Annotated in this window: 49 protein-coding genes; 31 read left to right on the top strand and 18 right to left on the bottom strand. The window is 64.7% G+C overall.

What is annotated here, in order from left to right; translation table 11 throughout:
* The first annotated feature begins 161 nt into the window (after positions 1–161).
* The 11 genes from OXG30_16500 (at position 162) to hpnH (ending at position 10735) form a co-directional block, all read left to right on the top strand.
* Positions 162–506 carry a hypothetical protein gene (locus OXG30_16500; GenBank protein MCY4136493.1) on the top strand — a complete coding sequence of 115 codons (345 nt, stop codon included), beginning with the start codon at positions 162–164 and terminating at the stop codon, positions 504–506.
* Between the two features lie 142 nt (positions 507–648).
* Positions 649–849, top strand: a complete 201-nt coding sequence (locus tag OXG30_16495) for a ferredoxin (GenBank protein ID MCY4136492.1) — start codon at positions 649–651, stop codon at positions 847–849.
* A 7-nt stretch (positions 850–856) separates the two neighbouring features.
* Positions 857–2056, top strand: coding sequence for an FAD-dependent oxidoreductase (locus OXG30_16490; GenBank protein MCY4136491.1), 1200 nt, complete (start codon positions 857–859; stop codon positions 2054–2056).
* 67 nt (positions 2057–2123) lie between these two features.
* The gene (locus OXG30_16485; GenBank protein MCY4136490.1) at positions 2124–2933 is read left to right on the top strand and encodes a TetR family transcriptional regulator; all 810 of its coding nucleotides are present in this window, start codon (positions 2124–2126) and stop codon (positions 2931–2933) included.
* Positions 2934–3062: 129 nt separating this feature from the next.
* Positions 3063–3965, top strand: coding sequence for a squalene synthase HpnC (gene hpnC / locus OXG30_16480; protein ID MCY4136489.1), 903 nt, complete (start codon positions 3063–3065; stop codon positions 3963–3965).
* A complete protein-coding gene (gene hpnD / locus OXG30_16475) occupies positions 3962–4816 on the top strand; it encodes a presqualene diphosphate synthase HpnD (GenBank protein ID MCY4136488.1) in 855 nt (284 codons plus the stop codon). The genes hpnC and hpnD overlap by 4 nt, the downstream gene beginning before the upstream one ends.
* A complete protein-coding gene (hpnE, locus tag OXG30_16470; GenBank protein ID MCY4136487.1) occupies positions 4813–6291 on the top strand; it encodes a hydroxysqualene dehydroxylase HpnE in 1479 nt (492 codons plus the stop codon). Before hpnD ends, hpnE begins: the two co-directional genes overlap by 4 nt.
* Complete coding sequence (locus OXG30_16465; GenBank protein ID MCY4136486.1) at positions 6288–7286, top strand: polyprenyl synthetase family protein; 999 nt, start codon at positions 6288–6290, stop codon at positions 7284–7286. The genes hpnE and OXG30_16465 overlap by 4 nt, the downstream gene beginning before the upstream one ends.
* On the top strand, positions 7286–9172 hold the full coding sequence (gene shc, locus OXG30_16460; protein ID MCY4136485.1) for a squalene--hopene cyclase: 1887 nt from the start codon (positions 7286–7288) through the stop codon (positions 9170–9172). The genes OXG30_16465 and shc overlap by 1 nt, the downstream gene beginning before the upstream one ends.
* On the top strand, positions 9169–9726 hold the full coding sequence (locus tag OXG30_16455) for a hypothetical protein (GenBank protein ID MCY4136484.1): 558 nt from the start codon (positions 9169–9171) through the stop codon (positions 9724–9726). The genes shc and OXG30_16455 overlap by 4 nt, the downstream gene beginning before the upstream one ends.
* A gap of 1 nt (position 9727) precedes the next feature.
* Positions 9728–10735 (top strand): adenosyl-hopene transferase HpnH, encoded by a 1008-nt coding sequence (gene hpnH, locus OXG30_16450; GenBank protein ID MCY4136483.1) that lies wholly within the window; start codon positions 9728–9730, stop codon positions 10733–10735.
* A gap of 29 nt (positions 10736–10764) precedes the next feature.
* Here hpnH and OXG30_16445 read toward each other — a convergent pair whose 3' ends face one another.
* Complete coding sequence (locus OXG30_16445; GenBank protein ID MCY4136482.1) at positions 10765–13275, bottom strand: M1 family metallopeptidase; 2511 nt, start codon at positions 13273–13275, stop codon at positions 10765–10767.
* A gap of 25 nt (positions 13276–13300) precedes the next feature.
* Here OXG30_16445 and OXG30_16440 point away from each other — a divergent pair, with 25 nt between their 5' ends.
* From OXG30_16440 to OXG30_16420, 5 genes are read left to right on the top strand one after another with little or no spacing between them, the layout of a single operon-like run.
* Entirely contained in the window at positions 13301–14287 is a 987-nt protein-coding gene (locus OXG30_16440) for a Gfo/Idh/MocA family oxidoreductase (GenBank protein ID MCY4136481.1), read from the top strand.
* A complete protein-coding gene (locus OXG30_16435; protein ID MCY4136480.1) occupies positions 14287–15252 on the top strand; it encodes an aldo/keto reductase in 966 nt (321 codons plus the stop codon). Before OXG30_16440 ends, OXG30_16435 begins: the two co-directional genes overlap by 1 nt.
* 17 nt (positions 15253–15269) lie before the next feature.
* The gene (locus OXG30_16430; GenBank protein ID MCY4136479.1) at positions 15270–16247 is read left to right on the top strand and encodes an adenosine kinase; all 978 of its coding nucleotides are present in this window, start codon (positions 15270–15272) and stop codon (positions 16245–16247) included.
* 54 nt (positions 16248–16301) lie between these two features.
* Positions 16302–17111 carry a purine-nucleoside phosphorylase gene (locus tag OXG30_16425; GenBank protein MCY4136478.1) on the top strand — a complete coding sequence of 270 codons (810 nt, stop codon included), beginning with the start codon at positions 16302–16304 and terminating at the stop codon, positions 17109–17111.
* 31 nt (positions 17112–17142) lie between these two features.
* Positions 17143–18864 (top strand): phospho-sugar mutase, encoded by a 1722-nt coding sequence (locus tag OXG30_16420; protein MCY4136477.1) that lies wholly within the window; start codon positions 17143–17145, stop codon positions 18862–18864.
* Here OXG30_16420 and OXG30_16415 read toward each other — a convergent pair.
* Both OXG30_16415 and OXG30_16410 read right to left on the bottom strand, forming a co-directional pair.
* Positions 18831–19763, bottom strand: coding sequence for an aldo/keto reductase (locus tag OXG30_16415; protein ID MCY4136476.1), 933 nt, complete (start codon positions 19761–19763; stop codon positions 18831–18833). The two genes, OXG30_16420 and OXG30_16415, sit on opposite strands and share 34 nt — an antisense overlap.
* Before the next feature lie 70 nt (positions 19764–19833).
* The gene (locus tag OXG30_16410) at positions 19834–20838 is read right to left on the bottom strand and encodes a hypothetical protein (GenBank protein ID MCY4136475.1); all 1005 of its coding nucleotides are present in this window, start codon (positions 20836–20838) and stop codon (positions 19834–19836) included.
* Positions 20839–20923: 85 nt separating this feature from the next.
* Between OXG30_16410 and OXG30_16405 the strand changes: the two genes are divergently transcribed.
* The 7 genes from OXG30_16405 (at position 20924) to OXG30_16375 (ending at position 27397) form a co-directional block, all read left to right on the top strand.
* On the top strand, positions 20924–21295 hold the full coding sequence (locus OXG30_16405) for a hypothetical protein (GenBank protein MCY4136474.1): 372 nt from the start codon (positions 20924–20926) through the stop codon (positions 21293–21295).
* An 80-nt stretch (positions 21296–21375) separates the two neighbouring features.
* Positions 21376–22596: an amidohydrolase family protein gene (locus OXG30_16400; GenBank protein MCY4136473.1), complete on the top strand. Its 1221-nt coding sequence runs from the start codon at positions 21376–21378 to the stop codon at positions 22594–22596.
* Between the two features lie 42 nt (positions 22597–22638).
* On the top strand, positions 22639–24048 hold the full coding sequence (locus OXG30_16395; GenBank protein MCY4136472.1) for an amidohydrolase family protein: 1410 nt from the start codon (positions 22639–22641) through the stop codon (positions 24046–24048).
* Complete coding sequence (locus tag OXG30_16390) at positions 24038–24622, top strand: superoxide dismutase (GenBank protein MCY4136471.1); 585 nt, start codon at positions 24038–24040, stop codon at positions 24620–24622. The genes OXG30_16395 and OXG30_16390 overlap by 11 nt, the downstream gene beginning before the upstream one ends.
* Before the next feature lie 29 nt (positions 24623–24651).
* A complete protein-coding gene (locus tag OXG30_16385) occupies positions 24652–25887 on the top strand; it encodes a cytochrome P450 (protein MCY4136470.1) in 1236 nt (411 codons plus the stop codon).
* Positions 25887–27128, top strand: a complete 1242-nt coding sequence (locus OXG30_16380; GenBank protein MCY4136469.1) for an amidohydrolase family protein — start codon at positions 25887–25889, stop codon at positions 27126–27128. The genes OXG30_16385 and OXG30_16380 overlap by 1 nt, the downstream gene beginning before the upstream one ends.
* Positions 27125–27397, top strand: a complete 273-nt coding sequence (locus OXG30_16375) for a hypothetical protein (protein ID MCY4136468.1) — start codon at positions 27125–27127, stop codon at positions 27395–27397. Before OXG30_16380 ends, OXG30_16375 begins: the two co-directional genes overlap by 4 nt.
* 2 nt (positions 27398–27399) lie before the next feature.
* On the opposite strand, the gene OXG30_16370 is transcribed toward OXG30_16375, so the two are convergent.
* The 5 genes from OXG30_16370 to OXG30_16350 form a co-directional block, all read right to left on the bottom strand.
* A complete protein-coding gene (locus OXG30_16370; protein MCY4136467.1) occupies positions 27400–28323 on the bottom strand; it encodes a TIGR03564 family F420-dependent LLM class oxidoreductase in 924 nt (307 codons plus the stop codon).
* A 103-nt stretch (positions 28324–28426) separates the two neighbouring features.
* Positions 28427–29395 (bottom strand): transglycosylase family protein, encoded by a 969-nt coding sequence (locus OXG30_16365; protein MCY4136466.1) that lies wholly within the window; start codon positions 29393–29395, stop codon positions 28427–28429.
* A gap of 13 nt (positions 29396–29408) precedes the next feature.
* Complete coding sequence (locus OXG30_16360; GenBank protein ID MCY4136465.1) at positions 29409–30266, bottom strand: TauD/TfdA family dioxygenase; 858 nt, start codon at positions 30264–30266, stop codon at positions 29409–29411.
* On the bottom strand, positions 30263–30736 hold the full coding sequence (locus OXG30_16355) for a hypothetical protein (protein MCY4136464.1): 474 nt from the start codon (positions 30734–30736) through the stop codon (positions 30263–30265). Before OXG30_16355 ends, OXG30_16360 begins: the two co-directional genes overlap by 4 nt.
* Before the next feature lie 10 nt (positions 30737–30746).
* Entirely contained in the window at positions 30747–33101 is a 2355-nt protein-coding gene (locus tag OXG30_16350; GenBank protein MCY4136463.1) for a xanthine dehydrogenase family protein molybdopterin-binding subunit, read from the bottom strand.
* Between the two features lie 28 nt (positions 33102–33129).
* Here OXG30_16350 and OXG30_16345 point away from each other — a divergent pair, with 28 nt between their 5' ends.
* The gene (locus OXG30_16345; protein MCY4136462.1) at positions 33130–34005 is read left to right on the top strand and encodes an ROK family protein; all 876 of its coding nucleotides are present in this window, start codon (positions 33130–33132) and stop codon (positions 34003–34005) included.
* Positions 34006–34020: 15 nt separating this feature from the next.
* On the opposite strand, the gene OXG30_16340 is transcribed toward OXG30_16345, so the two are convergent.
* The 4 genes from OXG30_16340 to OXG30_16325 all read right to left on the bottom strand — a co-directional run bounded on the left by OXG30_16340 (position 34021) and on the right by OXG30_16325 (position 38910).
* Positions 34021–35283, bottom strand: a complete 1263-nt coding sequence (locus OXG30_16340; GenBank protein ID MCY4136461.1) for an ATP-binding protein — start codon at positions 35281–35283, stop codon at positions 34021–34023.
* 284 nt (positions 35284–35567) lie between these two features.
* Positions 35568–36932, bottom strand: a complete 1365-nt coding sequence (locus tag OXG30_16335; protein MCY4136460.1) for a phosphotransferase — start codon at positions 36930–36932, stop codon at positions 35568–35570.
* Between the two features lie 6 nt (positions 36933–36938).
* Positions 36939–38105, bottom strand: a complete 1167-nt coding sequence (locus OXG30_16330) for an acyl-CoA dehydrogenase family protein (GenBank protein MCY4136459.1) — start codon at positions 38103–38105, stop codon at positions 36939–36941.
* A gap of 10 nt (positions 38106–38115) precedes the next feature.
* Positions 38116–38910 carry an enoyl-CoA hydratase/isomerase family protein gene (locus OXG30_16325; GenBank protein ID MCY4136458.1) on the bottom strand — a complete coding sequence of 265 codons (795 nt, stop codon included), beginning with the start codon at positions 38908–38910 and terminating at the stop codon, positions 38116–38118.
* A gap of 117 nt (positions 38911–39027) precedes the next feature.
* Here OXG30_16325 and OXG30_16320 point away from each other — a divergent pair, with 117 nt between their 5' ends.
* Both OXG30_16320 and OXG30_16315 read left to right on the top strand, forming a co-directional pair.
* Entirely contained in the window at positions 39028–39948 is a 921-nt protein-coding gene (locus OXG30_16320) for a Dyp-type peroxidase (GenBank protein MCY4136457.1), read from the top strand.
* 15 nt (positions 39949–39963) lie between these two features.
* Entirely contained in the window at positions 39964–40338 is a 375-nt protein-coding gene (locus tag OXG30_16315) for an NYN domain-containing protein (protein MCY4136456.1), read from the top strand.
* Positions 40339–40357: 19 nt separating this feature from the next.
* Here the strand turns inward: OXG30_16315 and OXG30_16310 are convergent, their stop codons facing one another.
* The 6 genes from OXG30_16310 to OXG30_16285 form a co-directional block, all read right to left on the bottom strand.
* The gene (locus OXG30_16310; protein MCY4136455.1) at positions 40358–41593 is read right to left on the bottom strand and encodes a cytochrome P450; all 1236 of its coding nucleotides are present in this window, start codon (positions 41591–41593) and stop codon (positions 40358–40360) included.
* Positions 41594–41629: 36 nt separating this feature from the next.
* The gene (locus OXG30_16305; protein ID MCY4136454.1) at positions 41630–42991 is read right to left on the bottom strand and encodes an ABC transporter substrate-binding protein; all 1362 of its coding nucleotides are present in this window, start codon (positions 42989–42991) and stop codon (positions 41630–41632) included.
* Positions 42992–43129: 138 nt separating this feature from the next.
* Positions 43130–43927, bottom strand: a complete 798-nt coding sequence (locus tag OXG30_16300; protein MCY4136453.1) for an ABC transporter ATP-binding protein — start codon at positions 43925–43927, stop codon at positions 43130–43132.
* Positions 43924–44751 (bottom strand): ABC transporter ATP-binding protein, encoded by an 828-nt coding sequence (locus tag OXG30_16295; GenBank protein ID MCY4136452.1) that lies wholly within the window; start codon positions 44749–44751, stop codon positions 43924–43926. Before OXG30_16295 ends, OXG30_16300 begins: the two co-directional genes overlap by 4 nt.
* On the bottom strand, positions 44748–46088 hold the full coding sequence (locus OXG30_16290; GenBank protein ID MCY4136451.1) for a branched-chain amino acid ABC transporter permease: 1341 nt from the start codon (positions 46086–46088) through the stop codon (positions 44748–44750). The genes OXG30_16295 and OXG30_16290 overlap by 4 nt, the downstream gene beginning before the upstream one ends.
* Positions 46089–46125: 37 nt before the next feature.
* Positions 46126–47034 (bottom strand): branched-chain amino acid ABC transporter permease, encoded by a 909-nt coding sequence (locus OXG30_16285; GenBank protein MCY4136450.1) that lies wholly within the window; start codon positions 47032–47034, stop codon positions 46126–46128.
* Between the two features lie 131 nt (positions 47035–47165).
* Here OXG30_16285 and OXG30_16280 point away from each other — a divergent pair, with 131 nt between their 5' ends.
* From OXG30_16280 to OXG30_16260, 5 genes are all read left to right on the top strand, one after another.
* Positions 47166–47729, top strand: coding sequence for a nuclear transport factor 2 family protein (locus OXG30_16280; GenBank protein MCY4136449.1), 564 nt, complete (start codon positions 47166–47168; stop codon positions 47727–47729).
* 370 nt (positions 47730–48099) lie between these two features.
* Positions 48100–48408 carry a hypothetical protein gene (locus OXG30_16275; GenBank protein MCY4136448.1) on the top strand — a complete coding sequence of 103 codons (309 nt, stop codon included), beginning with the start codon at positions 48100–48102 and terminating at the stop codon, positions 48406–48408.
* Positions 48409–48694: 286 nt separating this feature from the next.
* On the top strand, positions 48695–49129 hold the full coding sequence (locus OXG30_16270; GenBank protein MCY4136447.1) for a hypothetical protein: 435 nt from the start codon (positions 48695–48697) through the stop codon (positions 49127–49129).
* A gap of 145 nt (positions 49130–49274) precedes the next feature.
* Positions 49275–50063: a hypothetical protein gene (locus OXG30_16265; GenBank protein ID MCY4136446.1), complete on the top strand. Its 789-nt coding sequence runs from the start codon at positions 49275–49277 to the stop codon at positions 50061–50063.
* Positions 50064–50842: 779 nt separating this feature from the next.
* The coding region (locus OXG30_16260) for a hypothetical protein (GenBank protein MCY4136445.1) at positions 50843–51377 on the top strand (535 nt) is incomplete at its 3' end.

Raw genomic sequence — 51377 nt, 5'->3', positions numbered from 1 at the left:
GGGGGGGGGGGGGGGGGGGGGGGGGGGGGGGGGGGGGGGGGGGGGGGGGTGATGGCACATTGACGGAACTAGAGTTGTCTGTGGGCAATTTTAGTTCTTCTAGGTATACCACAATTTCTGTCATTTGCGATGTCGTTGGCTCCAACAGATTATCGATGGTATTGAGCGTCGCGCATTCTTCGGAACCCAAGGTCGAGAGAGGTTCTAAGACTGCCAGCATTGGATTTTCTGGGGGCTCCAGAATTCAAGTACTGGTTAGAGAACAGTCGGCTAGCAAATTTCGAGACTTCTACCTCCTGCGCATTGAAGTCTCCAAGACCGACGACATCATCCGACTGTTGGAGGCAATGATCGCGTACGAAGACGAGGTGATGACTTGGTCTGTACCGGATGCTGATGGAGGCATCCTGAAAAAGAGGCTGCTGATTGCTGGTGCTCGGGCACGGGTGCCAGCGTTCTTGGAAGGTTGCGAAGCTGGCACGGTCCCCGAATACGAAGAGCTCTGAAGGCTGGAGGGCTACGAACGCAGTTCCTTTGGCCGCGCCGGTGCCCACCAGAGCATTCCCGCCTGGTTCGGCAGCCCGATGGTGACGGGGTGGGGGTTGGTTGGGTAGGGTCAGGGTGTCTTTTGGGAGATGGGAGGATCCGATGGGATACCGGGTGGTCGTGGACTACGACCTGTGCGAGAGCAACGCCATTTGCATGCAGGTCGCTCCTGACATTTTCGAGGTACGCGACGACGATTTCTTGTACCTGCTGAACGAGACCCCGGGGGATGAGGCCCGCGATCGGGTGAACGAATCGGTCCAGCGCTGCCCCAAGCAGGCCATCTCCGTGGCCGAGGAGTAGGCGCCCGCTGCGCTCACTAGCCATTGTTGGAGCGTCGCTGGCCGGAACCCGAGCAGCAGAGTCGCTTCGGCGAGACGGATTCGACGGAGCCATCACCATCATCGGCGATGAGCCTCACCAGCCCTACGACCGGCCTCCCCTGTCCAAACAGCTCCTCGCCGGGGAGTGGGAACAAGACCGCATCGCTCTGTCTGACGATGAATCGCTCCAGCGACTAGAGGCCGACTGGCGGCTGGGCCGCCGAGCCGCCGCCCTTGATGCGGCCAGCCGCACCGTCACCCTCGACGACGGCTCGGCGGTCACCGCCGACGGCGTTCTCATCGCCACCGGGGCCCGATGCCGGGAGCTGCCCACCAACGGGCTCGACGGTATCTACACCCTGCGGGACCTGGACGACTGCTTGGCCATCCGGGCCGAGCTGGAGGCCTCCCCGCAGCGGGTGGCAGTGGTGGGGGCCGGGTTCATCGGCGCTGAAGTGGCGGCCACCGCCCGGGAGCGGGGCCTGGAGGTCACGATGATCGAGGCATTGCCGGTGCCGCTGGGCCGCGTCTTGGGTACCGAGATCGGCACGGTGTGCGCCGACGTACACCGGGACCACGGGGTGGACCTTCGCCTCGGCGTGGGCGTCGACGGCTTCGACGGCCATGGCCGGGTGGAGCGGGTGAATCTGAGCGACGGCACTTCGGTGGAAGCCGACGTGGTGGTGGTGGGCATCGGTGTGATACCCAACACCGAATGGCTGGAGGGCTCGGGCCTGACCTTGGACAACGGGGTGGTGTGCGATGAGACCTGTCTGGCCGCGCCGGGAATTGCCGCCGCCGGTGACGTGGCCCGCTGGCCCAACCGCCTGTTCGGAGAGACCATGCGGGTGGAGCACTGGGACAACGCCATTGCCCAGGGCCAGCATGCGGCGCTCCGCCTATTGGCCTCCGACGACGAGGCCCAGCCCTACTCTCCGGTGCCGTGGTTCTGGAGCGACCAGTACGACCGCAAGATCCAGTTGGCGGGACGAGCGGCGCCTGATGACGAGGTGCGCATCATCACCGGATCGACTGAGGAGCGGCGGTTTGCCGCCCTCTATGGCCGGGCCGGCCGCCTGGTTGGCGTGCTCGGGTTCAATCGACCCCGCCACGTGATGAAGTACCGCAACCTGATCGAACAGGGCACCAGCTTCGAAGACGCGATCAAGATCGCCGAGCAAGAGTAGCCATCCGCAGGCACGAGTTTCCGGTACGCGCTGGCGATAGCAGCGCAAAGCGAATAAGAGTGGAGGCATGGGCACTCCCGGGGAGTTCCCCATCAGTGAACTCGTAGCCCGCACCGGAGTACCGGCTGCCTCCATCCACCACTATCGGCGGTTGGGCCTCTTACCCGCGCCCCGTCGGGCTGCCGCCAACCGCTTCCTCTACAGCCAGCGCCACGCCGAAGCAGTTGAGCAGATTCGGGAATTGCGAGAGCGCCACCGCTTGCCGCTGCGCCACATCGCTCAGATTATGAACGCGGAGAACCCCGACCACGCCGAGGTGGCCAACTTGGCCGACAGCGGCGAGCAACTGCGCAACATGGCCATTCAGGAATTCGCGCTGAGGGGCTACACCGAGGTGAGCGTGGCCGATATCTGCTCTCTGGCCGGAGTGGCCAAAGGCACCTTCTACCGCCACTACCGCTCCAAACAAGACCTGTTCTTCCATGCGGTAGAGGCGGTGGTGGACAACACCGCGGAGGAATTCGCCGCCTCGGTCGGCGGCCAGGTCGGGTTGAGCCGACAAGAGCTCACCCGCCGCCTGGCTGAGACCCTGCTGCCCGGCCTGCCCATCATGCTGGAGGTGGCCAAGCGATCGGTGCAGGGCCAGGTGGAGCATGCTGCCGCCGCCCAGCGGGTGTTCTGGCGGCTGGCCGAGCGGCTTGGGGAGGCCTTGTCCGACGATCCCAGGGGCCACCGGCTGGCCGGCGCCCTCATTATGGACGCCATCGCCCTCATTTTTGCCGAAAGTCTGATGGGTCGTTTCGCCGATCGTCCCAAATTCGAAGACCGCGGGCCTTCCAAGGACTTGACAGCCAATGCCTTGACAGCCTCGGATTGAGCGCGTACAAAAAGGTGACCTGATGGTCACTCTTTTGTTTGCAATTGGGTAACGATTGTCAGAACATTGTCATAGATGGCTCGGCTAGCCCGTTGACCAGCGGGTTAGCCCAAATGCAGCGGGGGTGCTGTGCAGGCTGATGTCGGGTTCGATTTGAACTCGATCATGGACCAGAAGGGAAGCGAGAACTTCCCGGTTGTGTTGAAGGCAGTCCCCTCAGTTCATCGCGCCCATCTTCTGGCCATTTACGGATTCGCCCGACTGGTGGACGACATCGGAGATGAATACGACGGCGACCGCCTGGCCGCGCTGGACTGGATCGAAGCGGAGCTCCAACGAGCACGCACCGGCGATGCCACCCACCCCGTGATGGTCCAGCTCACTCCTCTTCTCGACGAACTTGATGTCGACGGTGAGCCGTTCTTGGCGCTCATCGAGGCCAACCGAGTCGATCAGCGCAAGCACCGCTACCGGACCCAGGCCGAGTTGGCTGAGTACTGCACGCTTTCGGCCAATCCGGTGGGTCGGCTGGTATTGGCAGTGTTCGGCGCGGCTACCCCCGAGCGCATCGCCCTCAGCGACGCGGTGTGTACCGGCTTGCAACTGGTGGAGCATCTCCAAGACATCGGCGAGGACTACACCCAAAAGGGACGCATCTACTTCCCGGCCGATGAGATGGCCCGCTTCGGCGTGGTCGAGGAGGATCTCGGGGCGGCCCGGGCTTCGGATCCGCTCCGCCGGTTGGTGGCCCACCAATGCGACACGGCCCGAGGACTCCTGAGTCGGGGAGGGCCGCTGGTGGCATCCCTCAGCGGTTGGGCCAAGGTGACCGTGGCCGGCTATGCCGGCGGCGGAATGGCTGCATTGGATGCCATCGCAGGGGCCGACTACGACGTGCTGAAAAAACTGCGGACCCCGTCCAAGGTCCGCACGGCGGCCCATGTGGTTCGCCTCGCCACTCCTGTCCAGGCAACCGATGCCAAAGCGGTTCGCGCCATACAGGACATGGCAGCGCGCTGGAGGCGAGGGTGAAGACAGCCGACGCCTATCAGCGGTGTGAGGAGATCACCCGGGCCGAGGCCCGCAATTTCTCCTACGGCATCCGGCTGCTGCCCAAGCCGAAGCGCCAAGCCATGTCAGCGCTGTACGCCATGGCCCGGCGCATCGACGATGTGGGCGATGGCCCGCTGCCTCAAGACGAAAAGCTGGCCCACCTGACCGAGATACGGGCCGACATCGACACGCTGGCTGAAGGCGGACTTCGCAACCCCGACGACCCGGTATTGGTGGGACTGCGCCACGCCATCGACCGCTTCCCCATCCCGGCGTCGGCACTGAACGAGATCGTTGCCGGATGCGAGCAGGATGCCGTTGGAAAGGTGTACGACACGATCGATGAAACCGAGCAGTATTGCCGACTCGTGGCCGGATCGGTGGGCCGTCTGTCGATCGGAGTTTTTGGCACCAGCGGCGATCCTGATCAGGCCGCCGAGTTGGCCGATGTGCTGGGCATTGCCCTTCAGCTCACCAACATCTTGCGCGACATCGTGGAAGACCGGGGCATGGGACGGGTCTACTTGCCTTCCGCTGACATCGAGCAGTTCGGCTGTGCTCCCGACCTGACCGGCCCCGCCGACGCCGTGGGCGCTCTGGTGGCGTTTGAAGCCGAGCGGGCCGAACGGCATTTCGCCGAGGGTCTGAAGCTGCTCGACATGCTGGACCATCGCAGCCGGGCCTGCACCGGGGCGATGGCCGGGATTTACCACCGCCTGCTGGCCCGCATTGCCGCCACGCCCACTGAGGTTTTGGAAAGGCGGATGTCGTTGCCCACCAGGGAGAAGGCCTGGGTGGCCCTTCGCAGTCTGGTCGGAGCCTCCCCATGAGTGCGCCCGTTTCCCTTACGCCGAGCGCCAAGCCGAAGATCGCTGTGGTCGGCGGCGGGCTCGCCGGGCTGTCGGCGGCGGTGGCTGCCGCCGACGGCGGAGCGCTGGTGACGCTTTATGAGCGGGCTCCTCGATTGGGCGGGGCTACCTGGTCGTTTCAGCGCAATGGCCGCTGGTTCGACAACGGCCAGCACGTGTTCATGCGGTGCTGCACCGAGTACCGGGCCCTCTTGAAGCGCCTGGGCGTGGCCGATCAGGTGTCCGAGCAGCGCCGCATGTCGGTTTCGGTGATGCGCCCCGGTCGCCGTCCGGCCCGTATTTTCCGCACCGGCGCCCCGCCACCCCTTCACTTGGCCCGCTCGCTGCTGGGCTACAGCCCGCTTTCGGTAGCCGATCGGCTGCGAGCGATCCGCACCGCGCTGGCTTTGCGTCGCCTCGATCCCGATGAGCCGAGTGCCGACGAGATGAGCTTTGGGGGATGGTTGCGATTTCGCGGCGAGTCCGATCGGGCCATCGCCGGGATGTGGGATCTCATCTGCCTGCCAACGGTGAACCTTCGGGCCGACGATGCCTCGCTCAGCCTGGCCGTCAAGGTGTTCCGCACCGGGCTCTTGGACAGCGCCGAAGCCGGTGATCTGGGCTGGACGCGAGTGCCCTTGGCTGCACTCCACGGAGATGCCGCCGCCCGGGTGATCACCGCCCTAGGCGGGCATATCCAGCTTCAAGCCCATGTGGAAGCGGTGGGCGAAGGAGCTTCCGTCACGGTGGACGGGCGGCGGCTCGAGGCCGACGCGGTGATCCTCGCCGTGCCCCACGATGTTGTGGACGGCCTGCTGCCTCCTGGCACCGTGCCGGGGCAATCCGAGCTGGTCGATCTCGGAATATCTCCCATTGTCAACGTACACTTCGTGTTCGACCGACGGGTGATGGATGTGCCCTTCACCGCAGCATTGGACTCCCCGGTGCAATTCGTGTTCGACCGAACCGAGGCCGCCAACTGGGCCGGGAATGGCCCGGGGATGCCGGTTGGAGCTGGAAGTGGCGGCCAGCAAGTGGTGGCAGTGTCGCAGTCGGCGGCCTTTGATGAGGTCGGCGAGCGACCGGCGGAGATGATCGAGCGCTACCGGTCGGCACTTGCCGACTTGTTGCCGCTCTCGGCTGAGGCTGAGGTGATCGACGCGGTGGTGACCCGAGAGCACCGAGCCACATTTGCCGGCCGCCCCGGCACCCGGCAGCTTCGTCCCGGTCCGATCACTGCAATCGACGGGCTGTTCTTGGCTGGGGCGTGGACCGATACCGGCTGGCCGGCCACCATGGAGGGCGCTGTCCGCTCCGGTAAGCTGGCGGCTGGCCTGGCTCTGGACCGCTGCCGCAACGCCATTGCGTCTCCACCTAGCCAGTCATCCGGAAACACCTCTGGGCACCCTCTGGGCGCACAACGGTCAGCAGTCGAGCAAGAAAGGATGAGCGCGTGAGTGAGGGAGTTCCGGTTCCGGGAATCCTCAAGCGAGCCAGGGAGTTGGTCGCCCCGGCCATCGTCGCCGCGCTGAGCGGTCTGTGCCCTGAGCTGCGAGAGCCCGCCGAATACCACTTCCAAAGTCCGGGCAAGGGGACCCGTCCGGCGCTGGCCATTCTGTCAGCCGAAGCCGTGGGCGCCCCTTCGGAGACAGGAGTTCCCGGAGCGGTGGCTATTGAGCTGATTCACGATTTCTCGCTCATCCACGACGACATCATCGACAACGATGCCGAGCGCCGGCACCGGCCCACGGTATGGGCCAAGTTCGGCATCGGAGTCGGCGTAGTGGTGGGAGACGCTCTGCACAACTTGGCCTATGAGGTACTGCTGTCCGATCCCACACCCCCCAAGGTCAAGGCGGCCAAGCATCTGACCAAAGCAGTTTCGGCAATGATCGTCGGCCAGAGCATGGACATGGCCTTTGAGGAGAAGTCTCTCGTCGCCATGGAAGAGTGTCTGGCCATGGAACAGGGCAAGACCGGGGCGCTGTTGTCGTACGCAACTTCGGTCGGGGCGATTCTGGCGGAGGCTGATGACTCGGTGGTCGGTGGCCTGTCGGAGTTCGGCGCTCAAATGGGAGTGGCTTTCCAAGCAGTGGACGATCTTCTGGGGATCTGGGGTGATCCCGAGCGCACTGGCAAGCCCGCAGGGGCCGACCTTCGGGAGCGCAAGAAGTCGGTGCCGGTGGTGATCGCCCTCAACAGCGGCACGTCGGCGGCCGACGAGTTGGCCGAACTCTATTCCCGTCCCGACTGGGACGCCGGAGGGGTGGACGCAGCCCGGGCTTTGGTGGAGGCTGGGGGTGGCCGGGAAGGCACCCAGCAACTGGCCCGAACCCACTACGACATGGCTGTATCCGCCCTCGATTCTCTGGCCGTGCATGAGGAGGTCGTAGACGAGGCGGTGGAGGAGCTGCGGTTGCTGGCCGATTTCATCGTGGGGAGGGATTTCTGATGGGCGTTGAGCAATCTCTGGCCAAGGCCACCGAACGGCTACTCAGCCTTCAAGACACCCAGGGGTGGTGGAAAGACGAGCTTGAGACCAACGTGTCCATCGAGGCTGAGGATCTGTTCCTCCGGGAGTTCTTGGGCATCGCCGATCCGGAGGTCACCCGGCAGACGGCCAATTGGATCCGCCATAACCAGCGAGCCGATGGCACATGGGCCACCTTCTACCAGGGTCCGGCCGATCTATCGGTGACCGTGGAGGCCTACTGGGCGCTGCGCTACGCGGGCGATCCCGTTGATGCCGACCATATGGCCAAAGCCGCGGCCTACATCCGCGACGAGGGAGGGTTGGAGCGCAGCCGGGTGTTCACCCGAATTTGGATGGCGCTGTTCGACCTGTGGCGATGGGAGGACCTGCCCGCTCTGCCTCCAGAGGTGATCTTTCTGCCCAAGCAGGTTCCGCTGAACATCTATGACTTCGCCTGCTGGGCCCGCCAAACCCTGGTCGCTCTGACTGTGGTGGGGGCTCACCGCCCGGTGCGGTCGATGGGACTGAACCTCGACGAGATCCGCACCGGGGCCATTCCTCCGGAACGGGAGCTCGCCCCGCCCGGGAGTCCAGCTCGTCGATTCCAGCGCCTCGATCAGGTGCTGCATCTCTACGAGAACCGCCCCCAACGGCGAGTTCGGGGGTGGGCGCTCAGCCGGGCTGAGCAGTGGATCATCGCCCGCCAGGAGTCAGACGGCTGCTGGGGCGGCATCCAGCCGCCGTGGGTGTACTCGCTTCTGGCCCTGTACGTTCGGGGTTATTCCCTGCACCATCCCATCTTGGCCCAAGGGCTGGCCGGGTTCGACGCTTGGACCATCGTCGAAGACGACATGCGCCGCCTGGAGTGCTGCCAGTCGCCGGTGTGGGATACCTGTCTGGCACTGCTGGCACTGGCCGACGCTGGTGTGGACGCCGAAGACCCGCAGATGGTGGCCGGGGCCCGCTGGCTCATAGATCAGGAGGTTCAGATCGTGGGCGACTGGGCCGAGCAGCGTCCTCATCTGGCTCCGGGAGGATGGGCGTTCGAATTCGAGAACAACTACTACCCCGATCTGGACGACACGGCCGAGGTGGCTCTCGCCCTGCGCCGCATTCACCATCCCGATGCCAAGCAGGTGAATCGAGCATTGGATCGGGCGGTGATTTGGACCCAGGGGATGCAGTGCTCCGATGGGGGCTGGGCGGCGTTCGACGCCGACAACTGCTCCCCGTTGGTGGCCGAGCTGCCGTTCTGCGATTTCGGAGAGGTCATCGATCCGCCGTCGGCCGATGTGACCGCCCATGTGGTGGAGATGCTTGCCGAGCTGGATGGCGACGGGGTGGGCTTGCCCGTTGATCGAAATGCGGTAGAGCGCGGCGTCCAATGGCTCACCTCCGAACAAGAGGAGGACGGTTCCTGGTATGGGCGCTGGGGAGCCAACTACATCTACGGCACCGGGGCCGTGGTCCCGGCTTTGATCAGCGCCGGGGTGCCGGCCGATGACGGCCGGGTGGTGCGAGCCTGCCGTTGGCTGGAGTCGGTGCAGAACCACGACGGTGGGTGGGGCGAGGACATGCGCTCCTATGTCGATGACAACTGGCGGGGGCGGGGGGAGTCCACCCCGTCGCAGACTGCGTGGGCGCTGCTGGCGCTGATCGCGGCGGGCCGGGCCGACGAGGAACCGGCTCGAAGAGGGGTGGTGTGGCTGCTGGAAAACCAGCGCGACGACGGAGATTGGGACGAGCCCTGGTATACCGGCACCGGCTTCTCCGGGGACTTCTACATCCGGTACCACCTCTACCGCCTGGTGTTCCCGCTGATGGCTCTGGGCCGCTGGGTGCGAGCGACTACGGGGAAGGAGTGACCCTGGTGGTGCTGTGTCCGTTGGCTATGGAGGCCCGAGCCGCCCGGCGAGGAATTCGCCGGCAGGGCGGTGGGGCGACGGTGTTGTGTACTGGCATGGGTCCCAAGCGCAGTCGCCGAGTTGAGCCGCAGAGTGGGCCGGTGGCGGTGGTCGGCATGGGCGGGGCCGTGGTTGACAGCATCGAACCGGGCGACGTTGTGGTGGCCACCGAGGTGTCGGCCGACGATGTGTCGCCGATTGGCCTGCCCCAAGCCGAATCAGTGGCCACGGGTCTGCAAGCGGCCGGGCTCACCGTACACACCGGTCTGGTGGCTAGCGTGTCGGAGTTGGCCGTTGGTACCCGTCGCCAGGAGCTGGCTGACCGGGGGGCGGTGGCGGTCGATATGGAGTCGGCCTGGCTGTTGGAGCATCATCGCGGTCCGGCCGCGGTGGTGCGGGTGGTAACCGACACCCCCAGCCATGAGCTGCGCTCTCTGGTTGCCCCCGCGAGGATCTATCGAGCATTGCGGACTATTCGCCGGTTGACTCCGGTGCTGTCCAAGGAGGTTTGCTGACATGCCCATCCCTGTTCGCCAAGCGGTGAGGGTTGGCACCTACGTGTTCAAGAACAAGCTGCGGCGCCGTGAGAAGTTCCCGTTGATCGTGGAGTTGGAGCCGCTGTTCGCCTGCAACCTGGAGTGCCCCGGTTGCGGCAAGATCCAATACCCCACCGAGGTGCTGCGCAAGCGGGTCAGCGTGGGCGAGGCGGTGGCCGCCATGGAGGAGTGCGGTGCCCCGATGGTGTCCATCGCCGGAGGGGAGCCGCTGCTGCACCCCCAGATAGATGACATGGTGGACGAACTCATCAAGCGCAAGAAATTCGTGTACCTGTGTACCAACGCGGTTTTGCTGCGGCGCAAGATGGACAAGTTCAAGCCGTCGCCCTACTTCTCGTTCGTGGTTCACGTGGACGGGCTCCAAGAGCGCCACGACCTGGCCGTGGCCCGAGAGGGCGTGTTCGACGAGGTCGTGGAGGCCGTCAACGAGGCCAAGGCCAAGGGTTTCCGGGTCACCACCAACAGCACCTTCTTCAGCACCGACAGCCCCGAAAACGTTCGCAGCGTGCTCGACTTCTTGAACGACGACCTGGAAGTCGATTCCATGATGATCTCTCCGGGGTACGCCTACGAGAAGGCTCCCGACCAGGAGCACTTCTTGCCGGTTGAGCAGACCAAGAGCCTTTTCCGGGATGCTTTCTCCGAGGGCAAGCGCAAGAAGTGGCGGCTGAACCACACGCCGCTGTTCTTGGACTTCCTCGAGGGGAAGGTGGAGTACGAATGCACCGCCTGGGGCATTCCCAGCTATTCGGTGTTCGGCTGGCAGCGGCCCTGCTATCTCATGGCCGACGGCTATACCGAGACCTACCAGGAGCTGATCGAGACCACCGACTGGGACAGCTACGGCCGGGGCAGGGATCCCCGCTGCGACAACTGCATGGCCCACTGCGGCTACGAGCCCACCGCCGTGTTCGCCACCATGAAGTCGCTGAAAGAATCCATTCGGGCCGCAGTCGGAACCAACTAGCGCGTCCGGCGGGCCGCAGTCGGGGCGGACTAGCCCAGGGCCTCCTGGACTCGTCTTCGCAGTTGAACGTTGATCTTTTGGCGTTCGAGGTGTTGGGCGACGATCAGGCGACCTTGAGGAACAGGGTGGGCCTCGAGGAACGCCTCGACCTCGTCGGCCAGTTCGGGGGTGGATAAGGCGCTGATGCCGCCGAGCATTCGGGGGACGATGGCGGAGGGGAGACGTTGGTTGATTTCGGGCCACTGCTCGGCGATATACGCCCAGGCCCGGGGGCCGTGGTCGCGGTTTTCCAAACAGCCCCTTAGCACGAACCCGGCATCCTGGCTACGTACGGTGCCGTCGAGGGTGGCCGCCAGGGTGCGGTCCATCAAAGCGGGGTCGTCGAATGTGGTGAGCGCCATCAGGTAGCGCAGCTCGAGCTGCGGGGTGGGGGCGTTCTCGTAGCGCTGGTGGATCTCGTCGAAATCGGCCCCGTCACCGGTGGCGGCCACCACGGCGATAGCTGCCGCGGCCAGCGCGGGGTCAACGCCCTCGGCGGCCATCAGCTCTCGGCACCGGGCGATGGCCTCGGCGTCGTTGCCCCCCACCGCCAGGGTGCGCACCAGCACGCCCCGCAGCTCGCCGATGCGGTCGTTCTCACCGGCCACTGGCTCCCAGCCCACCCGACCCCAGGCCGGGCCGACCATGGCTCTCACTCGGGCCTGGAGCCCAGCCTGTCCAGCATCGGGCACCATATGGTCGAGTGTGCCCAGGGTGCCGGCCAGTCGGCGCCACACAGCCAAGTCATCTTCTGCGGTGGCCATGCGCTCGGCAAAGGCCAGGAAGTCGGCCACGCTCAGCCGGTCGGCCACGGTCAAGGCCCACTGGTCGTCCACCAGCACGTACCGCTGGAGCGGATCTAGCTCGGGGCCGCCATCCAGCAGCCGGTCGAGCAGCTCACCTTCATAGGCCACTCGGTAGAAGCCATCGGCACCGGCATTGACCATGACCCAAACGGGGCTGTCACCGCCAAGGGCGACCGGGTCTTCCAAAACCAGCCGATCGGTTCGCTCTCCGGTGTCGGTGCCCACTGTGGCCACTACCGGCACCTGCCAGCGGGCGTCGTCGGGCTGTCCGTCGTAGCGGAACCGGCTTTGGCGAAGGGTCACTGTCCCGTCGTCACCGGCCGCGGCGGTCACTACCGGGTGCCCGCCCTGGAAGATCCACGAGTCCATCACGTCACGGGCGGGCTCGCCGGTGGACTCAGCCAGCGCGTCCCACAGGTCGTGGGTCTCGGTGTTGGCGTAGGAGTGGCGCCGGAGATAGTGCCGGACCCCGTTGCGGAACTCGTCGGCCCCCAAGTACTGCTCCAGCATCCGCACCGCGGCGGCGCCCTTCTCGTAGGTGAGCAGGTCGTACATGCCCTCGGCCTCGGCGGGGGAGACCACCGGGTACTCGATGGCCCGGGTGGCGGCCAGGGCGTCCACGTCGAACGCCGCGGCCCGAGAAAGCCCGAAGGCCAGCCAGCGCTTCCAGTCGGGGCGGTAGGCGTCCACCGCCAGCATCTCGCAGAAGGTGGCGAAGGCCTCTTTGAGCCAGATGCCGTTCCACCACTTCATGGTGACCAGATTCCCGAACCACATATGGGCCAGTTCGTGGGCGATCACGTCCACCGCGGTCTGGCGCTCCTGCTGGGTGGAGGAGTCGGGGTCGAGCAGCAGCAGGATCTCCCGGAAGGTGACGCACCCCATGTTCTCCATGGCCCCGAAGGCGAAGTCGGGGATGGCCACCAGATCGAGCTTGTCGCCGGGGTAGTCGATGGCGAAGTAGTCCTCGAAGAAGCCGAGGCAAAACGCGCCGGCATCGAGGGCATACTCGGTGAGGTGCCCCTTACCAATTGGATGAACGACGCGGAGCGGCGTGCCGTTCACATCCACCGGTTCGGTGGCCTCCAGCGGGCCGACGATGAATGCCAGCAGGTAGGTGGACATTTCCATGGTGGGGGCGAAGGTCACCGCCCGGCGGCCATCACCGGTGGGTTGGGAATCGACCTCAGCACCAGAAGACACCGCCATCAGGTCCTCGGGCACCACCAGCGTCACCCCAAACACTGCCTTTAGGTCGGGCTCGTCCCAGCACGGAAACGCCCGCCGGGCATTGGTGGACTCGAACTGCGTGGTGGCGATCACCCGCTCATCGCCATCGTCGTCGGTAAACGTGGAGCGATAGAACCCCCGAAGCTGATCATTCAGCGTCCCGGTGAAGCTGAGATTCAACCGAGCCGGCCCCAGCGGCACCGGCTCGCCCAGCCGCAGCACCGCCCGCTCGTGCTCATCGTCGTAATCGACCCCTGCCAGTGCCACGCCATCCAGATCGCCTGCGCTGATCTCCAGCTCAGCGGCATTGAGCACAATCGCTCCCACCGGCTCCAGCACCTCGACGTCCACCGCCACAACCCCCGCAAACGTGAACGCCTCCAGATCAGGCTCCAACCGCAGCTCATACCGCCGCGGCACCACACCTCGGGGCAACCGGTAGGGGTTGGATGAGTCTTCAGCCATCGACAGATGTTAGATAGAGGGGAGTATGAATTTCCGATTTGGGATGGTCGGCCACGGCCATATCACCTCGCAGTTTCTCGCGGCAATGGAGGTTGTGGAAGGTGCTCATGTTGGCGCGGTGGCCGGCAGAGACGGCGGTCGGGCCAACGCGTTCGCCCAAGACCGGGGTATCGCCGCGAGCTACGGGTCGGTAGGCGAGATGCTTGATGCCGAACAGCTCGATGCGGTGTACATCTGCACGCCCCACCCGTCCCATGTCGATGCGGCCCTGGCCTGCATTGACGCGGGGGTGGCCGTTTTGGTGGAGAAGCCGCTTGCTCCCAACCTGGAGGGCGCAAGCCGGATTGTGACCGCGGCTCGCGACGCGGGCGTGTTTGCCATGGAGGCGATGTGGACGCGGTTCCTGCCCATCTACGAGGCGGTGCGCCGTTGGGTCGACGAGGGTTGCATTGGGGAGGTTCGGCAGGTGACGGCCTCGTTCGGCTTCGCCGCTCCGGTGATGCCCGAGCACCGGCTGTTCAATCCCGACCTCGCCGGGGGAAGCCTGCTCGACGTGGGGGTGTACCCATTGACCATCGCCCATTGGCTCTACGGATCCCATCCTTCCGAATACGGGGCAGTGGCCAGAGTGGGCGAAACCGGCGTGGACGAAATCGTCTCCATCGCCGCGTCGTATCCCGGCGGCGGTTTGGCCCAGCTGAGCTGTGCCACCGTGGCCAACCTCGACCTCAATGCGGTGATCAGCGGCACTGCCGGGTCGATAGAGATACCGATCTTCTTTGCCGCCGACCGGGCCATCCTGAGGGCCGGGGGCGAAGAGGAAATCGAGGAGATTCCCCATCGGGCCAACGGATTCGAATACGAGATCCAAGAGGTGGTCGACTGCGTGCGGGCCGGGCGTACCGAGAGCGAGCGCATGCCGCTGGCCTTGACGCTGGAGATGGCCGGTTTGTGCGATGAGATCCGAGGCAGGCTTGGAGTCGTCTACCCCTTTGAGGAGGGCGGTTCGTGATGCAGTACGTCGAACTTCCCGGAGTGGATGCTCCCGTCAGCCGAGTGGTCCAAGGGGCGATCAGCCTGTTCGCCCTCGACGAGGAGACTCGGCTGGAAATGCTCGATGCCGCGTTTGAAGGGGGGATTACTGCATTCGACACCGCAGTCAACTACGCCTTCGGCGACGTGAGCGTAGACGCCATGCTCGGCCGGTGGATCAGCCATCGGGGTGGTCACGAAGACATCGTCGTGATCGCCAAGGGGTGCCATCCGGAAGTTTCCGAATGGCGATCCCGGGTGAATCCCGACGCCATCGTCGAAGACATCGACAAGTCGCGACAGCAGATCGGCATTGACCGGCTCGACCTCTGGATGTTCCACCGCGACGATCCGGATGTCGAGATCAGCATTCTGGTTGAGGCGGTCAACTCGGCCATCGATCGGGGCCATATCGGGGCTTGGGGGGTGTCGAATTGGGCGACGACTCGCATTGAGGCGGCTCTGAACTATGCCGACGCCCACGAATTGAGGGGTCCGGTGGCCAATAGCGTCCACTACAGCCTTGCCGACCAGATCGATGATCCTTGGCCCGACGTGGTCACCCTCACCGGGGCAGATCGAGAAGCCGACCGAGAGTGGCATCGACAGCGAGAAGTGGCGGTTGTCGCGTGGTCATCGCTGGCCGGGGGATTCCTGAGCGAGCGGATCAGCCGGGCTGAGCTTGAAGCCGCCGAGGGATTCATCGCCGATACCGCCCGCTGCTATTTCAACGACGACAACTGGACTCGTCGAGAGCGGGCCGCCGAGGTGGGTCGCCGACTCGGCTTGAGCCTCAGCCAGGTGGCGCTGGCCTGGGCGCTCCATGCGGACTTCAATCCTCTGGTCATCGTGGCCAACGCCACGGTGGAAGAAGTGGAGGAGAACATTGCCGCTGAAGGCACAGTTCTGGCTGACGCCGATCTCGATTACATCTTCTCCGGCTAGTGGTTGAGGGGGATTGAGTGGGCGAGTTGGCCGTAGTCGGGATCGGCAACGCCATTGTCGATGTGATCAGCACCGAGGAGCACGATTTCATCGACGCTCATGGCATGGTCAAGGGAGCAATGACGCTGATCGATGCCGACCGGGCCGAGACGCTCTATGGGGCCATGGCCCCGGCCATTGAGACGTCGGGGGGCTCGGCAGCCAACACCGTGGCCGGGGTGGCCTCATTCGGTGGACAGGTGGGCTACATCGGCAAGGTGCGCGACGATCAGCTCGGCGAGGTGTTCGCCCACGACATACGGGCGCTAGGGGTGCGATTCGAGGTGGCTCCGGCCACCGCGGGGCCGCCTACTGCTCGGTGCCTCATCATCGTCACCCCCGATGCGGCTCGCACGATGAACACCTACCTGGGAGCCAGCACCGAGCTGCACCCCGACGACATCGACCCCGACCTGGTGGGGGCGGCCCAAGTGCTGTACTGCGAGGGCTACATCTGGGACGTGGCCATCACCAAGGAGGCCATCCGCAAGGCCATCTCAATCTGCTCGGCCTCCGGGGGGACCATCTCGTTCACGTTGTCGGACAGCTTCTGTGTAGAGCGTCATCACCAGGAGTGGCTCGACTTGGTAGACGGCCCCATCGACCTGCTGTTCGGCAACGAGCACGAGATCTGCACGCTGTACGAGACGGGCGACGACTTTGAGGCCGCAGTGGCCGAGGTGCAGGGGCGGTGCGCGGTGGCCGCCCTGACCCGGGGGCAAGGCGGCTCGGTACTGGTCACCCCTGACGAGATCATCGAGGTACCCGCCGCACCGCCGCCCAAGGTGGTGGACACCACGGGGGCGGGGGACCTGTATGCCTCAGGGTTCCTGTACGGCTGGACCCAGGGGAGGGACTTGACCCAATGCGGATGGCTGGGCTCCCTGGCCGCCACCGAGGCCATCAGCCAGTTCGGCGCCCGCCCCACTGGATCGCTGGCCCATCTGGCTGGCTAGCTCCCCCTCGATGGCGGTGCGGGAAGTGTCACCAGCGCCACCTACCATCGGGACATGAACCCATATGAACGGGCTGAGCAGGCCGGATCCCAGCTCATTGAGCGGTTGGAGGGGCCCTTCGACGCAGCGGTGGTGCTGGGGTCGGGCTGGGCCGAGGTTGCCCAAGGTATGGGTACCGTTGATGCAGTGGTGGCCGCCGAATCCATCACCGGCTTCCATCCACCGTCGGTGCCCGGCCACGGAGGCACGCTCAGCGCGGTGAACGTGGGAGACCGGCGCGTGCTGGTAATGGCGGGCCGGGTCCATCTCTACGAGGGCCATCCGCCAGCCGACGTGGTCCACGGTGTGCGGGCCGCAGTGGCCGCGGGATGCTCCACGGTGGTTCTCACCAACGCAGCCGGTTGCATGAACCCGGCGTTCGGCGTGGGCCAGCCGGTGCTGATCAGCGACCATATCAACCTCACCGGTCAGTCTCCGCTGTTCGGTCCGGCACCGCCTGAGGGCTACGCCATCCGATTCACCGACCTAACCGACCTGTATTCGTCACGTATCCGCGAGGCGGTGCGTCTCATCGACCCGTCGGTGGGCGAGGGGGTCTACGCCGGATTGGTGGGGCCGCACTTCGAGACCCCGGCGGAAATCACCATGCTGGCCCGCATGGGGGCCGACTTGGTCGGCATGTCCACCGTTCTAGAGGCCATTGCCGTTCGCCATCTGGGAGCCGAAGTGGCCGGCGTTTCGCTGGTCACCAACGCCGCGGCAGGAATGGGCGGCGCGCTCGACCACCAAGAAGTGTTGGACGCGGGCCAAGCCGCCCAGAGCCGGGTTACGGCAGTGCTGGGTGCCGTGATCGAGGCGCTGTGAACCCGACGTTCACCCCTCGATGGGAGGCGCAGTGAGCACCAGCCCCCAGAAGCCAACCCTCAGCACGACGATGCGGGTCCCCACCGATGCCGAGCGCCTTATACCAACGCCTGAGGAGTGGCTGGCCGCGGATCCCGACCCGAACACGAGGGCCGAGTTAGAAGCGCTGTTGGAAGCCGGCGATCAGGGAGGGATCGAAGATCGATTTGGCGACCGACTCCGTTTCGGCACCGCAGGGATTCGCGGCCCGATGGGTGCCGGGCCCAACCGCATGAACCGGGTGGTGGTTCGCCAGTTTGCCGCTGCGCTGGTCGGGTGGCTGGGTGGAAGGGGCGGGGTGGTGATCGCCCACGATGCCCGCCAGAACTCTGACATATTCGCCGCCGATGTCGCTGAGGTCTTGGCCGGGGCAGGTTGCTGGCCCGTGACGCTGCCCCCCAACACACCCACTCCCGTTCTGGCCTTCGCAGTCACCCAACTCACGTGCGCGGCAGGGGTTATGGTCACCGCCAGTCACAATCCTGTCGGTGACAACGGTCTCAAGCTGTACCTGGCTGACGGCGCCCAGGTCATACCGCCCCACGACCAGGCCATCGAAGCGGCCATGGCCGCCCAGACGCTACCGCCCCGCGACCTGCCCGACCGAGGGCCCGACCCGGAGTGGCCCCAAAGGGTCACCGTTGAAGTGGAATACATAGCGGCCATCTTGGCCAATGTGCCGTCGCTCTACTCGTTCCACCCGCTGGCCTACACCCCTCTTCAGGGCGTGGGGCTGCACTACGTGAACTTCGCTCTGACATATCTGGAAAACGGCGAGCCGTTCGTCGTCGAAGACGAGGCCGAGCCCGACCCCCTCTTCCGCAACGTGGTGTCGCCCAACCCGGAGAACCACGACACCTTGGCCAAGGTCATCCGTCGGGCCGAGCAGATCGACACCCCCTTGGCCATCGCCAATGACCCCGACGCCGACCGGATGGCCGCCGCGGTGTGGGCCTACGAGAACGAGTGGCGGGTATTGACCGGCGACGAGATCGGCGCGCTGCTTTGCGACTGGATTCTGGGACTGAGGACCGGGTCAGGAGGCGACGAGCGGGTGGTGGCCAGCAGCATCGTCTCGGGTCGGCTGGTCGGCCGCATCGCCGAGGCCCGCGGCGCTACTCATGTGGAGACACTGACCGGCTTCAAGTGGATTGCCCGCGCCGCCGACAACCTCGACCCTCGCGACGACGGCCTGGATTGGAGGTTCGTGTTCGGATACGAAGAGGCACTGGGCTTCGCCTGCAACGACAGGGTGAGGGACAAAGACGGCATCAGCGCGGCGGTCCACTTCACGATGATGTGCCGGTGGCTGGCATATGAGGACGGTCGCACCCCCATCGAGCGGCTTGGAGAGCTGATGGACGAATTCGGCCTCCACCGCACCGACCAGGTCAGCATCGACTTAGGCGGACGACCGGCCTCCGAGCTTATGGAAGTGATTCGGGCCGATTATCCCCAGCGATTCGGCAGCATCGAAGTGGCCCAGATAACCGACTATCAGAACGGTGTCGGCAGGCTGTACCCGGCCGATGTGCTCCGGTTCAATCTGGCCGATGGCAGTCGGGTGTCATTGCGCCCCAGCGGCACGGAACCCCAGATCAAGGGCTATATCGAAGTGGTCGGCGAGATCCAAGTACCCGACCCGCTCCATTCTTTGAGCGAGTCGGTTCGAGAGTTAATCTACGAAGCCAGTTCGGCGATCTCGGATCGCTGAGCGGGGGTCATTGCCCAGTTGGCGGCAGCCACGTTGGAGGCCACCTGGGAGGGCTTGGTTGCGCCGCAGATAACGGTGGCCACCACCGGGTTGGATACCAGCCACCCGATGGCCAGCTCCAAGATGCTGTGGCCCGAGTCGGCGGCATAGTCGGTGAGCCGGTCCACCGCGGCCAGCTTTTCCTCGCTCAAGAACATGTCCCGCCTCTCACCCTTCCACATTGACAGGCGGGTTCCCTCAGGGGGGCTCATCCCCGAGTACTTGCCGGTGAGCAGGCCGGACTCCAGGGGGAAGTAGGGAACCACCGTCATCCCGGTGCGCTCGCAGGCGTCAACCACTCCGCCGTCCTCTACTTCGCGGGTGAGCACCGAGTAGTAGTTCTGGACGCTGGCGTAGTTGCCTGCTTCGGCCTGCGCCGCAGCGAGCCCCGACTCGTCGATCTGCTCGGCACTGAAGTTGGAGCACCCGATCTCCAAAACCTTGCCCTCATCGACCAGTTCTTGCAGGGCGCCCAGCGTTTCTGCCTGGGGAGTATCGGTGTCGGGCATGTGAAGCTGGTAGTGATCGATGCGGTCGGTGTTAAGCCGAGCCAGGCTGGCCTCGACGGCTTGGCGGATCCAGGCTGGGTCGCCGCCCTTCTGCCCCTCGGGCAGGGCACCGGGGTGTCCGAACTTGGTGGCCACAATCACCTGGTCGCGCCGGCTGCCCAGAGCGGCACCGAGGAACTCTTCGGACTTGCCCCGACCATACAAATCAGCGGTATCGAAGTAGTTGACTCCGGCGTCAATTGCGGCGTCGACCACGGTCTGGGTGGCATCGGCGTCGATGGTCATACCGAAGTTGTTGCACCCCAGCCCGATCACCGAGGCCGACAGGCTTCCAATGCTGCGCATCTCCATGCGCTGGGACACTACAGGGGTGGCCGATCAGGTGACCTCTCGAAAGGGCAATGGCCCCGTGGGCCAACCGCTACAACGGGAAGCGGTGGGCGGCCTGTTCGTAGACGTCGGGGGCGAGGTCTCCCTGGGGTTGCCCCGACCGCACGGCCGCCACCTCGTCGACAGCTACCGTGGCGCTCCTCAAACAGCAGGCGATTCCCACGATGGGGTATTCGCCGGTGGTAATCACCACATGGCCATAGCGGTCGGCAACGTCGAATGAACCGGCGAGGCCCGGCTCAAAGAGAGCTGGCGGCCGGGGGCTGTCGATCCACAGCAGGCCAACCTCCACCGCGTCGAGCCGGTAGGCCGAGGGGGAGCCAACCGAAGCCAGATGGGCTCGGATGGCATCGGTCTCGCTTCGCGGTCCCTCGATGCGCACCATCTGACCGCCCTCAAAGGTCAAGACCACCGGAGACCGGGCGTACCAGCCCATCGGCAGCCAGATGTCGCCGGGCGACATCACCACTGTTCCATTGGCGGTTCCCGCGACCGGAGACGACCCGATTATCCCCCGAGGCCATTCGGCAACAGTGCCGGGGACGGTGGCCAGGCCATCGTGCATCCACCGACGGGCACCTCTGAGACCGATCCGCAGATTCGTTCCCTGGTCGTCGCCCACATGCAATTCCTGCCCGGCATCCAGCAGATCCATGCCTCGCTTTACCCGGCGGCCCAATCCGACATGGGGCACGATTCCCCGCAGCTCGCCGGTGCTGTGAGCGACCACCGACAGCACCCGGGCGTTCGAGGGAACCAAGGACTCCACTTCATACGAGTAGCCGTTCAAGAGGTTGACAACGATGTCCGGCGTCGTCGGTTCGGCGCTCGGCCCATCAGGAGGCAGTTGGTCGACAAAGACCGATGTGGGAAGGGTGCCGACCAGGTGCAGCGCATGGACGGCGGCGTCGAGCAGGGTGGGATCAGTGGCATCATCAGCCAGCACCATCGCTGGGCGGTTTGGCGCGGCCCGGCATAACTCCAATTGCCGGGCCATGACGTCTACGGATCGGCGGTGTACTGATTCTGGCTTCATCTCCACACCTATCTACAGCCAGCTAGGGAGACGGCGCAACCGGGGTATCCGTTATTTCGGGTTTGATCGACGGTAATTTTCTTATATGTCAGGAAAGTTCTGCGCGCGCGTGTTGTGCAACGAACGTGCCACGGCGATCCTGTTGATAAATGCCCAAGACCTGTCGGTGCAGATCGTCGGCATCCATGAGGACACCGGCATCGCCGGCGTTCCGTTGTGTCGGGTTCATGCCGATGGCATTGTGGTGCCATTGGGATGGACGCTGTCGGATTCGCGCCCTCCGGCCGATGAATTCGAGCCCGAACTGGTGCTGATCGACGACGCCTCTTCGGATTCATCTGAAGACTTCCGGCTTCCAGAAATGGAAGACGATACTGAGGAGGACATGGAAGACGCCGCGGTGGGAGAGGTGCCCCCGCTGCTCAGCCGGGCGTTCCGGGCCGCCGGCCTAGACTGAGCCGAAGCCACCAGCACCAATTCCAAGATTGAGGGGCTGGCTTCTAGCGCAGGTCGCACCCCGAACCGTAGGCTTCGGCCATGACCATCGTCGATATCCACGAGAAGCCCAGTGATCTGCTGCTTCCCGACCCCGAGCCCCAGCGCATCCGCTACACGCTCATCTCGGTTGACGACCACCTCGTGGAGCCGCCCTGGCTGTTCGAGGGCCGGGTGCCCGCCCGGTTCGCCGACCGGGCGCCCAAGGTCGTCGAGGGCGAGGACGGCGGTCAACACTGGGAATTCGACGGTGAGATCTACGCCCAGCTGGGCCTGAACGCCCTGGTGGGACGGGCCGATCGCAACGACTTCACCATAGAGCCGGCCCGCTTCTCCGACATGCGCCGGGGATCCTGGGACATCAAGGCCCGCATCCACGACATGGACCTGGGCGGCATCTGGGCGTCGATCTGCTTTCCCAGCCAGATAACCGGATTCTGCGGCCGGGTGTATTCAGACTGCTCCGATCCCGAACTTGGCTTGGCGGTGACCCGGGCGTTCAACGACTGGATTCATGAGGAGTGGTGGGGCTCCTATCCCGAGCGCATCATTCCCATGGGAATCACATGGCTCAAAGACGCCGATCTGGCCGCTGCTGAGATCCGCCGCAATGCAGAGCGGGGATTCGTGGCCGTCACGCTGCCGGAGATTCCCCACAACATCGATCTGCCGTCCATCCACAGCGAATGGTGGGACCCAGTATGGAGGGCGTGTGATGAGACCGACACCGTGATCTGCCTTCATGTGGCGTCGTCGGGACACGTCATGCCCACTGATCCTGGCGGACCGCCCATCGGGGTGGGGGCCACCATGTTCCAGATGCACGCCTATGCGGCCGCAGCCGACTGGGTGTGGTCGGGTATCCCGGTGCGCTATCCCAACATCAAGATCGCCATGTCGGAAGGGGGCTGCGGCTGGGTGCCCATCATGTACGACCGGCTCAAGCACCAAATTGAGATCTCAGGTCACGGACGGGGGGTGTGGCCCGGCGGTACCGACATCGGTCCCCACGAAGTGCTGATGCGCAACTTCTACTACTGCACCATCAACGATCCGTCGTCGATCGACGCGGTGATCGCAATGAACCTCGACCACACCATGGTTGAGACCGACTATCCCCACGCCGATTCCACCTGGCCCGAATGCCAGGACACGCTGGAGTCGAAGCTGGGGCACTTGAGCGACGACGTCATCCGCAAGCTCACCCACGAGAATGCGGCTCGCCTGTTCCGCCACCCACTGCCCGACGGCTGCCTGCCCTAGTCCGATCGAGAACCTCGCCTCTGGGATAGAGCGGAGACTGCGGTGAGCCGATTCGGCCACCCGGTGATTGACGCCGACGGCCATGTGCTGGAGATAACCGCGGCCCAGCAGCCCCACCTGGAGCGGGTACTGGGCGCTGACCTGTATCGGCGTTACCTGACAGAGGGTCTCCCCATGCGCAACGCGCAGATGGCCCGCAGCCTCGAGGAGCGCCGTCGGACCCGCTCGCCGCAGGGGGCCTGGTGGGGGACCCACACCGCCAACGTGATGGACCGGGCCACCGCCATGCTGCCCGCACTGCTCTACGAGCGGATGCCCGAAATCGGCATCGACTACTCGGTGCTCTACCCCACCAACACGCTCACCAGCTGCGCGGTGGAAGACGCCGACTACCGCACCGGCTTGTGCCGGGCCTTCAACGAGTTCTACGCCGACGTCTACAACCCCTACGCCGACCGCATGGCCATGGCCGGCATCATTCCCGCCCACACTCCCGATGAGGCCATCGCCGAGCTGGAGCACTGTGCCGCGCTGGGCCTGAAGGTGGTGGTGTTCGCCGAAGGGGTGATGCGGTCCATCGACGATCCTGACCACCAAACCCGGTCGGGATGGCTGTGGCCCGGCCAGCGCCACTGGTTCGACTGCTATGGCCTGGACTCGGCCTATGACTACGACCCGGTGTGGCGCCGCTGTGTCGAGCTCGGCTTTGCCGCCACCTTCCACGGCGGCCTGTCCTTCCGCCCCGGCATCCACACCTTCGTCTCCAGCTACACCGCCAACCACATCGGCCAGTTCCAGTCCCTGATGTACGAGCTGTGCAAATCGCTGTTCTTGGGCGGGGTCACCCGGCGTATCCCCGAGCTGCCGTTCGTGTTCTTGGAGTGCGGCGTTTCGTGGGGCACCCAGCTCTTGTGCGACATCATCGAGCATTGGGAGAAGCGCAGTTGGGATGCCATCCAGCGCAACTTCGACCCCGCTCTGCTCGACCTCGACGAGCTAGGCGGATACTTCGAGCGCTACGGCGGGGACTTCAGGGCGACTCTTGGCGACGACCTGGCCTCGTACGCCCACGGGATGCCCATCCACGGGGGTACACCCGAAGAGCCCGACGAGTGGACCAGGCTCGGGGTGGAATCAGACGAGGAGATCGCTGAATCGTTCGCGTCGTCGCTCTATTTCGGATGCGAGGCCGACGACCGGGGCGTGCATGTGGCCTTCGGGCCCGCCAATCCCTGCGGCGTGCGGCTCAATGCGGTTTTCTCCTCCGACATCGGCCACTGGGACGTGACCGACATCGAATCGATCATGGACGAGGCTTACGGCTTGGTGCAGGAGGGGCTGATCACCGAGGAAGACTTCCGAGCCTTTGTCTACGAAAACCCATTTCGGATGTATACGGCTATCAATCCCGATTTTTTTGCCGATACCGTGTTATCCGGATATGGCGTTTGACCTTCCCCCCCTCCCGTACAGCCAAAGCGCGCTTGAACCCTATGTGAGCGCTGATACCTTGAGCTACCACTACGAGCGTCACCACGCCGGGTATGTGGCCAACCTGAACCGACTGACCGCAGGTACCCAGTGGGAGGGCACCGAACTCGAGAAAGTGGTCTTAGGTGCCGAGGGAGCGATCTTCAACAACGCCGCCCAGATCTGGAACCACACCTTCTACTGGCATTCGATGAGCCCTGACGGGGGTGGCGCTCCCTCGGGCCCGGTTCGAGCGGCCATCGAGGAGTCGTTCGGCTCGACCGACGAGTTCCGCCGCCAGTTCGCCGACGCGGCCGTGGGGCTGTTCGGCTCAGGCTGGACCTGGCTTGTGTCCGACGACGACGGACTTGCCATCGTGCAGACCCCCAACGCCGATCTGCCCTTGCTGCACGATCGCCGGGCGCTGCTGGTGGTGGACGTGTGGGAGCATGCCTACTACCTCGACTACCAGAACGCCCGGGCCGCCTATGTGGAGGCGTTCTTGGACCACTTGATCAACTGGGAGTTTGCGGCCGAGAACCTCGCTTCCGACTAAACGGAGCGCGCCCACTACCATCGCCGCTTATGGCGACTGCTGAGGTGACCCAGCCCGTTGATCTATTGGACGGGTACATGTACGCCCAAGACCCTTTCTCGGTCTATGCCTGGCTGCGGGAAAACGACCCAGTGTACTGGGACGAGAAGAACGAGATCTGGGGCGTGTCCCGCCACGCCGACCTGTTGGCGGTAGAGAAGAACACCGACCTCTATAGCTCGGCCTCGGGCAGCCGGCCCAAGATCGAGATGTCCGACTCCATGATCAACATGGACGACCCCGACCACCAGCGTCAGCGGATGCTGGTGGCCCGGGAGTTCACCCCCCGAGCGGTTCGCAGGCAGGAGGACAAGATCCGGGCGGTGGTCACCGAGCTGATCGATCGGGTGGCGCCCCGGGGATGGTGCGATGTGGTGTACGACCTGGCCGCCCCGCTGCCGGCCTACATGATCGGCAAGCAGCTGGGCTATCCCACCGAAATGTGGCCCCGGGTCATGCACTGGTCAGAGGCCACCATGCAGGGAGGCGGCGGCCCGGGCTATCACACCGTGCAGGGAGACCGGGCCATCGAGGAGTGGGCCGGCACCACCTACGAGCTGGTGCAGAAGCGCAAAGCCGATCCCCAAGACGACCTCATCTCCATGTGGTGCCACAAAGAGTTGGACGGCCAGCCGCTGAGCGACGACGACATAATGCACGAGGTTCTCCTGGTGCTAGACGGCGGAGCGGAGACCACCCGTACGGTGATCGGCACGACGTGTTTGGCGCTGGTGGAGAGTCCCGACCAGCGCCAGATCCTCATCGACGAGCCCGAGGTGATCGGCGAGACCGCAGTGGAGGAGTTCATCCGCTACGTGTCGCCCATCTTGAACATGCGCCGCACGGTGACGGCCACCCACGAGCTGCATGGCAAGACTCTCAAAGAGGGCGACCAGGTGTTGTTGATGTACGCCTCGGCCAACCGCGACCCCGAGGCATTTGAGAACCCCGATGCGCTGGATGTGCGCCGTGACGCCCGCAACCACCTCTCCTTCGGCTTCGGCACCCACTTCTGCTTGGGAGCGTCGTTGGCCCGGCTTCAGCTCAAAGTCATGTTCGAGGAGGTCACCCGGCGGCTGCCCGACATGAGGCTGGAGCCCTTCTATGCTCCCCGCTATCGTCCCGGGGCGTTTACTCGGGGCTTGGAGGGGCTGAACGTGGAGTTCGCCCAGAGCGAGCCCGAGGGCGACGGCGCTTTGGGAATGTTCCCCATCACGGTGCAGTAATGGTTGCGTCGACTGCCGAGTCGGGGATCGAGATTCCCCCCATCATCTCGGTGGACGACCACGTCATCGAGCCGCCCCATGTCTGGCAGTCGCGGCTGCCGTCCCGCTATGCCGACATCGGCCCTCGAGTGGTGACTGCTCCGTGCGAGATCTCCTACGTGGGTGGCGTGTTCTCGTGGACTGAGGGCACAGGACGGCCCACCGCATATTGGTATTACGAGGATCTCCACTATCCGATGGTCCGCACCCACTCGGCGGTGACCTTTCCCCGCGATGAGCTCCAGATGGTGGGCATCACCTTCGAGGAGATGCAGCCCGGTGCCTGGCAGGTTGAGCCCCGGTTGGGCGACATGGACATCGGCCATGTGGATGCCTCGTTGTGCTTCCCGTCGTTCCCCCGGTTCTGCGGCCAGGCGTTCGCCGAGGCCTCCGACATGGACCTGGCCCTGCTGTGCGTGCAGGCCTACAACGACTGGATGGTGGAGGAGTGGTGCGGCCCCTCCGGAGGGCGGCTGATCCCGCTGTGCCTCATCCCGCTGTGGGATGAGGAGTTGGCCGCAGCCGAGGTCCGGCGCAACGCCGAGCGGGGAGTGCGAGCGGTGTGCTTCTCGGAGATCCCGCCCAATCTGGGTCTGCCGTCGATCCACTCCGGCTACTGGGACCCGTTCTTCGCCGCTTGCGAGGAGACGGCCACCGTGGTGTGCATGCACATCGGGTCGTCTTCCAAAATGGTGTCCACCTCGCCCGACGCCCCCGGTGCGGTGGGCTCGGCGCTGGTCCACTCCAACGCCACCTACTCGCTGGTGGACTTTCTCATGTCGGGCGTGTTCGTCCGATTCCCCGGCCTCAAGGTGGCCTACTCAGAAGGCCAGATGGGCTGGCTCCCCTACATCTTGGACCGGGTAGACGTGGTGTGGAAGGAGAACGCCGCCTGGGGCGGGGTGGCCGACAAGGTACCTGAGCCGCCGTCCACCTACTACCGCGACCATGTGTTCGTGTGCTTCTTCGACGACAAGGTGGGTCTGGCCAACATCGACGCCATCGGCCTGGAGACCATCACCACCGAGACCGACTATCCCCATTCCGATTCGACCTGGCCGCACTCCAAGGAACTGCTGGCCTCGCAGATGGAGCACCTGACCCAGCCCGAGGTTGACGCCATCTGCCGGGACAACGCCATTCGGATGCTGGGGCTCAACCTGCCCACCGCCGCCGAGCTGCGGGACAGAGCAGCGGTTTGACCACAGGGGCTGGCCCGGAATTCGAGGCGCTGTCAGCTGATCTGGGCCAACGGATCATTGCCGCCGAATTGCGGGGGCTGGTGCTGCGGTTTGGCGACGAGACCCGGATCGTGGGCGTGGCTGACCGGATGCCTCCGGCCGCAACTCTGGAAGCACCCTTGGAAGAACTCCAGATGGTGCTGTCCGGCCGGCGCGGTGCCGATGAGCTGCGGACTCTGCGCTGGATTGGAAATCCCGAGCCCTACATCGCCCTGCTTGCGTCGAGTTGAACTCAGCTGTTTCCGGACAGTTCTCCCAGTAGAGCCTCAGTGCGGGCTCGGGATTGGTCGTCGGTGTCGTAGATGAAGGCGACGAAGTCGGTTGTGCCGGTGTCGCGGATCCGCTCCAGCTGGGCGGCAACCGCGGCTTCGTTGCCGGTGATGGCCAGATCTTCAACGCCGGGTTTGCCCTCTCGGTCGAGCATGCCCCGGTAGGAGGGGATGTCCTTGTAGTGGGCAAAGGTCCGGGCCGCAGCCTCATAGCCGGCTTGGGCGTCGTCGGTCACCGAGATCGGGAATCCAGCCGCCACCCTCGGCGCAGGCCGTCCGGCGGCTTCAGCGGCGGCGTTGATGGTTGGCACCACGTAGTCGGCCAGCGTGTTGAGTCCGGTGGCCCACACGAAGGTGCCGCGGGCCAGCCGTCCGGCGTGGCCCAGCATGATCGGCCCCATGGCGGCCACGATGATCTCCGTGGGAGGCGCATGCGACAGGCCCCGCCACCGAGTGGTGTAGATCTCGCCCTCGTAGTTCATGCCCTCGCCTCGCAGCATGGGGCCGGCGATCTCCAAGTATTCCCTCATCTGACGGGCGGGGCGGGCGTAGGACAGGCCCATCAGGTTCTCCACCATCCCCTGGTGGCACAGGCCGATGCCCAGGGTGAAACGCCCGCCGCAGGCGGCCTGGGCGGTGGCGGCCTGCTGGGCCAAAGCGAAGGGGTGGCGCATGGGGGTGGGGGTCACCCCGGTGGCGATCTCAATGCGCGTGGTGGCAGTGCCCACCACTGCCGATGCGGTAACGGCGTCGATCTCGATGTTGGCAATCCATGCCGTGTCCAGCCCCAGCGCCTCGAACCGCTGAGCGTTCTCGGTGATCTCGTCCAGCCCCGGAGGTCCGCTCATCCCCGGCACCGGCGGATCGCCCGTGCCCTCAGCCGCCATCGCCCCGATTCTCATGCCTCGCATTCACGGTCTCCCTCCACTGTTCAAGCGGGTCGATGGTATCGGGCGTTCGCGGTGCGATAGCAGGCCGGAAGCGGGACCGCTAGGACGACCGGAATGGCGCGCCGCAGTGGGGCCAAGGCTGCCATCCCCGCTCCCCCCAGAGGGCATAGGCCATGCGGTGTTGGTCGGCGGGGGCGGCATCTCGGGGGTCTACCCCAACAAGGTGGGGGTAGTGTCGACCGGCCACCCCGTCCCAAGTTGGCTGGTGGAACTGAAAGGCGCCCAGGTATGGCCCCGCGGGGTTGTGGGCCCGGTAGTTGCCGCCCGATTCGCATTGGATGAGGTGGTCCCACTGCGCTTGGGTGGTACCTGCGGGGATCGGGGGCAATTCAGTGGGGTCCGTCGACGTGGTGTCCCCTGGCTGGGGCGATGGTCCGCAGCTGGGCCACGGTGCCCAACCCCGCTCCTCGTAGAGGGCGTAGGCCATGCGGTTTTGATCGGCGGGGGAGGCATCCCGGGGATTGACGCCGATCAGGTGGGGGTAGTTGCGGCGGGCTAGGTCGTCCCAGCTTGATTGTCTGAACTCGTAGGCACCGAAGTTGATTCCGTTGGGGTTGGCGTGCTGGTAGTTCCCGTTGGCATTGCACTGGCGGAGTTGTTCCCACTGCTCCTCTGTAGTACCCGCGGGGATGGTCGGGTCAGGCAAGTTGGTCGGAGCCGGGGTTGCAGTAGCTGTCGGGGTTGCAATTGCAGTGGCGGTAGGAGTGCCTGCAGGTGATGCAGTCGGGATAGGCGAGGCGGTCGGTGCAGGTGTGGGTCGGGCCTGTTCAGGGCAGCCATTGGGCACCAGCTGTGTGTCGATGTCGAACAGGCATCGGTAGTCGTTCAACAGCGACTCCTGGGCCGCGATCAGCGTATCTCTGTCGGCGACCAGCATTTCCAGCTCGGTGATTCTCGCATCCCGCTCATCGGGTGCTTGTCCGCCCGCCGAAGAGCCAGCCATCCCAGCGGCAAGAGCGAAAGCCACGGCCAACGCCCCATAACGGGACCAGCTTCGATGTCTGGTCATGGCCCTCGTTTTTCTACGCCACTTGGCGAGGGTCGGTGTGGCCGAGGATGTTGACGTGGCGGAGCTCGCGTACTTGGTCAGGCGGGAAGGCCTCTCGTTGGTGCATGGTCTGGGTATTGAGCCAGAAGACGGCCTCACCGACGGCCCAGTGGTGCTCGTAGACGTAGCGGTCTTGCGTGCAGTGGGCGAAGAGTTCGGCCAGCAGGGCGGTGCCCTCATCGGGGCCGTGGCCCTCGACGTCGGCGGCAAAATCAGGGCCGGTGTTGGGCCACACGCTGCGGCGGCCGCTGCGGGGATTGGTCTGCACCAGGGAGATGCAGGTGCGGTCGGCCAGCAGCGACTCGCCGTCGGTGGCTTTGAAGTAGCTTCCGAAGTCCAACCCGTCGCGCAGCCGATAAACGACGCCGATGTCATCGATACGGGCCTTGGTGTTGTCGTCGAGGTCTTGGTAGGCGGCTACCAGGTTCAGCCATTTGGTGGTCCCGCCCGATGACGGAAGCATCACCGCATCTAGGTAGAGGAACTCGATGAGCGGAGGGGTGAAGCTGAGGTCGGAGTGGTAGGTCACCACGTCGGTGCCTCCGGTGCCGACCACCCCGTCGACGTCCACGTTGGACACCCGGTTGATACCGGGGAATCCAGGTAGGCGGGACTTGTCGGCCAATGTGGGCCGCAGGGGGCCGAATGACTCACAGAAGCTGGTCACTTGAGCGGGGGTGGGGGGCTCGGGGTTGCGGAACAGAAGGAGTAGGTGTTCGTCCACTGCGGCCAGTAGTTCAGCAGCAGTTTGTGAGTCCGGGGGGGTAGCGAAGTCGTATCCGGCCACCTCCGCGCCCAGAGGGGCGTCCAGTGGGTTGATGGTCAGGCTCATCGGGGGCTGTCAATCAGCTTGGTCCGCTCGATTTGGGGATAGCCGTCCACCCAGGTGGAGGGATCGTCCCAGCGGCCCAACGGGGGCGGGTGCTCGTCGGGGTCGAGCTTGTCGTAGGGGCCGAGGCTGAAGAAGAGGTACTCGCAGCCATCCGGCCCTGAGCGCTCCGGTCCGTAGGCGAATCCACCTCTCACCCAGCGCAACTCTCCTTCTCGATAGGGCTCTTCACCTTCGACGATGAACTCACCTTTGGTCACCAGATACACCGTGTCGGACAAGTGCCAATGGGCCGCCGCGTTGCGGCCCGCCCACGACTTCACGTGCATGACCCGGTTTCCCGACGCCGGGTCTACCAGCCATCGCACGAACGGCCCCGGTTCCCGGTCGGGCTCATCGGGATCGGTGTAGTCCTCCCATTCGATGTCGGCGATGCAGATCGGCCTCCGCTCTCCGATGGGGTTGTCTTTCACAACTCCCACGCTAGTGGTCGCCTGCGGCGGGCTCAGAAGTGGGAGCGATCAGCTCGAGGATGCGACTGGGGGGGAGGTGTTGCTCGGTGATCTCGACGCTCCAGGGGACGAGGGCGTCTTCGATGGCGTTGCACACGGCGGCAGGGGCGCCGATGGCCCCGCCCTCGCCCACTCCCCGCCAGGGCACATCGCCCTGGGAGGGTCCTTCGAGGTGCTCGATGTCGATGCGGGGGATTTCGGCTGCGGTGGGCAGCAGGTAGTCCATGAATGTGGATGTGGTACACTGCCCGCTGTCGTCGTAGACGATGCGCTCGAGCAGCACGCTGCCGATTCCCTGTGCCACCCCGCCCCGGATCTGGCCCTCCACCACCGCGGGGTTGATCATCTCTCCGCAGTCCTCCACCACCAGATAGCGGGGCACGGTTACCAGCCCGGTGCCGGGGTCCAGTTCCACCCAGCACACGTGGGTCGACTGGGTCCACCCTCCGGCGGGGGTCTCAAAGTCGAACGATGCGTCGAAGCCGTCGCCCAGTGCGTCGTCCAGGGTGAACGGGGCCATGTACGACAGCCGGGCCACCTCGGCGACGGTCTTGGAGCGGTCGGGCGATCCCCGCACGGACACCACCCCGTCGACGATCTCTAGATCATCGGGGTTGGCCTCCAGCAGCCCGGCCACCACCGCCAGCAGCTTGTGGCGCACGATTCGGGCCGCGCCCTGGGCCGCTCCGGCGCCCAGCGTGGCCGCCCGGCTCCCGCCGGTGCCCACCATGTTGAAAGGCACCTGGTCGGTGTCCCCGCACACCACCCGTACGTTGTCGATGGGCACCCCCAGCTCGTCGGCCACCACCTGCGACAGGGTGGTCTCGTGGCTCTGGCCGTGGGGCTGCTGGCTGGTGAAAGCGGTCACCGAGCCGTCGGGTTCTAGTTTCACCCGAGCCCGCTGCATCGATCGCTGCTCGTAGGTGAAGCCCAGCGCCTGGCCGTAGTTGGTGGGGCCGGGACCGGGTTCCAAGTAGGTGCATAGGCCGATGCCCAGATGGCGCCCCTCTGATCGGGCTTCAGCCTGGGCGGCCCGAAAGCCCTGGTAGTAGGCCAGCTCCACCGCTCGGTCCAGGGTTTGGTTGATGGTCATGAAATCCAGGGTGGGGCCGGTGAGCATGGCGCCGGGGAACTGGTCGTCGCCCATGTAGTTGCGGCGTCGTACCTCCAGAGGGTCGAGTTCGAGCCGGCGGGCGATGAGGTCCATGAGGCGCTCCCGCACCCAGCACTCGATCTCCCACGGCCCCCGGTAGGCCACGAAAGATGCCTTGTTGGTGGCCACCACCGAACCGCGGAACTGGTAGTGGCGCACCCGCAAGGTGCCGGGCAGCAGCACCTTGATGATGTTGGCGAACAGCGACATCGGAAGATTCAAGAACGGATAGGCACCGTGGTCCATCACCAGATCGGCTCGCAAGCCGATCACCACTCCGTTTTCATCGAGTGCGGCCTCCACGCTCACCTGCTCTTCGCGGGCGTGGCCGCCGGCCACTAGATTCTCGGCTCGATCCTCCATCCAGCGCACTGGCCGGCCCAGCAGGCGAGCGGCTGCGCACACTGCAACGTCCTCCCGTGTGGGGTTGGACTTCAGGCCGAACGACCCGCCGATGCTGTCGCAGGTCACCCGCAACTGCGCGGCCGGCAGCCCCAAGATGGCCGACAGGTGTACCCGTAACGCGTGGGGGTTCTGATGGGACACCTCGTAGCGGAGGTTGCCGGCAGAAGGGTCGTACTCGGCCACCCCGCCCCGGGTCTCTAGGGGGACGCAGGTGTGGCGGTGCTGGGTGAGCGTCTCGGATATGACATGGGCGGCCGATGCGAAGGCCTCGTCGGGGTCGCCCCACACCTCCCCTCCCGACCACAGCACGTTGTCGGGGGCTTCATCCCAAACGGCGGCGGCGTTCTCGCCCATCGCGGCGGCACCGGTCACCGGGGACAGCGGCTCGATGTCGATCTCCACCGCATCGGCGCCGTCTTCAGCCGCGGCCCGGCTGGTGGCAATCACCAACGCGACCGGATCGCCCGCGAAACGCACCTTCTCATCGGCCAATGGCAGATGAGCGGGCACGATCAGCGGTCCGGCTGTGCCCAGTCCCATGGGGGAGCAGCACTGGGCGAGATCCTCGGCAGTCAGCACGGCTACGACGCCTTCGGTATCCAGAGCGGCATCGGCGTCGACAGAAACCAGTCGCCCGTGGGCCACTGGACTGCGCACGAACACCGCTTCCAGCATGTCGGGACGGTTGATGTCGTCGACAAACCGACCCGCGCCGGCCAGCAGTCGGGGATCCTCCCGTCGGGGAACACTGGAGCCGATGAACCGCATAGTGGCCGAGCGTATTAGTTTTCTCCCCGTGGAAATAGTGCTCGACGGCCCGGTGCTGGCCGTGGACATCGGCGGCACCAAGGTGGCCGTCGGCGTGGTTGCCCCCGATGGGCAGGTGCTGTGCCAGCGTCGAGGGCCGTCTCAGGCTGCCGACGAAGAAGCGCTGTTCACCCTGATTGTGGCGTTGGCGCGGGAGGTTCTCGAGGAACACAGCCAGCCGGTGAGCGTGTGCGGGGTGGGCAGCGGCGGGCCGTCTCGAGACAACCATCGGTTGCTGTCTCCGCTCAACATCGCCGTGTGGCGGGACTTCCCCCTTCGAGATCGTCTGTCTGAGGCCCTCGGAATACCGGTGGCGGTGGACAACGACGCCAAGGCTCTGGCCTTGGCGGAAGGATGGGTGGGCGGTGCCGTCGGAGAAAACAACTACCTGGCCATGGTGGTTTCCACCGGCATAGGGGGCGGCATCGTGCTGAACGGGCGGCTGCTTGACGGCGCCGACGGCAATGCCGGCCACATTGGCCACATCTTCGTGGCCGAGGGCGGTCGGGCCGACGCGGCCGGGGCGGTGGGCCTGCTGGAGGGCCAAGCGTCGGGCACTGCGATCGCCGACCTGCTCGACGGGGTCGCCCCCTCTGATGCGCCGGTGGAGATGCGCCGTCGAGTGGGCACGCTGGTAGGTCGGGGAGTGGGCTCAGTGGCAAACCTGCTGGACCTTCGCCTGGCCGTGGTCGGCGGATCGGTGGCCCTGGGCTACGGCGACGACTTCTTCGACGCCGCCCAAGCCGAGATCGACCGCATCTGCCTTTTGGTCCACTCCCAAGGGGCTCGCATCGTCCCCAGCCCCCTCGGCTCCGACGGCGGCCTTATCGGCGCGGCTGCCGTCGCGGGCCGCACCCTGAACTGAGGTCGTGTTCAAGGATCAGATGGTTGGGTCCGACCACAGGCAGTTGATGGGGCGGAGATGGAGGCGGTCGCCGATCTTGCCGTGTTGGTCGCCGGTGTGGAGCAGAATGCCGGCTCGGTAGCTGCCGGGGGCGACGATGTCCAGCTTGTCTCGCAACCAGGCAAGGTGGTTGAGCTGGGCCAGGCTGGGGGAGCGAGTGGCCTTGATCTCCACCGCGGCCACGTCGCCATTGGGGGCTTCGAGCACAAGATCCACCTCGCGGCCCTGGTTGTCACGGTAGTGAGAGAGGGTCAGGTCGTGCTCTGTGGCGGAGAGCTGACGGGCGATCTCGTTTACGGCAAATGTCTCGAGGAGCGGTCCGGTAGCCGGAGCGGCTGGTGGCACGAGGGCGTCAGCGTCGAGCCTCAGGAGGCTGGCAGCGAGGCCGCTGTCGGTTATGTGGAACTTGGGCCGGCGCATCGGACGGGAGGGCAGGTTCCGGGACCAAGCAGGGAGTTCGTGGACCAAGAACACTGTCTGAAGCCACTCGAAGTAGGAGGCGACTGCCGGACGACTCACTTCTAGCCTTCTCGCTGCGTCTGAGAGGTTTATGTGGCTGCTGGTGAGTCCGGCGGTCCACCGCAGAAGGGCCGGGAGAGCGGCGGCTTTGCGGATGTCGACGAGCGAGGCGATGTCGCGCTGAGCAACTGTTTCGATGTAGCTGCGAAACCAACTCCTCCTCCGATTGGGAGCTAAGTTCACGACCTCTGGGTAGCCGCCTCGGCAGGCGAGTTCGAGATAATCGCTTCGGGCCATTCCATCAGCGGGAGGCAGGCGATGCTGGCCATCGAACCAGCTTCCAATCTCGGTGGGGTGCGAACCGGCCAATTCTGCCTCTGACAGCGGCCACAACCGGAAAATCTGAACCCGTCCCGCCAACGACTCGCTGATGGTTGGAACGGTCAGGAAGTTGGTGGACCCTGTGAGCAGGAACCGGCCTGGTGTCGGCTCAGCGTCCACGAGCTGCTTCACCGCCCGGATGAGTCTGTCTCCGCCTAGCTGGACTTCGTCCACCGCAAGGGGGTGGCGCTGATTGGCCAGGAAACTCAGCGGGTCATCATGGGCAAGTTGAAGTTGGGCCTGGTCATCCAGGGAGACATAGGTTCCTCCCTGGCTTTCGACGACTGCCTGGGCCAGTGTCGTTTTGCCGCACTGACGGGCTCCGTGGATCAAGACCACTCGGGACCATTCCAAGGCGTCTTGAACTTGAGGCTGAATGTGCCGCCTAACGAGCGCCATGTCGTGATCCTAACCCCTGCTTCGCAAACGACTAGGCTACTAATTGACAAACTGTATGCTATCTGATTTGCAAATTGCAGTGCTCCTAATCGACAAACTGTCAAATCCCTATTTTGCAAACAAAGTTCCACCGACTCGGGGCCAGATACAGCAAGTAGAGGTACTCGACTGCGAATGCCCCCCAGATGGCCCAGCCCGCAATCTCCAGTCTGGTGTCGGTGGTGAACCCATTTGAGTACCACTATGGCGACTCAGGCTGAAATCGTCCCGTCAACCCTGATTGGTCAGTCGCTGAAGGTCTGAATGCGGAGATGGCGGGCCATGGCTGAGCCGGCGGGGCCGAGGAGCATTTGAGCCCGCAGGTTGCGCTTGTGGAACAGCGTGACCAAGGCCTCGTCGTAGCTGGCAGTGTCGGAGTTGGCCAGCACGAACTGCTCAAGTTCGGCCTCGCCTTGGAGCCATGACGCCGGGCGATGGCCCAGCAGCTCGTGGAGGTCATCCAGGTCGGCGTTGGAAACCGCGTCGCCGATCTCGTCGATGCGGGCCGCGTGGCGGGCCATGCGGAACATGGTGCGCAGCTTGTAGCGCAGGTGTTCGTCTTCGATCTGCACGGTGCGCAGGTTGCGCACCAGGTGGTTGAGCACCACCTCGGCCCGGGATTCCCGGGGATCGGGCATTTCCACGGTAGGCAGCTCCACGTCGAGGATCTCGGCCAGGGCCTCGGTGGCGAACAGGTTGGTCTCGTAGCACCACTGGAGGTTGGTCATCAGGTCGGAGTCGGGCGCCGGTTCCCGCAGCGCGGCGCTGAACGGGAGCTGGTTGGAGAGGGTGAACATGAAGTGGTGGCGCTGGATGGCGTCCAGGTCCACTGGCTCGCCGGCCAGCTCGCCATAGCGGTCGTACAGCTTGGCGAAGTTTCCGAACCCGAGCACCGTGTCGCGCTGGCGCCACGCGGCCAAATCCATCATCGGGTCGCCGATGTGGCCGATCTCCACATCGAGCACGGCCAGAACCCGTCCGTCTTGATGGTGGAACTGCCCGGTATCCCACACGATGGCCGACTCCCGGCCCCGGGAAAACGGAGGATTGCGGTGCAGCCAGCCCAAGGAGAACTCGAGAAACGGGTCGGGGAGCGTCTTTACGCTGCGGTACAACTGCTCGTAGCGCCGCAAACCCAGCAAGCCCGACTCCTCGGGTCGGTCGGCACGCATAATGCCCCCGTCAACGAAGGGCTGGATGTCGAGGGCGTGCATCCGGGCCAGAATGTGCAGGTAGTCGTCCACCACGGCGTCCCGCTCGGCATCGGTGCAGTTCTCAAAGTGGTTCTCGCCGGGAACCTGGTCCATGACGTAGGCCATCGGGTCGTCGATCCAGCCGTACACCTGGGCTACGGGGATGCCGTGGTCGCCGAGCAGGCTTTGCAGCCGCATCTCGTGGTCGAGTGGGAAGACCAGGGGCATATCGGTGCGATCGCCCCGCACGCACAGCTCGAGTCGCTCGCCATTGCGCTCTAGATCGGCGAACCATACCGGCCGCCACCGGGCCTGACGGGTGATGTCGGTGACCGTGCCCCCTAAATTGTCCTCCAGCCAGGCCACCACCTTCTCGGTGGCGGCATCAGCGTCCATGGGGTCCTTGGTTACGGTCACTGCGGACTACTCCTTGGCGAGTTTGAGGCGATTGGAGATGTTGTTTCGCTGGATGGCGGAGGAGCCGCCAATGATGGGCATGACCAGCACGTCGCGAACATAGCGCTCCATGTCGAAGTCCTCCACGTAGCCGTAGGCGCCCATCACCTGCTGCATCGACAACACGATGTCTTTGGCGGTGTCGCACACGAACAGCTTGGCCATCGAGGTCTCCACCGACGCCGGCATCTCTTCATCCAGCAATCGGGCGGCGTGATAGGTCATCAGGCGGGAGGCCAATAGCCGGGTGCGGCCTTCGGAGAGCATGTGGCGGATGGATTGGTGGCTGCTGATGGGCGTGCCGAACTGGACCCGCTCTTGGGCGTAGTTCCAAGCGTCTTCGACCGCCCCGGTGGCGATGCCCAGGGCCATGGCGGCCACCTCGATCTTCTCCACATCAAGTCCCGGGCCGGCCAGCTTGGCCCATCCCTGGTTCCAGCCCTCGTCTCCGCCCACGATGTTTATAGCAGGCACTTCCACATCGGTGAAGATGACGTCGGTGGTCATCGATCCTTTGAGCCCCATGGCGTGCTGGGGCTCGATGGTTACCCCCGGGTGGCGAGGCGGGATCAGCACGAACGAGAGGTTGCGGTAGCGCTCGCCATCGGGATTGCTGTTGACCAGGGCGTATATGTAGTCGGTGTAGGTGGTTCCCGAGCAGAACCGCTTGGCCCCGTTAATCCGCACCACGTCGCCGTCGCGGACTGCGGTGGTGGTAACGCTGGCCAGATCAGAGCCCACGTCGGGCTCGGTCAGCCCGTAGGAGAACAGCATCTCACCCCGGGCCACCTTGGGCAGCCACTCTTGACGCTGGGCTTCGCTGGCCGTGTCCACCAAGTTCATACCGGCGTAGCAGGCGCCATAAATGTAGCCGCTGCCCAGGGCGGTGCTGCGACGGCACAGTTCCTCGATCACGATCATGGTGGCGGTGATGTCCCGCCCCGAACCGCCGTATTGCTCGGGGATGGTGATGCCGAACAGCCCGAGATCGGCCAGCTTGTACAGCACGCCTCGGTCGATCTCGTTGTCCCGGTCCCACTGCCTGGCCACCTCCCGGGGCACCTCGGTATCGACGAAGCGCCGAACGGTCTCTCGCAGCAACCTGTGGTGCTCGGCTTCGGGGGGATAGTCCACGGCGGTCCTTTTAGCGACCGATGAACTCAGGAGGCTCTTTGGCCAGGAATGCATCGAGGGCGATCACGAAGTCCTCGGTCATCATGGTGAGCCCCTCGGTGGACGCGGCCTGGTCAACCACCGCATCGGCCACCTGGCGAAGCCCGGCGTTGATGGACGCCTTGGTGAACTTGATGGCCATGCGGGCGCCGTCTCGCATCCGCTCGGCCATGGCCTGCACGGTGTCGTCCAACTCTTCACCGGACACGCATTCGGTGATGAGGCCGATTTCGGTTGCTTCTGGGGCCTTGATCAGATCACCGGTGAGCAGATACCGCCGGGCCCGGGCGTAGCCCACCAGCTGGGGCCACAGAAGGGCCCCGCCGTCGCCGGCCACCAGCCCCACCGAAACATGAGGGTCGCCGAACACCGATCGTTCCGAGGCGTAGACGAAGTCGCAATACAAGGCCAGCGAGCAGCCCAGACCCACCGCGGGGCCGTCCACCTTGGCCAAGATGGGCTTCTCCAGGGTGAGCGCCGTTTCGGTGATGCGCCGATCGGCCCGGATTACCCGCTCCACCTCCGACACATTTCCGGCCATGCTGCGCAACCAGGGAATGTCGCCTCCGGCGCAGAACGCCCCGCCCGCCCCGGTAAGGATGGCCACGTCGGTGTCGGGGTCTTGGTCGAGGTCGGTGAATATCCGGGACAAGTCGTCGTGGAGCACTGCGTTGATGGCGTTGCGGGCTTCGGGCCGGTTGAGCGCCACCGTGGTGATTCGATCAACGGTGGACACTTCTAGGGCGCCGTAGTTGTCAGGGTTCATGGGCCTCCTCCTGCAATTGTGAGGATGGGTTCTGGAATTTTGCGCTTCAAGGTGAATCTGCCCGGCAATAGTGCCAGACTTCGCTAGAAGCCGACGTTTTCAAGGAGGAGATGCGCAATGGCGACCTGCCAGCCGGCAATTTTCAACGAAATGGGCAAATACCAGTGGTACGTCCACCTCAGCCGCGGCGACGGGGCTGACTTGGGGGGCATCAAGTCGGCCATCTCCGACTGCCGCAGCAACTGCGATGCCCAGGGGATCAATCTGGTGATCGGTCTCGGCCCCACGCTGCTGGCCGACCTCACCGACGACGTTCCCGGCGACTTCCAGCCCTATCACACGGTGGAGTCCATCGACGGCAGCGGCCGCGAGGCCAAGGGCACCCAGGAGGAGTTGCTGCTGTGGATGACCCACGATGAGAAGGACCTCGTGTGGAAGGCCCAGTGGGATGCCCGCATGGCCCTGATCGCCTCAGGCATGAGCGTGGCCCGGGAGACCCCCACCTTCATCTACGGCGAGAGCCTGGACATGACCGGGTTCATCGACGGCACCGGCAACCCGGAAGACGAAGATCAGCCCGCGGTGGCCATCATCGGTGACGGCGAGGCCGGTGCGGGCGGGAGCTTCATCATCGCCCAGCGCTGGGTCCATGACTTGGTGGCCTGGGAGAAGCTGGATGTGCCCACCCAAGAGGTGAACTTCGGCCGGACCAAGGCCAACTCCACCCGCCTGGACGAGCAGGCCCCGCACTCGCACCTCTCCCACGTGGAGCTGCGCGACGGCGAAACTGCCGATGCGTCCAAGCCCAAACGGGATGAGATCGCCCGCCGGTCCACGCCGTATGCCTTCCACGACGGCACCGTGGGCCTGTACTTCATGGCGTTCTGCAAGACCCAGGCCCCGTTCCGGGAGCGCATGGATGCGATGTACGGCCGCAACGGCCAGGTGCGCGACATGCTCACCGACTTCTCGAACCCCGCTTCGGGCAGTTACTACTTCGCTCCGTCGGTGGAGTGCCTGGATTCCAGCCTGGCTTAGTGGAGGTCAACCACAGTGATTGTGGTTGATGCTATGAACGTGATCGGGTGTCGGCCTGATGGGTGGTGGGCTGATCGGGACGGCGCGCTGATCCGGCTGGTCGAAGACTTGGGCGATGCCGGAGTCCCGGCCCTGGTCGTGGCCGACGGCCGACCGGTGCCCAGCCTGCCTGCTGGCAGTCATGGTCCGGTCGAGCTGGCCTATGCCTCTCGTCGCGGCCCGAATGCGGCTGATGAGCGCATTGCTGATGAGGTGGCCGCAATGGATGACCCGTCAGCTGCCACGGTGGTCACCTCCGACCGCGAGCTTGCCCGCCAAGTACGCCGCCACGGTGCCGTCGTCGTCGGAGCCCGAGCCTTCCGCGACCGCCTGGACCGCCGCCTGGGGTAGGTCCTGCCCGGTATTCCGGTCAGGCGGCGGGGTGGAGGATTACGTCGAGGGTCTCGGGGGAGCGGAGCACGATGCCGGTGTCGGGGGGCACGTCGCCGGCGAACTCGAAGCAGTCGAACCGGTCGACCAAGTATTCCAAGGTGCGCTCCATTTCCAGCTTGGCCAGCAGTGAGCCGGTGCAGGTGTGAGGGCCGGCGCCGAAGGCCCGAACCGGGCCGATCGGGGTGTAGTTGGGGCGCTCTGCCCCCTCGAAGCGGCCCACGTCGAATGCTTCGGGGTTGTCGAAGCGGTCGGAGTCGTGGTTGGCGCTGGCGATGAAACCCATGAGCTTGCTCTCGGCCGGGATTACGGTGCCGCAGACCTCCATGTCCTGTTTGGCCATGCGCACAATGGCCTGGACCGGAGGGCGGAAGCGGAGAATCTCGGTGGACGCCGAGCTGGCCAGCGACGGGTCGTCCTTCAGGCGCTGCCACTGCTCGGGCTGCAAGATGAGGTGTTTGACCAGGTTGGCCAGCGCCCGGTCGGTGGTCTCGATGCCAGCCGACAGCAAGAACGCGGTGAAGCTGCGAACCTCGTCGTCGGACAGCCGCTCGCCCTCGTATTCCATGGAGCACAAATCGGATAAGAGTTCGTCTCCAGGACAGGTGCGGCGCTCGTCGATGGACGGGGTAACGAAGTCATAGAGCTCATCCCGGGCCGCCTCCCCCTGGGCGTGGATCACGGGGTCTTGGCTGATGTTCGAGGTTCCCGCCGCGACGATGTCGTTGTACCAGTTGCGGAAGTTGCTGGCCTCGCCCATGTCCATCAGCTCGGCGATGGCGCCCAGCGGAACCGGCTCGGTGAGCCCGGTCCGCAGGTCAGCCACCTCGGGGGCCACCGGAAGTTGCTCTCCGTATTCGTGGACCAACCCGGACACGATCTCCTCGATGGTGGATCCGAGATAGCGGGGGCCGCGCAGGCGCTTGGCCAAGATGGCGTCTTTACGGCGGTGCTCGTCGCCCGACATCTGCAAGATGGCCCGGCCGAAGATGCTGGAGGTGCCCGGCCGATTCATCAGCGGCCCGTAGTGTTCGCCGTCCTCCAGCATCTCGGTGATGTCGTCCCACCGGGTCAGCACCCACGCTTGGAGCGGCTCAGCCCACATCACCGGGGCCTCCTCCCGCATCCGGTGGAAGATGGGGTAAGGGTCGGCCCCGACGTTCGCCTCCAGATAGGAGGCGAACGCCGGGGCGACGGAGTTCTCGGCCACACTCATGCGGACAAGTTAGACCAGCCGTCTCCGGCTGTTGGTCTAGCCGATCTCGATCCCGTACTCGCCGTCGAAGTTGTCGGCGTAGAAGCTGAACGGATTGGCCGGCACCATGCCTCCGGAAGCGGCGTCGAGCGAGAACGCCGCGCCGCACTGGCTGTGGGGGCCGGAGCTCCAGTCGATCGGGCAGGTGATGCCCATGGTGTCGAAGCTGCCCTTGAGGGCCTCGGTGAGGCTCTCGCGGCTCAACTCACCGGTTTCAGCAGCCCGCTCCACGGCCTGGTGGAACACGTAGCCGTTCAAGAATCCATGCGAGAAGTTCAGGTTCAGGTGCTGCCCGTCGTAGCCGGCCAGCGAAGCGCAGCGCTCCATCTCGGCGGAGGCCTCAATGTCGTTGTTGGCGGTGAGGAATGAGTGCATGCCGAAGGTCTGGTCGCTGATCTCCTCGGGACCTTCGGTCCAGATGGAGTTGGCCGCGATCCCGTGGATGCCGATGATGGGTATGTCAGTGATGCCAGCGTCGGCCATCCCCTGCATAACCACCAGGCCCGCGCCGGGCGACCCGTGGAGGGTGACGTAGTTCACGCCATCGTTGTCGATGCCCTCCTGGAGTGCCGCCATCTGGGCGACCACCTCGGTGGCGCCCGGAGCCACATACTGGGTGCCCACATAGGTGCCGCCACCCCTGTTGACCGACTGCTCCACATAGGCGGCGAACTCGGTGCCGGAGGGAACCTCGAGGCTGATGCCCATGACCACTGCGTTCTCGATGCCACCCACATCGGCGGCGATCTGGCCGGCGGCCAGGTCGGCCTGGTCACCGTAGTGGGCCAGGTTGTTGAAGTACTGGTCGCCTTCGAGCTGGATGTCGATGGTCTGGGGTGGGCCGATCACCGGCAGGTTCAGGGCCTCAACATCGGGCTGGAGCTGGGTGCTGATGTGCGAGCCGCCCAAGCCGAGCAGGGCGATCACCTTGTCGTCCTCGGTGAGCTTGGTGAAGTTGATGGCCGCGGTCTCCGCGCTGAACTGGTCGTCTTCGGGCAGGTACTCGATCATCCGCCCCAAGATGCCGCCAGCCTCGTTGACGCACTCGAAGTAGGCCTCGATGCCGTGGCTGTTGAAAGACTGCGATGAGGCGGTCGGACCGGTCAGGTCGCCCATCCATCCGACTTTGATCGAGCTTGAGGTGACACCGTTGTCCGGGTTGTCAGGCACCATCATTTCGGAAGGAGCCTCCTCCTCTGCTGGGGCGGGTGCCTCGGTGGCCGCAGGAGCGGGTGCTTCTTCTTCCGCAGGCGCTGGCGCTGGTGCGGCACCGCCATCGTCGTCATCGTTGCCACAGGCTGCCGCGATCAGTGCGAACGCGAACAGGGCTACGACAAGGTTCAGCCAGCGTCGGGTCATGGGTAGTCCCCCTCAAATGTGTGTTTGTCTTGCTTGGAGCACCTAGTCGGGCTTCCGATAATCGGTTGTCCAACAATAGGTAGTCCTAGGCAGAAAGCTAGTCGAGATTGCGTGTCTCGGTCTAGGTCTGCCGAAAGGTCAGCTTTCCGCCATCTCGGTGCCGAGGTAGGCGGCGATCACCCGCTCATCCTGCTGCATCTCCGCGGGGGTTCCTTCGGCGATCTTCTGGCCGAAGTCCAGCACCATCACATGGTCGGCAATCGACATGACCACCCCCATATCGTGCTCGATCAAAAACACGGTCATGTTGAGTTCGTCTTGGGCGGCGTACACGTAGCGGATCATGTCCTGCTTCTCGTCCACGCTCATGCCGGCCATGGGCTCATCGAGCATCAACATCTCGGGCTCCATGGCCAGAACTCGGCCGAACTCGATCCGCTTTTGCACCCCATAGGGCAAGTCGCCCACCGAATCGCGCTTGAACGCGCCCAAGTCCAGCAAATCCACTACCCGCTCGATGGCTTGGCGGGCGGCCAACTCTCGCTTGACCGCCCCGGGGGTGAACAGACCGCCCTGGATGAGCCGGGTGTGCTCGTGGATGTAGCGCCCCAGCAGCAGGTTGGTGAGCACGTTCTCACCCATGAACAAACCCAGATTTTGAAAGGTCCGGGCCACTCCGAGTCGAGCGATTTGGAAGGGCCGGTAGGCCAGCAGGTCTTCAGTGGGCTCGCCCTGGGGATGGAATCGTACTTGGGCGCCGGGCAGAGGCTTGTACACGCCGGATATGGCGTTGACCAGCGTGGTCTTTCCTGCACCGTTGGGGCCGATGAGGGCGAACAGAGATCCCCGCTCCACCCGACCGCTGATCGAGTCGCAGGCCCGCACCCCGCCGAACTGCACGGTCACGTCGTCGAAGGTCAAGATGGCGTCGCTCATGAATCGCCACCGGTCTTCTTGCGCACCCCGCGCCTTGTGCCGCTGGGGCGCTCGATGGCGGCATAGGAGGTGTGAGCCTCACCGCCGCCGCCCAGATAGAGCTCCTGCACCATGGGATTGCCTCGGAGCTCGGCTGCGCTGCCCTCCATCAGCACCCGGCCCAGTTCAAGCACGTAGGCGTCGGACGCGTGCTCTAAGGCAAGGCTGGCGTTCTGCTCGATCACCAGGATCGACGTGCCCCGGGTCTCGTTGATCTCGGTGAGCAACTCGAACAGCCGGTGCACAATCTTTGGGGCCAGCCCCAACGACAGCTCATCGCAGATCAACAAGGATGGCTGCGACATCAGGGCCCGCCCAACCGCCACCATCTGCTGCTCGCCGCCTGATAGCAGCCCGGCGGTCTGGCTGAGCAGCGGGCGAAGTTGGGGGAACAGCTCGAGGTTCTGTTCCAGCGAATCGTCGATTCCGGAAAGGTCGCTGCGGCTAGCCGCCCCGCACAGCAGGTTCTCCTTCACCGTGAGGTTGGGGAACAGCTTGCGGCCCTCGGGTACTTGGGCCACGCCAGCAGCAACGATATCGGGGCTCTTCTTGCCCAAAATCGACTCTCCGCCCAATACGATGCTGCCTCGGCGCACTCGGCCCTTGTGGAGGTAGAGCAGGCCGGTGATCGACCGAACCAGGGTGGTCTTTCCCGCTCCGTTCGCCCCCAAGACCGTGACGAATCCGCCGGAGGGCACGGCAATGTGTACGTCATCAAGCGCAGTGACGCCTCCGTAGACCACCGTAAGGCGTTCAATCATCAGGTCGAGTCCGCGGGCGTTCATGGATTGCTCCTGGCCAGTGTGCGGCCCAACCAGTTCTTGAAGTCCCGCCACATCCCGGCCAAGCCATCAGGCTTGAACATCAAGATGATCACCACCAGGAATCCCTTGATGGCCAAGTCGATCTCGCTGGGGTAGTCGCTGAGGAAGTCGATGTCCCTCACGAACCAGAGTTCCTCCCGGGCCCACTTGAACCACTCGGGCAGGAACCAGAAGAACGCCGATCCGAAGATGGCCCCCTGGATGCTGGAGAAGCCGCCGACCACGATGATGATGGCGTAGTTCAACACTGTCTGAACGTTGAAGCTGTCCTCGCCCCGGGAGCCGATGTAGAACGAGGCCAGCACTCCCGACATGGACACAATCGCAGAAGACAAAGCGAAGGCAAAAAGCTTGGACCGGGCCACGTTTATGCCCAGCAGCGATGCGGAGACGTCCCGGTCGCGCACCGCGGCGAAAGCCCGCCCCTCCCGAGTCCGAACCACGTTCACCATGAACAGAATCGAAAGCACCGTGATGGGCATGAGCACCCAATACCACCGGAACTGGCCGGTGATGACGAACTCGCCGTTTTGGTCGGGGTCGATGCCGGGCAGCCAGTGCAGCCAGGAGGCGATCCGCGGGGAGTTCTCGCCCTTGAAGCGGATGCCGACGAAGCCGAAGTACTCCTGGAGGTACTCCCGCCACACCAGCATCATCACGAAGTGGAAGCCGAAAGTGGCCAGCAGCAGGTAGAGGTGTTTGAGCCGCAGGGCGGGCAGACCGGAGATTGCGCCTACCACCGCTCCGGCCAGGGCCGCAGCCGGCAGGGCGTACCACATGTTTCCGCCGCTCCACTGCACCCCGACGATGCCGCCGACGATGCTGCCCAAAGCCAGAAACGCCACGTGGGCCAGGCTGATCTGGCCGGAGTAGCCCACCAGCAGGTTGAAGGCCGCGGCGCCCACGGCGAAGATCAGCACCAGGTTGACCACGGCGAACCAGGTGGCCCAGGGGAAGCCCATGGGCGGCGTGAAGTCGGAGGCCAAGATGAAGGGCAGCACCAGAAGACCGAACATGGTCAATGCCGCCCACGACCGGTCGCTGGGGGTCCGCCACAAGCGCATGTCCTCGCGGTGGGTGAGCTCGCCCCGAGGCGTCCATTTCCAGGCCAGTCGGGCGACGACGACCAAGACCACCACTGTGATCAGTGCCTTCCACCAGAAGTTCACATCGCCGGTGGTCGATCCCAGAACGAACGGCACCACCGCGGCGATGATGAAGGGAAGGAACCGCTGGAGGGTGGAAGGGCGATAGGTCTGGGCGGCTTGTTGATCTGGGGGGTTTTCCGTGGCCGTCATAGGTCGCCCCGCAAGAATGAGTCTTCCTGTTCCCAGCTCATACCCGCTCCAGGTCCTTGCGGCCCCACAGACCGGTCGGGCGCACCAGCAGCACCACGAACATCACCGAGAAAGCCACAGGCTCCCGCCACTTGGTGCCCAGGTGACCGTTGGCGAACTGCTCGATCACTCCCACCACCAGGCCGCCGACGATGGAGCCGCCCAGAGAGGTGAGCCCGCCCACTACCGCGGCGGGGAAGGCCCGCAGGCCGATGGCCTCAATGCTGCGGTCAATGGCCCCGGTGACGTGGCCGAACAGCAGTCCCCCCACCCCGGCCATGACCATGGCGGCGGCCCAGGTCATGGCGTACACCTTGTCAGGGTCGATGCCCATGGCCGCGGCGGCCTCGATGTCGTCGGCCACCGCCCGCATGTGCAGACCCAGCCGGGTGTACTTGAAGAACACGAAGAACAGCAGCACGCATGCTGCCACCACGGCAAAGATGATGATGTCCACGTGCCTAACTGTGGCACCGCCGATCTCGAAGCTGCCCTGGGGCAGCAAGTCGAGGCGGGCCCGTTCCGTAGGGCCGTAGAAGATCAGCAAAAGGGCGCGGATGATGGTGGCGATGCCCAGCGTGATCAGCACAATGGCAAAGAAGCCTTGCCCCACCATTCGTCGCATGATTCCGTAATGGACCAATAGTCCGAACACCAGCATCACCAGCAGCAACACGAAAACGCCCAAGAAGAAGTTGAGGTTCTCCGATATCAAAAACGTCAGCGCGAAGTAGGCCCCGAGCATCAGGAATTCCCCGTGGGCCAGGTTCAGCACGTCGGTGCTCTTGTAGACGAGCACGAAGCCAAGAGCCACCACGGCGTAGATGGCTCCAAGGGCTAACCCGCCGATCAACAACTGCAAATTGACGCTTGGATCAGCAGTGAAGTTGCCGAAAGCTAGAAGCATGGCCCCCCTCAGGTTCACCGGGTGTTGCCGGTCAACAGAGGGCGACGGTAGTTTTCGCTGGCCGAAGCCGACAAATCCCGATGGCTCCCGACCGGGGGCATCAGGGGCTTGAGAATTGAGAGGCAAATGAAATGACCAGTGCGACTGATGGCCTGTCTGAGCGAATTGCCGGCCTTGAGGCCCGGGAGGAGATCCGCGATCTGGTGGTTCGCTACGGCATGGCGGTGGACGACCGGGACATGGACGCGGTGGCCGCCATGTTTACCGAAGATGCCGTTTTCCGCCACGGCGACGGCGCGGTGGTCAATGAGGGGCGGTCGGCCATCGTGGACTTTTACACCGACCGGCTGTCTTCGTTCGGCGCCACATTCCACTATCCCAACAGCCATCTGGTGGAGCTCGACGCCAACCGCGCCGACCACGCCTCCGGCATCGTCAACGCCCACGCCGAATTGGGCATCGAGGGAAGGACTTTCGTGACCGGCCTGCGCTATTTCGACAAGTACCGCCACGACGCCAGGCAGTGGCGCTTTGCCGAGCGCAGCGTCGCCATGGTGTATTACATGGACATGGCCGAGTTGGTGGACGGCGGGCTCTCAGAGGCTGATCGCAAGCGCTACTTCGGCCAGATCAGCCCCGCCGAGCTTCCCGAGAGCCTGGACACCTGGAAGAAGTTCTTCGCCGAAGTCGGCTAGTGGCAGGTCCTTGCTTTGGCCAAACCACGCCTTCGGCACAGGCCCGCTCGCCCAAGAGCTCGGCCTAGTCCTGCATCGCCACCTCACCGATTCTTCCTGTGGTGGCTGCCCTTAGGGGCCGAGCGGATAGGTGAACCACATCGTTTCCTGAATCGCTCGGCGGACGCGCAGATTGGCGCGTATCCGCAGGTGACAGGTTTCTCAATGAGATATCCCTCGACAGCGTTATCCCAGGTAGGTTACCTATCCGCGCGCCATCTTAGAAGGTGTATGATGAGGGGCATAAGCTATCACAACCCCCCCATCACACCCTGCCGAGGATACCGCATCCAGCCCGGCAGGTGAACCCGAACTGAGCGGAAACCGCCAAATGAGCGATGAGTCATCACCGCTGCCGCCCTACTCGGGGAAGTTTCTCGCTGTTGATACGGTGCTGCTTATCGCCGGGGCGCTGCTTTTGCTTGACGCCCTGGACCGAGTGGCGGGCTTGACGCTCCGGTGGGGGTGGTTCCCCTACACCCCCATTTGCATGGGTTTGCTATTCGTTCTCAACATCTACAAGCTCCGCACCAGACACGCCCAGTTCATCCCCAGAGCCCTAGCGCCCCTGAGGTTCAAGCTGCTTTTGCTACTCGCTGCTGTCGCGGTGTTCGCCACAGTCATAACTCCCGCCCACTAGCCGATCACCTAGAGGGAACCGCGCCCATCGTGGTAGGCGGAATCTTGCTGAAACTGACAGGAGTTGCGCGCGCCCGGCGACCCAGCTGGGTTGCCTGGCACCTAAAGAGACCCCGCGGGTTTTCTCCTGCGGTCAGATTTGTTGGCAGGTCGGGCGCTTGCCTCATCCCCTCCACAATTGGATGGACGTACACACAAACGGATGAGGGCTTGATCTTGGCCCCCTTCGAGTCTGGCCGCGGGTCTCTTTAGGTGGAAATCCCGACCTTCCGAAGGGGGCCACCAAAATGGGCGAGCGCGCAACAGACGACAAGGCGAGCGCGGGGAGGTTCCGCTGGCTGGCTGTCTTGCTGCCGGTAGCGCTGCTGGCCGCCGGGTTGGCGCTGGTGGCATCTGACAGCACGCCGAGCGCCGAGGCCCACCCCAGCGCCCACCCCGAAGCCGGAGTGTCCGCCGGGCAGTCACAAGCACGCTGGCTGGGGCGGTTGCCACAACGTCTTCCTGGTGCATCCCACCCCGAAGCCGACTCCGAAGCCATGCACCGGGCCGTTCTGCGGCATGACCCAGGTACAAATCTGTGCAGCGGCGGGACTGCCGGTCAACTCCGGCGGAACAGGATGCGGGCCAGCGCCGACGCCGACGCCCGTGCCGACGCCGAGGCCCACGGTTACGCCGACGTCAACTCCCACCCCGAAGCCGGACCCGAAAACCCCAAGCGATGAACGCCCAGCCGGGCAGCAGCCCCGAATAACTATCGTGGGTGGCAACAACGTGACCACCTGCGTTCCGATCCCCTGCCCAGCGGGGCAGTACTCACCACCGCTGCCGTTGATCTATTTCGTTTACACGTCCGCAACCCCCCAGGTAATGACCCACGCGGAGCTAAACGAATACGTCAAGAGCGGCGGAGAGTCCACCTCCAATCTCGGCAACTGGCAAAAGGTGAGTGGGGCCCAGAACTGCTACACGCCCGTAGAAGATGCTGGCGAAACAACCATCGGGGCGAGACTGGCAAGCGCAGTTAAAACCGCCCTGGACGCGGGCAAGACCGCCGTCGGCGCGGTGGTGGAAGCTGCCAAGATCGCTGACAGGGCTCTATACGCTTCCCTTTGCAGCAGGGGCAGCTTCATAGCCGCCGCCGTCGGCGCTGGCAGCACTGCCACCGGCTTCACTTTGCACCGGGCAAGCAAGGCGGCGGCAGGTGCCAAGGCCGCAGCACTCGCCGGTGGCGCCACCGCCGCTGGCGTGGTCGGGGTGACGGTTGCCGCAATATGGGCTTACTGCACCGTTCACGATCATGTCAGCGATGCCAGCGGCGATGACAACACCGACGGTTCCGACGACACCGACGACGACTCCGACTCCGGTTCGGGTTCCGGCGACTCCACCCCCGCACCCACGCCGACGCCTGCGCCGACTCCCACCGCCACTCCCGCGCCGACGCCTGCGCCGACTCGGCACCCTGTTTGCGGGGTTGCTGCTAGCAACGAGGTGATAGAGGTGATGCCGTTATACACGAGCTTGCGGTGCGGGCCGACTCAGAGGGAGGAGGCCGCTGGCAGCAGCGAGTGTACCGCTGTTGGGCTGTGGAAGAGCGCGGGTGGGGAGATGCTGTATATCTGCGTTCGCGGCTGGTGGGGCCGGAGGAACAGGTAGCGGGCCGGTCGGGGGCGGGCGAGCATATCGTGGCCGCTGGTGCGCTGTAGCCCGGCGCGGTCACCTAGACTCGGGGGTATAGCTTTATACAACCCCCCACCACACCTCCCCGACAATACAGCTTCCGACCCGGCGCGGGAGTGGCTGGAGCGGGACGGCAGCGCGTCGAACCATCTCATATCCTCAGAGGCTGGTCGCCCGCGATGGTTCCTCATGGTGTTTATAGCGGTATGCGTTTTGCCATCTCTAGCGCCAACGGGAGTGTGGCTGGCTTATTGGCTTCTTCAGCCTAGGCTGCCGTATTGGTCCATAACTTTGCTTGTAATCGTTTGGGTGGCGGTGCTGGTAGTAGTTCTTCGCGCTATAGGGAAGCGGTACGCCGACGATCCTGATTTCAACCGCTGGCACCGAGCCTATTTCAACCGAGTTGGTGGACGGCGGGCTCTCAGAGGCTGATCGCAAGCGCTACTTCGGCCAGATCAGCCCCGCCGAGCTTCCCGAGAGCCTGGACACCTGGAAGAAGTTCTTCGCCGAAGTCGGCTAGTGGCAGGTCCTTGCTTTGGCCAAACCACGCCTTCGGCACAGGCCCGCTCGCCCAAGAGCTCGGCCTAGTCCTGCATCGCCACCTCACCGATTCTTCCTGTGGTGGCTGCCCTTAGCCTGCGCCCTGTCCAGTGGTATGGGTAGCGGGGTCCGTGTGCTGGCCTTCCTTTGGCTGTTGGGGGAGGAGGATGCCGATTTGAAACTTGTGGGGGGGGGGGGGGGTATCGTCGCCCTTCATGTTCTTGAGTTCTGTGTGTGTGAGGCGTTGGAGCCGGGCGGTGGTGCTGGCCGTCGCGGTGGTGTGCTTGGCGGCGTCGATGCTGGCGGTGCCGGTTGCGGGCGCGCAAGCCGGCGCCCCCCAAGTTGAGGAGGTGGAAGCGCGCGACCGGCTGATTGCCGACCAGGAGAACCTGCTGAATGCCTACCGGTGCATGTTCAACACCGACACCGAAGTCGTGCCCGGAGGGTGCCCCGACCCCGACGCCGTGTCTCCCGGCGCGGCCCCGCCCAACCCCACCCCAGACGACGTCTCAGTCAGAGACGGGCTGATCCAAAGCCAGGAAGCTCTGCTCAACGTCTACCGCTGCCAATACAGCATCGACACCCACGTCGTGCCCGGCGGCTGCGCCGACAACACCCCACCAGCCGAACCAACCCCAAGCCCATCCACCCCCATCGACAACACCATCCGCTATCGAACCGCTTTGAGGTTTATGGGGTCGGACTTCAGGGAGTACTTCTGTGCCCCCAACCCCGATAAGACTATCGCCT

This window comes from bacterium (assembly GCA_026708015.1).
Classification (GTDB): Bacteria; Actinomycetota; Acidimicrobiia; order Acidimicrobiales; family Bin134; genus Poriferisocius.
This window is presented reverse-complemented; position numbering and strand designations above follow the sequence as displayed.

Coding starts and splice junctions, on each gene's coding strand:
- OXG30_16405 (MCY4136474.1), top strand. CDS start 20,924: ATGTCAGGAAAGTTCTGCGCGCGCGTGTTGTGCAACGAACGTGCCACG.
- OXG30_16445 (MCY4136482.1), bottom strand. CDS start 13,275: ATGGCTGAAGACTCATCCAACCCCTACCGGTTGCCCCGAGGTGTGGTG.
- shc (MCY4136485.1), top strand. CDS start 7,286: ATGGGCGTTGAGCAATCTCTGGCCAAGGCCACCGAACGGCTACTCAGC.
- OXG30_16385 (MCY4136470.1), top strand. CDS start 24,652: ATGGCGACTGCTGAGGTGACCCAGCCCGTTGATCTATTGGACGGGTAC.
- OXG30_16440 (MCY4136481.1), top strand. CDS start 13,301: ATGAATTTCCGATTTGGGATGGTCGGCCACGGCCATATCACCTCGCAG.
- OXG30_16305 (MCY4136454.1), bottom strand. CDS start 42,991: ATGACCCGACGCTGGCTGAACCTTGTCGTAGCCCTGTTCGCGTTCGCA.
- hpnH (MCY4136483.1), top strand. CDS start 9,728: ATGCCCATCCCTGTTCGCCAAGCGGTGAGGGTTGGCACCTACGTGTTC.
- OXG30_16410 (MCY4136475.1), bottom strand. CDS start 20,838: ATGAAGCCAGAATCAGTACACCGCCGATCCGTAGACGTCATGGCCCGG.
- OXG30_16425 (MCY4136478.1), top strand. CDS start 16,302: ATGAACCCATATGAACGGGCTGAGCAGGCCGGATCCCAGCTCATTGAG.
- OXG30_16325 (MCY4136458.1), bottom strand. CDS start 38,910: ATGAACCCTGACAACTACGGCGCCCTAGAAGTGTCCACCGTTGATCGA.
- OXG30_16360 (MCY4136465.1), bottom strand. CDS start 30,266: ATGAGCCTGACCATCAACCCACTGGACGCCCCTCTGGGCGCGGAGGTG.
- OXG30_16280 (MCY4136449.1), top strand. CDS start 47,166: ATGACCAGTGCGACTGATGGCCTGTCTGAGCGAATTGCCGGCCTTGAG.
- OXG30_16275 (MCY4136448.1), top strand. CDS start 48,100: ATGAGCGATGAGTCATCACCGCTGCCGCCCTACTCGGGGAAGTTTCTC.
- hpnE (MCY4136487.1), top strand. CDS start 4,813: ATGAGTGCGCCCGTTTCCCTTACGCCGAGCGCCAAGCCGAAGATCGCT.
- OXG30_16390 (MCY4136471.1), top strand. CDS start 24,038: ATGGCGTTTGACCTTCCCCCCCTCCCGTACAGCCAAAGCGCGCTTGAA.
- OXG30_16310 (MCY4136455.1), bottom strand. CDS start 41,593: ATGAGTGTGGCCGAGAACTCCGTCGCCCCGGCGTTCGCCTCCTATCTG.
- OXG30_16380 (MCY4136469.1), top strand. CDS start 25,887: ATGGTTGCGTCGACTGCCGAGTCGGGGATCGAGATTCCCCCCATCATC.
- OXG30_16415 (MCY4136476.1), bottom strand. CDS start 19,763: ATGGAGATGCGCAGCATTGGAAGCCTGTCGGCCTCGGTGATCGGGCTG.
- OXG30_16400 (MCY4136473.1), top strand. CDS start 21,376: ATGACCATCGTCGATATCCACGAGAAGCCCAGTGATCTGCTGCTTCCC.
- OXG30_16265 (MCY4136446.1), top strand. CDS start 49,275: ATGACCCACGCGGAGCTAAACGAATACGTCAAGAGCGGCGGAGAGTCC.
- OXG30_16285 (MCY4136450.1), bottom strand. CDS start 47,034: ATGCTTCTAGCTTTCGGCAACTTCACTGCTGATCCAAGCGTCAATTTG.
- OXG30_16495 (MCY4136492.1), top strand. CDS start 649: ATGGGATACCGGGTGGTCGTGGACTACGACCTGTGCGAGAGCAACGCC.
- OXG30_16365 (MCY4136466.1), bottom strand. CDS start 29,395: ATGACCAGACATCGAAGCTGGTCCCGTTATGGGGCGTTGGCCGTGGCT.
- OXG30_16300 (MCY4136453.1), bottom strand. CDS start 43,927: ATGAGCGACGCCATCTTGACCTTCGACGACGTGACCGTGCAGTTCGGC.
- OXG30_16270 (MCY4136447.1), top strand. CDS start 48,695: ATGGGCGAGCGCGCAACAGACGACAAGGCGAGCGCGGGGAGGTTCCGC.
- OXG30_16350 (MCY4136463.1), bottom strand. CDS start 33,101: ATGCGGTTCATCGGCTCCAGTGTTCCCCGACGGGAGGATCCCCGACTG.
- OXG30_16370 (MCY4136467.1), bottom strand. CDS start 28,323: ATGGCGGCTGAGGGCACGGGCGATCCGCCGGTGCCGGGGATGAGCGGA.
- OXG30_16340 (MCY4136461.1), bottom strand. CDS start 35,283: ATGGCGCTCGTTAGGCGGCACATTCAGCCTCAAGTTCAAGACGCCTTG.
- OXG30_16485 (MCY4136490.1), top strand. CDS start 2,124: ATGGGCACTCCCGGGGAGTTCCCCATCAGTGAACTCGTAGCCCGCACC.
- OXG30_16290 (MCY4136451.1), bottom strand. CDS start 46,088: ATGACGGCCACGGAAAACCCCCCAGATCAACAAGCCGCCCAGACCTAT.
- OXG30_16435 (MCY4136480.1), top strand. CDS start 14,287: ATGCAGTACGTCGAACTTCCCGGAGTGGATGCTCCCGTCAGCCGAGTG.
- OXG30_16295 (MCY4136452.1), bottom strand. CDS start 44,751: ATGAACGCCCGCGGACTCGACCTGATGATTGAACGCCTTACGGTGGTC.
- OXG30_16320 (MCY4136457.1), top strand. CDS start 39,028: ATGGCGACCTGCCAGCCGGCAATTTTCAACGAAATGGGCAAATACCAG.